General features: G+C 70.7%; 57 protein-coding genes and 1 pseudogene (2 of these 58 cut by a window edge). 23 read left to right on the top strand and 35 right to left on the bottom strand.

Annotated elements, in window-relative coordinates; translation table 11 throughout:
* A protein-coding gene (locus C503_RS0116990) for a M28 family metallopeptidase (RefSeq protein WP_018683416.1) crosses the window boundary here: on the bottom strand, positions 1-860 show its 5' portion. It extends 688 nt beyond the left edge of the window; 860 of the gene's 1548 nt are visible here — the first part of the coding sequence; the start codon lies at positions 858-860; its stop codon lies off the left edge, out of view.
* Between the two features lie 211 nt (positions 861-1071).
* On the opposite strand from C503_RS0116990, the gene C503_RS0116995 reads away from it, so the two are divergent.
* Positions 1072-2028, top strand: a complete 957-nt coding sequence (locus C503_RS0116995) for an NAD(P)H-quinone oxidoreductase (protein ID WP_018683417.1) — start codon at positions 1072-1074, stop codon at positions 2026-2028.
* Here the strand turns inward: C503_RS0116995 and C503_RS0117000 are convergent.
* Entirely contained in the window at positions 2025-3230 is a 1206-nt protein-coding gene (locus tag C503_RS0117000; protein ID WP_018683418.1) for a cysteine desulfurase-like protein, read from the bottom strand. The genes C503_RS0116995 and C503_RS0117000 overlap by 4 nt on opposite strands.
* A 69-nt stretch (positions 3231-3299) precedes the next feature.
* On the opposite strand from C503_RS0117000, the gene C503_RS0117005 reads away from it, so the two are divergent.
* On the top strand, positions 3300-3842 hold the full coding sequence (locus tag C503_RS0117005) for a bacterial proteasome activator family protein (protein ID WP_018683419.1): 543 nt from the start codon (positions 3300-3302) through the stop codon (positions 3840-3842).
* 45 nt (positions 3843-3887) lie between these two features.
* On the opposite strand, the gene glfT1 is transcribed toward C503_RS0117005, so the two are convergent.
* Genes glfT1 through wzm form a run of 3 tightly spaced genes read right to left on the bottom strand, consistent with a single transcriptional unit; the run spans position 3888 to position 6483 of the window.
* Positions 3888-4784, bottom strand: coding sequence for a galactofuranosyltransferase GlfT1 (glfT1, locus tag C503_RS0117010; RefSeq protein WP_018683420.1), 897 nt, complete (start codon positions 4782-4784; stop codon positions 3888-3890).
* Positions 4781-5569, bottom strand: coding sequence for a galactan export ABC transporter ATP-binding subunit Wzt/RfbE (wzt, locus tag C503_RS0117015; protein WP_018683421.1), 789 nt, complete (start codon positions 5567-5569; stop codon positions 4781-4783). The genes glfT1 and wzt overlap by 4 nt, the downstream gene beginning before the upstream one ends.
* Positions 5570-5580: 11 nt before the next feature.
* Positions 5581-6483, bottom strand: a complete 903-nt coding sequence (wzm, locus tag C503_RS0117020) for a galactan export ABC transporter permease subunit Wzm/RfbD (RefSeq protein ID WP_051114849.1) — start codon at positions 6481-6483, stop codon at positions 5581-5583.
* Between the two features lie 78 nt (positions 6484-6561).
* Here wzm and C503_RS0117025 point away from each other — a divergent pair, with 78 nt between their 5' ends.
* The 4 genes from C503_RS0117025 (at position 6562) to C503_RS43380 (ending at position 9898) form a co-directional block, all read left to right on the top strand.
* The gene (locus C503_RS0117025) at positions 6562-7770 is read left to right on the top strand and encodes an acylneuraminate cytidylyltransferase (protein ID WP_018683423.1); all 1209 of its coding nucleotides are present in this window, start codon (positions 6562-6564) and stop codon (positions 7768-7770) included.
* Entirely contained in the window at positions 7767-8645 is an 879-nt protein-coding gene (locus C503_RS0117030) for an N-acetylneuraminate synthase family protein (protein WP_018683424.1), read from the top strand. Before C503_RS0117025 ends, C503_RS0117030 begins: the two co-directional genes overlap by 4 nt.
* Before the next feature lie 90 nt (positions 8646-8735).
* A complete protein-coding gene (locus C503_RS0117035; protein ID WP_018683425.1) occupies positions 8736-9419 on the top strand; it encodes a hypothetical protein in 684 nt (227 codons plus the stop codon).
* The gene (locus C503_RS43380) at positions 9416-9898 is read left to right on the top strand and encodes a hypothetical protein (protein ID WP_156893280.1); all 483 of its coding nucleotides are present in this window, start codon (positions 9416-9418) and stop codon (positions 9896-9898) included. Before C503_RS0117035 ends, C503_RS43380 begins: the two co-directional genes overlap by 4 nt.
* Before the next feature lie 35 nt (positions 9899-9933).
* Here C503_RS43380 and C503_RS39685 read toward each other — a convergent pair whose 3' ends face one another.
* Positions 9934-10440, bottom strand: a complete 507-nt coding sequence (locus tag C503_RS39685; RefSeq protein ID WP_018683427.1) for a DUF6817 domain-containing protein — start codon at positions 10438-10440, stop codon at positions 9934-9936.
* 104 nt (positions 10441-10544) lie between these two features.
* Between C503_RS39685 and C503_RS39690 the strand changes: the two genes are divergently transcribed.
* The gene (locus C503_RS39690) at positions 10545-10814 is read left to right on the top strand and encodes a hypothetical protein (protein ID WP_018683428.1); all 270 of its coding nucleotides are present in this window, start codon (positions 10545-10547) and stop codon (positions 10812-10814) included.
* On the opposite strand, the gene C503_RS0117055 is transcribed toward C503_RS39690, so the two are convergent.
* A complete protein-coding gene (locus C503_RS0117055; RefSeq protein WP_018683429.1) occupies positions 10811-11224 on the bottom strand; it encodes a GtrA family protein in 414 nt (137 codons plus the stop codon). The genes C503_RS39690 and C503_RS0117055 overlap by 4 nt on opposite strands.
* A 75-nt stretch (positions 11225-11299) precedes the next feature.
* On the opposite strand from C503_RS0117055, the gene dprE1 reads away from it, so the two are divergent.
* The 3 genes from dprE1 (at position 11300) to C503_RS39695 (ending at position 16730) form a co-directional block, all read left to right on the top strand.
* Complete coding sequence (gene dprE1 / locus C503_RS0117060) at positions 11300-12667, top strand: decaprenylphosphoryl-beta-D-ribose oxidase (protein ID WP_018683430.1); 1368 nt, start codon at positions 11300-11302, stop codon at positions 12665-12667.
* Positions 12664-13419, top strand: a complete 756-nt coding sequence (gene dprE2, locus C503_RS0117065; protein WP_018683431.1) for a decaprenylphospho-beta-D-erythro-pentofuranosid-2-ulose 2-reductase — start codon at positions 12664-12666, stop codon at positions 13417-13419. The genes dprE1 and dprE2 overlap by 4 nt, the downstream gene beginning before the upstream one ends.
* A 173-nt stretch (positions 13420-13592) precedes the next feature.
* Positions 13593-16730 (top strand): AfsR/SARP family transcriptional regulator, encoded by a 3138-nt coding sequence (locus tag C503_RS39695; RefSeq protein ID WP_018683432.1) that lies wholly within the window; start codon positions 13593-13595, stop codon positions 16728-16730.
* Here the strand turns inward: C503_RS39695 and C503_RS46000 are convergent.
* The 5 genes from C503_RS46000 to C503_RS0117095 form a co-directional block, all read right to left on the bottom strand.
* Complete coding sequence (locus C503_RS46000; protein ID WP_018683433.1) at positions 16717-16869, bottom strand: hypothetical protein; 153 nt, start codon at positions 16867-16869, stop codon at positions 16717-16719. The genes C503_RS39695 and C503_RS46000 overlap by 14 nt on opposite strands.
* A 79-nt stretch (positions 16870-16948) precedes the next feature.
* Entirely contained in the window at positions 16949-17857 is a 909-nt protein-coding gene (locus C503_RS47885; RefSeq protein WP_051114858.1) for a decaprenyl-phosphate phosphoribosyltransferase, read from the bottom strand.
* Between the two features lie 77 nt (positions 17858-17934).
* Positions 17935-18429: a phosphatase PAP2 family protein gene (locus C503_RS47890; RefSeq protein WP_033400715.1), complete on the bottom strand. Its 495-nt coding sequence runs from the start codon at positions 18427-18429 to the stop codon at positions 17935-17937.
* Between the two features lie 116 nt (positions 18430-18545).
* Positions 18546-19763, bottom strand: a complete 1218-nt coding sequence (glf, locus tag C503_RS0117090; protein WP_026316397.1) for a UDP-galactopyranose mutase — start codon at positions 19761-19763, stop codon at positions 18546-18548.
* Between the two features lie 293 nt (positions 19764-20056).
* Positions 20057-21052, bottom strand: coding sequence for an LLM class flavin-dependent oxidoreductase (locus C503_RS0117095; protein ID WP_018683437.1), 996 nt, complete (start codon positions 21050-21052; stop codon positions 20057-20059).
* A gap of 89 nt (positions 21053-21141) precedes the next feature.
* Between C503_RS0117095 and C503_RS0117100 the strand changes: the two genes are divergently transcribed.
* Positions 21142-21957 carry a Cof-type HAD-IIB family hydrolase gene (locus C503_RS0117100; RefSeq protein ID WP_018683438.1) on the top strand — a complete coding sequence of 272 codons (816 nt, stop codon included), beginning with the start codon at positions 21142-21144 and terminating at the stop codon, positions 21955-21957.
* A gap of 25 nt (positions 21958-21982) precedes the next feature.
* On the opposite strand, the gene C503_RS0117105 is transcribed toward C503_RS0117100, so the two are convergent.
* On the bottom strand, positions 21983-22336 hold the full coding sequence (locus C503_RS0117105) for a hypothetical protein (RefSeq protein WP_026316398.1): 354 nt from the start codon (positions 22334-22336) through the stop codon (positions 21983-21985).
* A 268-nt stretch (positions 22337-22604) separates the two neighbouring features.
* Here C503_RS0117105 and C503_RS0117110 point away from each other — a divergent pair, with 268 nt between their 5' ends.
* On the top strand, positions 22605-22808 hold the full coding sequence (locus tag C503_RS0117110) for a cold-shock protein (protein WP_018683440.1): 204 nt from the start codon (positions 22605-22607) through the stop codon (positions 22806-22808).
* Between the two features lie 211 nt (positions 22809-23019).
* Here C503_RS0117110 and C503_RS0117115 read toward each other — a convergent pair whose 3' ends face one another.
* The 7 genes from C503_RS0117115 to C503_RS0117145 form a co-directional block, all read right to left on the bottom strand.
* On the bottom strand, positions 23020-24918 hold the full coding sequence (locus C503_RS0117115; protein ID WP_018683441.1) for a glycosyltransferase: 1899 nt from the start codon (positions 24916-24918) through the stop codon (positions 23020-23022).
* A gap of 79 nt (positions 24919-24997) precedes the next feature.
* Positions 24998-26914, bottom strand: coding sequence for a glycosyltransferase (locus C503_RS0117120; protein WP_018683442.1), 1917 nt, complete (start codon positions 26912-26914; stop codon positions 24998-25000).
* Positions 26915-27105: 191 nt separating this feature from the next.
* Positions 27106-27564, bottom strand: a complete 459-nt coding sequence (locus C503_RS0117125; protein ID WP_018683443.1) for a DUF2304 domain-containing protein — start codon at positions 27562-27564, stop codon at positions 27106-27108.
* 41 nt (positions 27565-27605) lie between these two features.
* Complete coding sequence (locus C503_RS0117130) at positions 27606-28349, bottom strand: glycosyltransferase family 2 protein (RefSeq protein WP_018683444.1); 744 nt, start codon at positions 28347-28349, stop codon at positions 27606-27608.
* A 41-nt stretch (positions 28350-28390) separates the two neighbouring features.
* A complete protein-coding gene (locus C503_RS0117135) occupies positions 28391-30355 on the bottom strand; it encodes a DUF6541 family protein (protein WP_018683445.1) in 1965 nt (654 codons plus the stop codon).
* A 105-nt stretch (positions 30356-30460) separates the two neighbouring features.
* A complete protein-coding gene (locus C503_RS0117140) occupies positions 30461-31765 on the bottom strand; it encodes a lipopolysaccharide biosynthesis protein (protein WP_156893281.1) in 1305 nt (434 codons plus the stop codon).
* Entirely contained in the window at positions 31762-32781 is a 1020-nt protein-coding gene (locus tag C503_RS0117145) for a glycosyltransferase family 2 protein (protein ID WP_018683447.1), read from the bottom strand. The genes C503_RS0117140 and C503_RS0117145 overlap by 4 nt, the downstream gene beginning before the upstream one ends.
* A gap of 174 nt (positions 32782-32955) precedes the next feature.
* Here C503_RS0117145 and lhgO point away from each other — a divergent pair, with 174 nt between their 5' ends.
* Positions 32956-34143 carry an L-2-hydroxyglutarate oxidase gene (lhgO, locus tag C503_RS0117150; RefSeq protein ID WP_026316399.1) on the top strand — a complete coding sequence of 396 codons (1188 nt, stop codon included), beginning with the start codon at positions 32956-32958 and terminating at the stop codon, positions 34141-34143.
* Here the strand turns inward: lhgO and serS are convergent.
* Genes serS through C503_RS0117170 form a run of 4 tightly spaced genes read right to left on the bottom strand, consistent with a single transcriptional unit; the run spans position 34140 to position 37927 of the window.
* Positions 34140-35396, bottom strand: coding sequence for a serine--tRNA ligase (gene serS, locus C503_RS0117155; protein WP_026316400.1), 1257 nt, complete (start codon positions 35394-35396; stop codon positions 34140-34142). The two genes, lhgO and serS, sit on opposite strands and share 4 nt — an antisense overlap.
* A 49-nt stretch (positions 35397-35445) precedes the next feature.
* Complete coding sequence (locus C503_RS0117160; protein ID WP_018683450.1) at positions 35446-35916, bottom strand: DUF350 domain-containing protein; 471 nt, start codon at positions 35914-35916, stop codon at positions 35446-35448.
* Between the two features lie 57 nt (positions 35917-35973).
* A complete protein-coding gene (locus C503_RS0117165) occupies positions 35974-37137 on the bottom strand; it encodes a glutathionylspermidine synthase family protein (RefSeq protein ID WP_018683451.1) in 1164 nt (387 codons plus the stop codon).
* 1 nt (position 37138) lies between these two features.
* Complete coding sequence (locus C503_RS0117170; protein ID WP_018683452.1) at positions 37139-37927, bottom strand: hypothetical protein; 789 nt, start codon at positions 37925-37927, stop codon at positions 37139-37141.
* A gap of 133 nt (positions 37928-38060) precedes the next feature.
* Here C503_RS0117170 and C503_RS39700 point away from each other — a divergent pair, with 133 nt between their 5' ends.
* Both C503_RS39700 and C503_RS0117185 read left to right on the top strand, forming a co-directional pair.
* Positions 38061-39044, top strand: coding sequence for a septum formation family protein (locus C503_RS39700; protein WP_051114850.1), 984 nt, complete (start codon positions 38061-38063; stop codon positions 39042-39044).
* A gap of 11 nt (positions 39045-39055) precedes the next feature.
* Positions 39056-39394 carry a metallopeptidase family protein gene (locus tag C503_RS0117185; RefSeq protein WP_018683454.1) on the top strand — a complete coding sequence of 113 codons (339 nt, stop codon included), beginning with the start codon at positions 39056-39058 and terminating at the stop codon, positions 39392-39394.
* Positions 39395-39452: 58 nt separating this feature from the next.
* On the opposite strand, the gene C503_RS0117190 is transcribed toward C503_RS0117185, so the two are convergent.
* Positions 39453-40631: an RtcB family protein gene (locus C503_RS0117190; RefSeq protein WP_026316402.1), complete on the bottom strand. Its 1179-nt coding sequence runs from the start codon at positions 40629-40631 to the stop codon at positions 39453-39455.
* Between the two features lie 54 nt (positions 40632-40685).
* A complete protein-coding gene (locus C503_RS0117195; protein WP_018683456.1) occupies positions 40686-41585 on the bottom strand; it encodes an AurF N-oxygenase family protein in 900 nt (299 codons plus the stop codon).
* A gap of 122 nt (positions 41586-41707) precedes the next feature.
* On the opposite strand from C503_RS0117195, the gene C503_RS0117200 reads away from it, so the two are divergent.
* The 3 genes from C503_RS0117200 (at position 41708) to C503_RS39705 (ending at position 44135) form a co-directional block, all read left to right on the top strand.
* The gene (locus C503_RS0117200; RefSeq protein ID WP_018683457.1) at positions 41708-42670 is read left to right on the top strand and encodes an SDR family oxidoreductase; all 963 of its coding nucleotides are present in this window, start codon (positions 41708-41710) and stop codon (positions 42668-42670) included.
* Positions 42671-42745: 75 nt separating this feature from the next.
* A complete protein-coding gene (locus C503_RS0117205; protein ID WP_245572504.1) occupies positions 42746-43324 on the top strand; it encodes a glucosaminidase domain-containing protein in 579 nt (192 codons plus the stop codon).
* A 142-nt stretch (positions 43325-43466) separates the two neighbouring features.
* Positions 43467-44135: a sigma-70 family RNA polymerase sigma factor gene (locus C503_RS39705; protein WP_018683459.1), complete on the top strand. Its 669-nt coding sequence runs from the start codon at positions 43467-43469 to the stop codon at positions 44133-44135.
* A 251-nt stretch (positions 44136-44386) separates the two neighbouring features.
* On the opposite strand, the pseudogene C503_RS0117215 reads toward C503_RS39705, so the two are convergent.
* The 4 genes and pseudogenes from C503_RS0117215 to C503_RS46015 all read right to left on the bottom strand — a co-directional run.
* A pseudogene (locus C503_RS0117215) lies at positions 44387-45469 on the bottom strand (NsdA family TPR-like regulatory protein); the annotation flags it as partial.
* A 25-nt stretch (positions 45470-45494) separates the two neighbouring features.
* On the bottom strand, positions 45495-45836 hold the full coding sequence (locus C503_RS0117220) for a nucleotide pyrophosphohydrolase (protein ID WP_018683461.1): 342 nt from the start codon (positions 45834-45836) through the stop codon (positions 45495-45497).
* A complete protein-coding gene (locus C503_RS44630) occupies positions 45833-46174 on the bottom strand; it encodes a PASTA domain-containing protein (RefSeq protein ID WP_018683462.1) in 342 nt (113 codons plus the stop codon). The genes C503_RS0117220 and C503_RS44630 overlap by 4 nt, the downstream gene beginning before the upstream one ends.
* Before the next feature lie 40 nt (positions 46175-46214).
* Entirely contained in the window at positions 46215-46361 is a 147-nt protein-coding gene (locus tag C503_RS46015; RefSeq protein ID WP_018683463.1) for a hypothetical protein, read from the bottom strand.
* 190 nt (positions 46362-46551) lie between these two features.
* Between C503_RS46015 and C503_RS0117235 the strand changes: the two genes are divergently transcribed.
* On the top strand, positions 46552-48255 hold the full coding sequence (locus tag C503_RS0117235; RefSeq protein ID WP_018683464.1) for a sensor histidine kinase: 1704 nt from the start codon (positions 46552-46554) through the stop codon (positions 48253-48255).
* Positions 48252-48911: a response regulator gene (locus C503_RS0117240; RefSeq protein WP_018683465.1), complete on the top strand. Its 660-nt coding sequence runs from the start codon at positions 48252-48254 to the stop codon at positions 48909-48911. The genes C503_RS0117235 and C503_RS0117240 overlap by 4 nt, the downstream gene beginning before the upstream one ends.
* Positions 48912-48918: 7 nt before the next feature.
* On the opposite strand, the gene C503_RS0117245 is transcribed toward C503_RS0117240, so the two are convergent.
* Positions 48919-49581: a DUF4232 domain-containing protein gene (locus tag C503_RS0117245; protein WP_084477170.1), complete on the bottom strand. Its 663-nt coding sequence runs from the start codon at positions 49579-49581 to the stop codon at positions 48919-48921.
* A 188-nt stretch (positions 49582-49769) separates the two neighbouring features.
* Here C503_RS0117245 and C503_RS0117250 point away from each other — a divergent pair, with 188 nt between their 5' ends.
* Complete coding sequence (locus tag C503_RS0117250) at positions 49770-51122, top strand: MFS transporter (protein WP_018683467.1); 1353 nt, start codon at positions 49770-49772, stop codon at positions 51120-51122.
* A 54-nt stretch (positions 51123-51176) separates the two neighbouring features.
* Here the strand turns inward: C503_RS0117250 and C503_RS0117255 are convergent, their stop codons facing one another.
* The 4 genes from C503_RS0117255 to pheA all read right to left on the bottom strand — a co-directional run bounded on the left by C503_RS0117255 (position 51177) and on the right by pheA (position 54810).
* Positions 51177-51986 carry an ABC transporter permease gene (locus C503_RS0117255; RefSeq protein ID WP_018683468.1) on the bottom strand — a complete coding sequence of 270 codons (810 nt, stop codon included), beginning with the start codon at positions 51984-51986 and terminating at the stop codon, positions 51177-51179.
* Positions 51986-53002 (bottom strand): daunorubicin resistance protein DrrA family ABC transporter ATP-binding protein, encoded by a 1017-nt coding sequence (locus tag C503_RS0117260; protein WP_033400698.1) that lies wholly within the window; start codon positions 53000-53002, stop codon positions 51986-51988. Before C503_RS0117260 ends, C503_RS0117255 begins: the two co-directional genes overlap by 1 nt.
* A 258-nt stretch (positions 53003-53260) precedes the next feature.
* Complete coding sequence (locus C503_RS0117265) at positions 53261-53869, bottom strand: histidine phosphatase family protein (RefSeq protein ID WP_425393526.1); 609 nt, start codon at positions 53867-53869, stop codon at positions 53261-53263.
* Positions 53866-54810: a prephenate dehydratase gene (pheA, locus tag C503_RS0117270; RefSeq protein ID WP_033400722.1), complete on the bottom strand. Its 945-nt coding sequence runs from the start codon at positions 54808-54810 to the stop codon at positions 53866-53868. Before pheA ends, C503_RS0117265 begins: the two co-directional genes overlap by 4 nt.
* 84 nt (positions 54811-54894) lie before the next feature.
* Here pheA and C503_RS0117275 point away from each other — a divergent pair, with 84 nt between their 5' ends.
* Together C503_RS0117275 and coaA are read left to right on the top strand one after the other, a co-directional pair.
* Positions 54895-55509: a macro domain-containing protein gene (locus tag C503_RS0117275; protein WP_018683472.1), complete on the top strand. Its 615-nt coding sequence runs from the start codon at positions 54895-54897 to the stop codon at positions 55507-55509.
* 226 nt (positions 55510-55735) lie between these two features.
* On the top strand, positions 55736-56350 hold the 5' portion of the coding sequence (gene coaA / locus C503_RS0117280; RefSeq protein ID WP_018683473.1) for a type I pantothenate kinase. It continues 321 nt past the right edge of the window; only the first 615 of its 936 coding nucleotides appear in the window; the start codon lies at positions 55736-55738; the stop codon falls past the right edge of the window.

The following is a 56350-nucleotide window of genomic DNA, read 5'->3' on the forward strand; positions in this document are numbered from 1 at the left end:
AGCAGCGTGGCGCTACCCGAGCCGTTGTCGTTGATGCCCGGTCCGGCCTCGACCGAGTCGAGGTGCGCGCCCGCCATCACGACGTTGTTCTTCCGGCCCGTGGTGGTCTGCGCGATGATGTTGCGCGCGGGCTTCTCCACGGTGTGGAACCGCATGTCCACGGTGGTGGTCACGCCGTTCTTGCCGAACAGCGTGTCGCCGTCGGCCTTGCTGACGCCGCCGGTGGGCAGCACGCCGCCCTCGCCAAGGGTGACGCCCTTGAGCTGGCCGTCCACGTTGTTGGCGACCAGCACCGCCTTGGCGCCCGCGGCCGCGGCGTTGGCCTGCTTCTGGTTGAAGGTGCAGGCGCCGCGGCGGACCAGCACGATCGCGCCCTGGGTGGGCAGACCGGCGAAGTCGCTCGCCTCGCAGCCAGGGGTGGCGTCCTGCGGGATGGTCACCAGCGGGCCGGTGATGCCGCCGACGGGGGTCTGCGGGGACTCCTCCATCGGGAACGCGTCGACCTTGGTGCCGCCCGCGTCGGCGAACGCGGCGTCGCTGATCTGCACGGGGTAGGTGAACTCAGGGGTGCTCACCTCGAACCCGGCGCCGCGCAGCAGGCCCGCGACGTAGTCGACGCTCTGCTCGAAGCCGGGCGTGCCCACGGCGCGGGTGCCGTTGTTCTTGTCGGCGATGCGCTGCAGGGCGATCAGGTGCCGGTTGATGCCGCTGGCGGTGACCTTCTTGGTCAGGTTGCGCGCCAGCGCGGGGCCATCCGGCAGCTGGACCTGGGCGGTGGCGGGCACGGTGGTGAACGCGAGCCCGGCGCAGGCGGCGAGCAGGACCGCACCCGCCCGAACCGATGTCCTGGGGGACGACATGGGCAACTTCCCTTCGTGGGGGTGAAAGTGCCGGCTCATGACGGACCCCCGACCCGACCCTCGCGATCCGGCGAGCGTGACTCTTGCTCGCCACACGCCGCTGGTCAAGAGTTCAGGTTGGACTTGTGACCTTGGCGGACGACCGGTCGAAACGGGACGATCGCGGCTATCCACCGGCGGCGCGCGACCCGTGCGGCGATACCGTTGCGGTATGCGTGCCATCACGATCAGCGAACCCGGCGGCCCCGAGGTGCTGCGCTGGAGCGAGGTGCCCGACCCGGTCGCCGGTTCCGGCGAGGTGGTGCTGCGGGTCGCGGCCACCGCGGTGAACCGCGCGGACCTGTTGCAGCGCAAGGGCTTCTACCCGCCGCCGCCCGGCGCGAGCGAGATCCTTGGCCTGGAGTGCTCCGGCACGATCGTCGAGATCGGGCCCGAGGTGGGGCATTGGCGGGTCGGCGACGAGGTGTGTGCGTTGCTCGCGGGCGGTGGTTACGCGGAGAAGGTCGCCGTCCCGGCCGGACAGCTGCTCCCGGTGCCGTCCGTAGTGGACCTCGTGACCGCAGGTGGCCTGCCCGAGGTGGCGTGCACCGTTTGGTCCAACGTCGTGCTCACCGCGCACCTGTCCGAAGGGGAAACCCTGCTGGTGCACGGGGGTGCGGGCGGGATCGGCACGCATGCCATTCAGGTGGCCAAGGCGCTCGGCGCGACCGTCGCGGTGACCGCCGGTTCAGCCGAACGGCTCAGCCGTTGCGCCGAACTGGGGGCCGACATCACGCTGGACTATCGCGAGAGTGCGTTCGAGGACGAAGTGGACGCCGATGTCATCCTGGACAACATGGGCGCCAAGTACTTGCGCCGCAACGTCTCGGCGCTCAAGCGGCACGGCAGGCTGGTGGTGATCGGCATGCAGGGCGGCACGACCGGCGAGCTGGACCTGTCCGCGCTGCTGCGCAAGAACGCGACGGTCACCGCCACGAGCCTGCGCTACCGGCCGGTGGCGGAGAAGGCCGCGATCGCCGCCGAGGTGGCCGAGTACGTGTGGCCGATGCTGGCCGACGGCCGGGTGGTGCCGGTGACGCACGCGCAGCTGCCGTTGTCCGAGGCCGCGGCGGCGCACCGGATGCTCGACGAGGGCGGCGTGTTCGGGAAGATTGTCTTGACGGTCTAAGAGGTTCGGAGGTCGGAGACGGCTTCCACGAGCTGGTCGACCTCCACGGAGTTGGTGTAGTGCGCGAGTCCCACGCGGACCGCGCCGCCCACCTCACCGACCCCGAGCGTGGCGAACACGCCGGTGGGGGTGTCGTCGGCGAACGCGCAGATGCCGCGTTCGGCCAGCCGAACCACGGCGTCCTGCGCCTTCACGTCGGCCACGGTGAACGCCAGTGCGGGGATGCGCCGCATGGCGTCGCCGATGACCATCAGGTGCCGCTGCGCGCGCAGGTCGCTGATCAGCCGGGACAGCAGACCGGCCTGGTAGCTCTTGGCCGAGCTGAGCGAGGTGACCAGCCGCTCGCGGCGGGTGCCGGTGGCCGCGTCGTCCAGATCGGCGAGGTAGTCCACCGAGGCGACCAGGCCTGCCAGCAGCGGGTAGGCGTGCTGGCCCAGCTCCAGCCGCTCCGGGCCCTGTGCGCGCGGGTCGAGCGAGCTGGCGGGCAGCCGCTCCAGCATGGCCGGGTCGGCGAAGGCCAGCGCGGCCACCCCGGGACCGCCCCAGGCGCTCGCGGACACCGCGACCACGTCGACACCCAGCGCCTGGATGTCCATTGGCACGAACGGCGCGGACGAGGACGCGTCCACCACCACGACCGCCCGCTGCGCCTTGGCCAGCTCGGTGATCCTGGTCAGGTCGGGTCGGGTGCCGACCGCGCCGGACGCGCCGGTCACCGCGACCACCTTGGTCCGGTGCGAGACCAGGTTCTCGTACTGCCAGGCGGGCAGCTCGCAGGTCTCGATGTCGATCTCCGCCCAGCGCACCGTCGCCCCGGCCCGCTGCGCCACCCGCAGCCAGGGCGCGGTGTTCGCCTGGTGGTCCAGCCGGGACAGCACGACCTCGTCGCCGATCAGCCAGCCGTCGCCGAGCGCCTCGGCCAGCCGGGCCAGCAGCTGCGCGGTGTTCGGCCCGAGCACCACCCCGGCGGGCTCGCAGCCGACCAGGTCGGCCACCGCGCGGCGGGCGGCGTCCACGATCGCCTCGGCGCGCTGCGACGCGGGGAACACCCCGCCGGGCCCGGACACCGGGGCGCGCAACGCGGTCGACACCGCGGTCGCCACCTGTTCGGGCACCTGCATGCCCGCGGGCGAGTCGAGGTGGACCCAGCCGTCACCCAGCGCGGGGAACAGCCCACGAATTCGAGCGACGTCGAAGGCCATGCGCCACACCGTACGAGAGTGCCCCCGGCCACCGCCTGCGCGGGTCCGCCGACGACTACCCTCGCAGGGGTGACACAACCCAGCAACGGCCCTGACGAGCTGCCGCAGCACGTGGTGGTGGTCGGCCCCGACGGCTCCCCCCTGGGCACCGCCCGGATCCCGGACGGCGACCCCGCCCCCGGCGAGTCGGTCGGCGACCTGGTCGAGCAGCCCGCCAAGGTGATGCGCATCGGCACCATGATCAAGCAGCTGCTGGAGGAGGTGCGCGCCGCACCGCTGGACGAGGCCAGCCGCAACCGGCTGCGTGAGATCCACAAGCGGTCGATCGCCGAGCTGGAGGACGGGCTGGCCCCGGAGCTGCGCGAGGAGCTGGAGCGGCTGTCACTGCCGTTCGCCGAGGAGAACACGCCGTCGGACGCGGAGCTGCGGATCGCCCAGGCGCAGCTGGTCGGCTGGCTGGAGGGGCTGTTCCACGGCATCCAGACGGCGCTGTTCGCCCAGCAGATGGCGGCCAGGGTGCAGCTGGAGCAGATGCGCCGCGGTCTGCCGCCGGGCTCCCGCCCGGACGCGGAGTCGCCGCTGCGGCCGAGCAACCCCGGCCAGTACCTCTGAACTGCTGAAACGAAGGATCCGCACCGGCTCGGTGCGGATCCTTCGTCAATGCCGAAAGAACTGTTCTCGCTGGCCTTTGCGGACCAGACGGAGCCAGTCCAGGAATGCCTTCGGGTCGCGCTTGGTGCCCAGGAAGTACAGGCCGAACCGGAAGACCTCCAGCATGCCCAGCTTGCGCATGCCCGGCTGGGACAGCAGGTAGCCGCGGTTGCGGTAGGTGTAGTACCGCTTGATCGCGTTGTCCGGGTCCTGGGCGTGCAGCTTGCCGCCCAGCATCGGCTTGAACTCGTCCGAGCCGTCCGGGTGCAGGTAGGCCGCGCGCAGGCAGGTGCCGAACGGCACCCCGGAGCGGACCATGCGCCGGTGGATCTCCACCTCGTCGCCGCGGAAGAACAGCCGGTAGTCCGGCACGCCCACCACATCGAGGGTGTCCGCGCGGAACAGCGCTCCGTTGAACAGCGACGCGATACCCGGCAGGAAGTCGGTGCCCAGCTCGTCCGCGCTGCGCTTCCAGGTGAGGCCCCGGCGCAGCGGGAAGGCCAGCTTCTCCGGCTGGTCGATGTTGGTGACCATCGGCGAGACCTCGGCCAGGCCGCGCTGCTCGGCCACCTCAAGCAGGGTCGCCAGCACGGTCTCATCCGCCGGGCGGCCGTCGTCGTCGGCCAGCCACAGCCAGTCCGCGCCCATCGACAGCGCGTGCAGCATGCCCAGCGCGAACCCGCCCGCGCCACCGAGATTGCGGTGCGACTCCAGGTAGGTCGTGGGCAGCGGGCAGGACTCCACCACCTCGCGGGCGGAGTCGTCCGGCCCGTTGTCGACCACCACGAGGTGGTCCGGCGGCCGCGTCTGGGCCGCGATCATCTTGAGCGAATCGGCCAGCAGGGCGCGCCGGTGCCGGGTGACAACCACCGCGACCACGGCGCCCGCGGGCAACTTCGTCATCGCTCGCCAAGCCTTTCCAACGTCTCGTGGCTCATGTACTCGAACGGGTCGCGGCCCTTGTACGCGGTCAACACCTCACGCAGCGAGCCGTGCATGCGGACCCGGCCCTCGTCCATCCAGATGGCCGTGTCGCAGAGCTCGAAGAGCAGCTCGTCCGAGTGCGAGGCGAACACCAGCATGCCGGAGCGGCGGACCAGGTCGACCAGCCGGGTGCGGGCCTTGGCCATGAACTCCGCGTCCACCGCGCCGATGCCCTCGTCCAGCAGCAGGATCTCCGGGTCGATCGAGGTGACCACGCCCAGCGCCAGCCGCACCCGCATGCCTGCGGAGTAGGTGCGCAGCGGCAGCCGCAGGTAGTCGCCGAGATCGGTGAACGCGGCGATGTCGTCGACCCGCTCCTGCATCTCCTTGCGGGTCATGCCCAGGAACAGACCGCGGATCAGGATGTTCTCCAGACCGGAGATCTCCGGGTCCATGCCGACCGCGAGGTCGAACACCGGTGCGATCTTGCCGTTGATCTCGGCGGTGCCCCGGGTCGGCTCGTAGATGCCGGACAGCAGCCGTAGCAGCGTGGACTTGCCCGCGCCGTTGTGGCCGACCAGCGCGACCCGGTCGCCCTCCTTGAGACTGAGGGTGATGTTGTCCAGTGCCTCGATGATCGGCACCCGGGAGGCGTCGGAGATCTTGCCGCCGACCTTGCCGAGCACGGCCTTCTTCAGCGAACGCGTCTTGGCGTCGAAGATCGGGAAGTCGACGCACGCGTTGCGGACCTCGATGCTGACCATGTGCGCCTCGCTCAGACCCAGTAGGAAATGCGGGAACGGTAGTTGCGCATGGCCACCAGCGCCAGGGTCCAGCCGACCACGGTGACCCCGCCCGCGACCGCCCAGTGCGTCCAGCTCTGCTGGCCACCGATCAGCGGCGCGCGCAGGATCTCGATGAAGTGGTAGAGCGGGTTCAACTCGATGATCAGGTGCTTCCAGTCGCCCGGACCGAGCTTGGCGGTCAGCACGTCGGTCGGCCAGACGATCGGGGTGGCGTAGAACAGCAGGTTGGTGAGCGCGTTCACGACCGGCGGGATGTCCCGGTAGCGGGTGCTGATGATGCCGAACAGCAGGCTGACCCAGCCGCCGTTGAGCGCGATGAGCATGAACGCCGGGATGGCCAGCAGCACCGACCAGCTCAGGCCAGGCTGGACGATGCCCTTCTCGGAGAGCGTGTACGCGTGGTCCAGCGCCCCGAAGGAGATCGCCAGGACGACGAAGTACACCAGCATGTTGTGCACCAGCATCAGCGTCTGCCGCCACACCGTGCGCAGCGCGTAGACCGACAGCGGCGCGGGCAGGTGCTTGATCAGGCCCTCGTTCGAGACGAAGGTCTCCGAGCCCTCCAGCAGGCAGCCCAGGATGAAGCCCCACACGATGAAGCCGACGGTGAGGTACGGCAGGAACGTGCTCATGTCCGAGCCGAACAGCTGGGAGTAGATGAACCCCAGTCCGGCCGCGGTCACGCCCATGCTCAGGGTGATCCACAGCGGGCCGATCACCGAGCGGCGGTAGCGCTGCTTGATGTCCTGCCAACCGAGGTGCCCCCACAGCTCGCGGGCGGCGAGGCCTGCGCGAATGTCCTGCGCCGCTCGCGCCCAGCTACGACCGGCGTGGGCCACCACCGGGCCGGGGGGGATATCTACCGCGCTCATTGCCTGCACGGTGGCTCAGCCTACCGGCGAGCTTTTCGCGTTCCTTGCAGGGCGGTGGCCTGGATTACACCCTGGAGTATGACGGCCGGCAGCATGGTTGCCGTGCGCGACCACCGGATACTCCCCGCAACCGTCGCCGTCGTGCCCGCGCGGGCCGGATCGAAGGGCGTGCCGGGAAAGAACCTGGCCAGAGTGGGTGGCGTGCCGTTGGTGGCGCGGACCGTGCACGCTCTGCTGTCCGCGAACCGGGTGAACGAAGTCATGGTGAGCACGGACAGCGACGAGATCGCCGGGGTCGCGGCCGCCGCTGGCGCCACGGTCGTGCATCGACCCGTCACCCTGTCGGGGGATGCAGCGACTTCGGAGTCGGCGGTGCTGCACGCCCTCGACGGGCTCGGGGCGGATCCGGACACGGTGTTGCTGGCGCAGTGCACGTCACCGTTCCTGACGCCCGAGACCGTCGACGCGGTGGTCGGCAAGGTCCGCGACGAGGGCTTCGACTCGGTGTTCACCGGCACGCGGGTGCACGAGTTCCTCTGGCGGCCCGCGGCCGACGGGACCGTGACCGGGGTCAACCACGACGTCCGGCACCGGCCGCGACGACAGGACCGCGACCCGGAGTTCCGCGAGACCGGCGCGCTGTACGGGATGCGCGTCGCGGGCCTGCGCGCCGCCGGGCACCGGTTCTTCGGCCGGACCGGGCTGGTCGAGGTGGCCTGGGCGGACGCCCTGGAGATCGACACCGCGGCCGAGCTGGAGCTGGCCCGTCGGATCGCCGCCGGGCGGGCCGCGCCGGTGCCGATGGACGTGGACGCGCTGGTGACCGACTTCGACGGCGTGCACACCGACGACCGGGCGCTGGTGCTGCAGGACGGCACCGAGGGCGTGCTGGTCAGCCGCTCGGACGGGGCCGGGGTGGCCGCCCTGCGGGCCGCGGGCGTGCCGGTGCTGATCCTGTCGGTGGAGCTGAACCCGGTGGTCGCGGCCCGCGCGCGCAAGCTCGGCGTGGAGGTCGCGCACGGCGTGGCCGACAAGGCGGAGCGGCTGCGGGCCTGGCTCGCCGAGCGTGGGCTCTCCCCCGCACGGGTGGCCTACGTGGGCAACGACCTGCGGGATCTCGACTGCCTGGAGCTGGTCGGCTGGCCGGTGGCGGTCGCCGACGCCCGGCCGGAAGTGCGCGCGGTGGCTAGGGTCGTGTTGACGAGCGGTGGCGGCGCGGGCGCGGTCCGTGAGGCCGCCGACCTGATCCTGGCCGCCCGCGCCTCCGGAGGTGACGCCAACCGATGAGCAGCGCCGCACCGACCGTCGACTTAGCCGGCCGCGTGGTCGGCGCGGGCCACCCCGCCTACCTGGTCGCCGAGGCGGGCATCAACCACAACGGCGACCTCGACGTGGCGAAGCGGCTCATCGACGTGGCCGCGGACGCCGGGGCGGACGCGGTCAAGTTCCAGAAGCGCACGCCGGAGATCGCCACCCCGCCGGACATGCGCGCGACCCGCCGCGAGACACCGTGGGGCGAGATGAGCTACCTGGAGTACCGGCATCGCGTGGAGCTGGGCGCGGAGCAGTACGCGGAGATCGACCGGCACGCGCGTGCCCGCGGCATCGCCTGGTTCGCCTCCCCCTGGGACGTGCCGAGCGTGGAGTTCCTGGAGCGCTTCGACGTGCCCGCGTACAAGGTCGCCTCGGCCACGCTGACCGACACCGCGCTGCTGGCGGCCCTGCGCGCGACCGGCAAACCGGTGCTCGCCTCCACCGGGATGTCGACCATGCCCGAGGTGGACCGGGCGGTCGCGGCACTCGGCACGGACCGGCTGGTGCTGCTGCACTCCACGTCGACCTATCCGTGCCCGCCAGAGGAATCGAACCTGCGCGCGATCGAGACGCTGCGGGACCGGTTCCCGGTGCCGATCGGCTACTCCGGACACGAGCGCGGCCTGCAGGTGTCGATCGCGGCGGTGGCGCTGGGGGCGTGCGTGGTGGAACGGCACGTGACGCTCGACCGGGCGATGTGGGGCTCGGACCAGGCGGCCTCGCTGGAACCGGAGGGACTACGCAGACTGGTCCGCGACATCCGGATCGTGGAAACCGCATTGGGTGACGGCGTGAAACGGGTTTTCCCAGGTGAAACGGGCCCTCGAAAACGTTTGCGTCGCACATGAGGGTGAATTCCGGGCCATTTCCCGATTCGCCGGGCCCGCGCCCGGCGTTTTACCCTTGCCAGCCCCCCAGACCAGTCCCCCGAGGCCCCCGTGACAATTCTGCTCGGCCCGCGCGAGGCGCGACCGGTGCCTGACCCGGCCCGAACCACGCTCGCCGCCACCCTCGCCGCGTACGCCCGACACGACCCGCCCCGCACCATCGCGGTCGTCGGCAACGCCCCGCTGCCCCCCGACCCGACCCGCGCCGCCGCCATCGACGCCGCCGACCTGGTCATCCGGATGACCAGCTTCGCCATCGACACCGACGGCCCGGCCACCTACGGCAAGCGCACGGATGTCGTGGTGCTGCATCGCGGCGTGATCGCCAGCCCGCACACCTTCACCGACTACACGTCCCGCCTGTATCTGCTGGTCGAGCCGGGCCGACTGCACTGGGAACCGGAGACCATCCCGGACTGGTGGCCAGCCGACCTCGGTTTCGTGCCGATCCCGAACCGCGAGTTCACCGTCCCGCTCAACAACCTGCTCGGCTTCGTCCCGGAAACGGTCGCCTGGTCCACCACCGGCACCCTCGCCACCTACCTGGTCACGGACCTGTTCCCGACCGCGCACGTCCTGCTCACCGGCATGTCCATCATCGACCACCCACACCAGACCGTGTTCGCGCACGCCTGGGGCCAGGAAGTCCCGGTCACCGCAGAACACCGCCTCGCGGACGAGGCCGCCCTCCTGCGAACCTGGCGGGACACCGGCAGGATCGAGGTGTGCCCATGACCCCCGGCCGGAGAACCCTCCACGCCGCCGCCTGCCACCTGGCCCGGCCCCTCTGGCGCCGGCTGAGACCCCGGTTGGAGGCGATCGCGCGGGAACAGGTGGCCCCGATCGCGGAGAGATCCGAGGCCGCGGCCGCGCGGTTGCACTCGGACCTCGATTCCCTGCGGGGGGAACTGCGGGCCGAGGTGTCGTCGCTTGGCAGGCGGCTCGACGATCTGGACTCGACGGTCGAGTGGCTCAACGGGGAGCACCGGCGGATCGCGCCACAGTTGGCGGCTGTGGAGTCGCGGTTGGCTGAGGTGGAGCACCGGTTGGGGCGGACTGGGTGTGTCGAGGGGGTGGCGCCGGATGAGTTGGGGCATGTCACGGCGTTGGTGGACGAGATTCGGTCGGAGCACGCGCGGGTACGGACTCGATTGAGTTTGGTGGCGCGGTACGAGGAACGCCTGACCCGCCTGGAAGAGACGCGCGGGGCTTGAGGTGCGTCTGCTGGTCTTGGAGGACAAGTGCCGACTTACAGTCGCTCCAATGCCTCCACCGCGGGCAAGCTCGCATGGCCGGACCACGACGTCAACAACCCACGTAACTCAGCCGAGTTTCGCCGCCGCAGCTGCGGATTCTGTGCCATCACGTCCAACTCGGCCGCGAAGGCCAACTCCACCAGATCCCGCACCAACCCATGCTCTATCTGCGTCTCCATCCCGGTGAACCGATCCCGCACAACCCCAGACAACAACCTCGGATAACTGAACCGCCGATCAAGCGCACAGTGCGCGTAAACGATCGCCTCGGCCTCGGCACCCAGATACCCCGCCACGATCGGCCGCTCATGCAGTGAGACCAGCGCATGCGGATAGTCATCGGTTCCATAGGCCGCGTGCGCGATACCCGCCTCCTGCAGCGCGGGTCGCGCGCCCCAGGCCGCCAGGGCGTCGCGGGTGCGGCCCAGGTGGGCGAGCAGGGTGCCGGCCGGGTGGGCGAGCTCGCGCGCGCCGCGTGCGGCCAGGAACTCCTCGATCATATCGGCGAGGCTACGCCGGGCCCGCAAGCCGCATCCGCCCACAGCGGATCAGCTACCGGCGAACTTTCCTTGTGCGACAACGAGTTCCGTGGTTCGGTCGACGTATGAGCGAACAGCGGCACGCATTGATCCTGCACCTGGCCACCGGTGGCGAGCCGGTGGTGTTCACCCTGTCCGACCGGGGGGCCAAGAGCCTGGGGTCCCGGTTGTCCGTCCTGATGGGCTCCGGCGGGGTCGACACCATCGAGCTCGCCGACGGCAACCACGCGGCGGTCAACTTCGCGCACGTCGCGAGTGCGCACCTCGATGTGCTGCCAGCGCACGTCCGGGTCTACGGGAGCCCGGAGAAGCGGACCCACGGGTTCGGCGCCTAGCGGAACACCACGGTTCGCAGCAGCACGAAGTTGATCACGGTGGCCAGGCCCTGGGCGATCACCCAGGCCACCGCGTGTTCGAAGCGGAAGTCCGGCAGGAGGGTGAGCATCAGCGCGTTGGTGCCCACGTTCACGAAGAACGTCACCGTGTACAGCAGTGCGAAACTACCCGCCTGGCCCGCGCCCCGGCTCTTGGCGTCGGTGAAGGTGAACCGCTTGTTCAGGAAGTACGCCGTGGTCGTACCGATCACGAAACTGACCGCCTTGGCCAGGTGCACCCACACGCCCAGCTGCAGCAACAGCGAGTACACCCCGAAGTCGACCAGCGCGCAGAAGCCGCCGACGAGCACGAACCTGATCAGCTGGGTGACCAGCCCGGTCCGCTGGATATCGTTCCCGACCTCGGCCATGTCCCTCGTCCCCTGTCCGGCCCCGACGGCGGGGACCAGTCTAGGAGCGGCCGGTCCCCCGGATACCCTGGGCCCGTGGAGCCAGCGACGTTCGAGACCCGCACCCTGACCGGCTGGGGGCGGACCGCGCCCACGGTGGCCACGGTGGCCGCGCCCACCAACCCCGACCACGTGCTCGACGCGCTCAAGCAGGCCGGGCCGCGCGGGATCATCGCCCGGGGGCTTGGTCGGTCCTACGGCGACCCGGCGCAGAACGCGGGTGGCCTGGTCGTGGACATGACCGGGGTCAACCGGGTGCACTCCATCGACGCCGACACCGGGCTGGCCGTGCTCGACGCAGGCGTCAACCTCGACCAGCTGATGCGGGCCGCGCTGCCGTTCGGGCTGTGGGTGCCCGTGCTGCCCGGCACCCGGCAGGTCACCATCGGCGGTGCGATCGCCTCCGACATCCACGGCAAGAACCACCACTCGGCGGGCAGCTTCGGCAACCACGTGCGGGAGATGGAGCTGCTCACCGCCGACGGGCAGGTGCGCACGCTCACCCCGGACGGCCCGGAGTCGGCGCTGTTCTGGGCGACCGTCGGCGGCATGGGCCTGACCGGCATCATCCTGCGCGCCACGGTCGCGCTCCAGCACACCGAGAGCGCGTACTTCCTCAGCGACACCGACCGCACGGCGAACCTGGACGAGACGCTGGAGATCTTCTCCAACGGTTCGGACGACGACTACGACTACTCGATGGCGTGGTTCGACTCGATCAACACCGACGGGCGGCTCGGCCGCGCGGTGTTCTCCCGGGGTTCGCTGGCCAAGCTGGACGAGCTCCCCAAGAAGTACCGCAAGGACCCGCTGCGGTTCGACGCGCCGCAGCTGCTCACGCTGCCGGACATGTTCCCCAACGGTCTGGCGAACAAGCTCACCTTCCGCCTGCTCGGCGAGGCCTGGTACCGCAAGGCCCCCAAGCAGGCGCGCGGTCAGGTGATGAACCTGACCGCCTTCTACCACCCGCTGGACATGTTCGGTGAGTGGAACCGGGCCTACGGCTCGCACGGCTTCCTGCAGTACCAGTTCATCATCCCGTTCGGCGCGGACGCCGAGCTGCGCTCGATCGTGCGGCAGATGGCCGAGTCCGGGCACGTGTCGTTCCTGAACGTGCTCAAGCGGATGGGCGCGGGGAACCGCGCGCCGCTGTCGTTCCCCACCCCGGGCTGGACGATCACGGTGGACTTCCCGATCGTGCCTGGTCTGCACGAGTTCTGCGCCCGGCTGGACGAGCAGGTGCTCGCCGCGGGTGGGCGGCTCTACCTGGCCAAGGAGTCGCGCACCACGCCGGAGACCTTCCACAGCATGTACCCGCGGCTGGGCGAGTGGCGGGAGATCCGCCGCTCGGTCGACCCGGACGGCCTGTTCACCTCGGACCAATCGCGAAGGCTCGGACTTTGATCAACGCAGTCGGTACCCCGCAGTCGCTGCTCCTGCTCGGCGGCACGTCCGAGATCGGGCTGGCCATCGCCGAGAACTACGCCCGGCAGCGGTCGCTGACCGTGACCCTGGCCGCCCGCCCGTCCGAGCGGCTGGACGCGGCCGCCGAGAAGCTGCGCGGCCTGGGCGCCACGGTGCGCACCATCGCGTTCGACGCGCTCGACCTGGACTCGCACCAGAAGGTGGTCGATGACGCGTTCGCCGAGGGTGACGTGGACGTGACCGTGCTGGCGTTCGGGCTGCTCGGGGATGCCGAGCAGGCCTGGCAGGACCACGCGACCGGGGTCGAGCTGGCGCAGGTCAACTACACCGCGCCGGTGTCGCTGGGGATCGCGCTGGCGCAGCGGCTGCGCAAGCAGGGGCATGGGTCGGTGGTGGCGCTGTCGTCGGTGGCGGGTGAGCGGGTGCGCCGGTCGAACTTCGTCTACGGCTCGACCAAGGCCGGGTTCGACGGGTTCTTCCTTGGCCTTGGCGAGGCGCTGCGGCCCGACGGCATCCACGTGACCGTGGTGCGGCCCGGGTTCGTGCACAGCAAGATGACCGAGGGCATGAAGGCGGCGCCGCTGGCGACCACCCCGGACAAGGTGGCCGAGGTGGTGGTCAACGCCGTGCGGGCCCGCCGCGAGCTGGTGTGGGCGCCTGGCCAGTGGCGGCTGGTCATGTCGGTGCTGCGGCACATCCCGCGACCGATCTTCCGCAGGCTGCCGATCTGAGGCGTCCCCCACGCCGGTGATCTCGCGCGGCGCCGGATCCGGGCAGGTCAGCCTGGTCAGGCCAGGGTTGCGGGGTGCGCACCGACCCCTTCCCATCGATTGAGGATTTCGCCGTTCGAGTGACTTATCCGCGCCCAGCCCCGATAGTGGTCAGTAGCACACTTACCTGGGGGGTGGACGTGCGGATTCTGGTGCTGGGCCCGGTCGAGATCGCCTCCGGCGAGTTCGGGGGCGAGTCCCACGGTCTTGTCGGCGCCAAGCCGCGGGCGCTGCTCTCGGCGTTGCTGCTGCAAGCCCGGCAGGTGGTGCCCAGTCAGCGGCTGGTCGACCTGCTCTGGTCGGGCGCGCCGCCGGGCTCGGCGACCATGCTCCTGCACACGTACGTCGCGACATTGCGCCAGGTACTGGGCGGTCGGTCGCGGATCGTCACCCGGGCGCCGGGCTACCTGCTGGACGTCGACCCGACGGACAGCGACCTGGAGAGCTTCGACAACCACCTCTACGCCGCCCGGCACGCCGAGCGGCAGATCGACAACGACGCCGCCGCAGGCCTGTACCGGCGCGCGCTGCGGCTGTGGCGGGGCGCCGCGTTCGCCGATGTCGACGTGGACTTCGCGCAGATCCGGGCCCGGTCGCTGGCGAGTGAGCGGCTGAGCGCGGAAGAGGGGCTGGCGCGCTGCCTGCTGCGCACCGGTCTGGCCGCGGACGCGGTGAACCGGCTGGTCGGGCTGGTCGACGCGCACCCGCTGCGCGAGCACACGCGCGGGCTGCTCATGCGCGCGCTGGTGGACAGCGGTCGGTCCGGGGAAGCGCTGGAGGTCTATCGCGATGGGCGGACCAGGATCCGCGCCGAGCTTGGCGTGGAACCGGGCGCTGAGCTGCGGCAACTGCACGCGACGATCCTGAGCGGCACGCCCCGGCCGCGGGGCAGGCAGGCCCGGCTGGCGCGGCCCGCGGGCGAGCCGGTCGACGCCGTGCCGCGGCACCTGCCGCCGGACATCCCCGACTTCACCGGGCGCGCGGAACAGCTGCAGATGATCACGGGGCGGTGTGGCAGCGACGCGTCCGGCGCCGTGGTGATCTCCGGGCCAGCGGGCGCGGGCAAGACGGCGCTGGCGGTGCGCGCCGCGCACCAGGTGCGCGCGCAGTTCCCGGACGGGCAGCTGTTCGCCGACCTGCGCGGCGGCGAACGCGGCGCGTTCGAAATGCTGGGCCGGTTCCTGGGCGAGCTGGGCACGGCCGCGGGTCAGCTGCCCGCGGACACCGAGGGCCGGGCCGGGCTGTTCCGCACCCGGATCGCGGACAAACGGCTGCTGGTCGTGCTGGACAACGTGCGGCACGAGGAGCAGGTGCGCGGCCTGTTGCCGGACACACCGAACTGCCTGCTGATCGTCACCAGCCGGACCAGGCTGCCCGGGTTGCCCGCGACGCTGCCGATAGAGCTGGCCCCGCTGTGCACCAGCATGTCGGTGCGGATGCTGGGCAACATGGTCGGCACCGCCCGGGTGTCCGACGACGCGGCGGCCGCGGAGACCATCGCGACGCTGTGCGCGGGCAGCCCACTGGCGGTGCGCGCGGCCGGGGCGAAACTGCTGGCCCGCCCGCACTGGCCACTGCGCGCGCTGGCCGGTCGGCTGTCCGACGAACGTCGCGCACTGGACGATCCGACCACCTACGGCTGCGCGATCCGGGCCGGGCTGCGGCTCAACTACGCCGAGCTGGACGACCCGCACCGGCGCGTGTTCCACCTGCTGGCCCTGCTCGACCTACCGGACTTCGGCTCGTGGACGGCCGCGCCGCTGCTGGAGATCTCCCTGGAGCAGGCCGAGGACGTGCTGGAACGGCTGGTGGACCTGCGGCTGCTTGAGGTCGCGGGCATCGACGCGATCGGCCGGGTGCGCTACCGCTTCCACGACCTGGTCCGCGACTTCGGCACCGAGCAGGCGCTGCGGGACGAGCCTGCCGACGCGGTGGCGGCCGCGGTGTGCAGGCTGCTGGCGACGTGGATGGCGCTGGTGGACGCGGGCGCCAACAAGCTGCCCCGGGTCACCCTGGGACTGCGGCCGCGCCCTCGTCCCGCGGTCGACCTGGACGCGCGGCTGCTGGCCGAGACCGAGTCGGACCCGTCCGGCTGGTTCCGCTCGGAGACGGCGGCGGTGGTGCGGGCCGTGGAACGGTCGTACGAGCTGGGCATCGACGAGATGACCACTACGTTGATCAGCTCCCTGCTGTCCTCCCCGTTCGCCGTGCGCAACGAGTTCGACGGCTGGCAGCGCACGCATGAGGTGGCTCTCGCCGCGGCCCGCGACAGCGGCGACTCGCAGGCCGAGGCCACGGTGCTGACCGGGCTCGGCCAGCTTTACTACGAGAAGGACGAGTTCGCCACCGCCCTCGCCTTCTTCACCCAGGCTGCCGAGGGCGCCAAGCGGGTCGGCGATGCCGCGACGAAGGCCGTGGCCCTGGTCGGGATCGGCACGGTCTACCGCGACCTGGCCGACTTCCGCCAGGCCCGCACCCACCTGCGGCGCGCCGTCGAACTCGCCGAACACACCGGCGAACCGAGCGTGCGCAACGCCGCCGACTACGGCCTCGCCGCCAGCTGCCGCGAACTGGGCGAGTTCCAGTCCGCCATCGACCGCTTCCAACGGTGCGTCACCGGCTACCGCGAACTGGACGACCGCCGCGGCGAGGGCCTGGCGATACGCGGACTGGGCCTGTGCCACCGCGCGGTGGGTGAGTTCGACCTCGCGGCCGACCTCTGCGACGAGGCGGAACGGATCCTGCTCGCGGCGGGCGACCGGCTGGGAGCGGCGTACGCGGCGCAGTCGGTGGCCAAGGCGCGGATCCGACAGGGGCGGCTGCCGGGGGTCGCGGAATCCCTCGATCGGTCACTGACGTGGTGCAGCACCCACGGCGACCGGTTCGGGGTCGCGCTCGTCACCCGAACCCTGGGCGAACTGTCGTTGGCGGCCGGGGACTCGTGCACGGCGAGGGTGACACTGTCCGAGGCGTTGGCGCGGTGGACGGAACTGGGATTGCCGCTGTGGCAGGCGCGCACGCTACGAGACCTGGCCGCGGCCGAGGTGACCGACGACCCGGCTGCCGGGGTGGCGACGTGGGCTCGGGCTCGGGCGCTGTTCGCGCAGACGGGCACGCGGGAGATCGGGGAACTGGCCGGGTTGACGCCTGCGGAGTGGCTCGCGGAGGTTCGGGCGAAGGTCGCGCCTGGCCGGACCGAGCCGAACACCGGGGAAGTCGTGGCGATTCGGGGGCATGCGCTGGTGGGTGGGCGGAGGTCTAGCGCGAGCTAGTGGTGCCGACCACGCCCAAGGCGACCAGCACCACGCCGCCGACGACCAGGCAAGTGGTGCCGATCCGGCTCACGATCGCGTCGACCTGGTCCAGCGGCGCCGATGTCATCGCCGGGCGGCGGACGTCCAGGAACCTCACGGCGGACTCCCGGTGAACGGACAAGGCCCACGCCTGGGTGGGCGTGGGCCTTGTCGGCGCCGAAGGTCAGGCGAGAGATCTAGAGGTAGATCGAGAGGGCCACGCAGGCGATCCAGCCTGCGCCCAGCACCTGGAGGATGCGGTCCTTGAGCACGATGTCCTCGGGTGAACCCGCGTGACCACCGTCGATGTCGACCGCGTAGCGCAGGACGGCGACCACGAACGGCACGATCGAGATCATCGCCCAGACCGAGTTGTCCGGCACCCGGTCCCGGATGCCCGGCGCCCACAGGCTGTAGCTCATGATCATGATGGCGGCCGAGGTGGCCCAGACGAACCGCAGGTAGCTGGCCGAGTACTTGGCCAGCGAGGCGCGGATCTTGGCGCCGGTCTTCTCGAACAGGATGATCTCCGCGTAGCGCTTGCCGGAGACCATGAACAGCGAGCCGAACGCGGTGACCAGCAGGAACCACTGGGACAGCGGGATGCCCGCGGCCACGCCACCGGCGATGCTGCGCAGCAGGAAGCCGGAGGCCACGATGCACAGGTCGATCACCGGCTGGTGCTTGAGGCCGAGACAGTAGCCCAGCTGCACGCCCGCGTAGACCACCAGCACGATCACCAGCGGCCAGCCCGCGACCAGGCCGATGCCGACCGAGGCCAGGAACAGCACCACCGAGGCCGCGTAGGCGACCTGGACCGGCACGATGCCCGCCGCGATCGGGCGGAAGCGCTTCTTCGGGTGCTCCCGGTCGGCCGCCACGTCGATGGCGTCGTTGACCAGGTACACCGCCGACGAGACCAGGCAGAACGCGATGAACGCGGTGGCCGCGTCCAGCAGCACGGAGCTGTCGAAGACCCGGTGGCCGGTGAACGGCGCGGCCAGGACCAGCACGTTCTTGACCCACTGTCGCGGGCGCATGGTGCGGATCAGGCCAACCACCACGTTCTGCCGCGGCGGGTCGGCCTGCGGGGTGTGCTCCGTCACCGGGGTGACCTCCGCCACCTCGGGTGCGGGCTCGGCGGGCTCGGACTCCTGCACCTCGTCCCCGACCTTGCCCGCGCTCACCGGGCACCGGCCTTGGCCCGCCGGGAGATCCGGCGGCGCAGCACCCCGCCGACCAGCGCGCCGAGCGCGGAGCCCGCGAGCACGTCGGTCGGGTAGTGCACGCCCAGGACCAGGCGGGACACCAGCATCGGCGGCACCAGCACGGGCACCAGGCTGCGCCCGGTGAGGCCGGAGTACAGCACCGCGGCGGCCGTGGTGGAGGTGGCGTGCGAGGACGGGAAGCTGAGCTTGCTCGGCGTACCCACCAGCACCTGCACGGACGGGTCGTCCGGCCGGGGCCTGCGCACGACCCGCTTCACCGCGATGGAGGCGGCGTGCGCGGCGACCACGCCACCGGCTGCGAGCAGCCAGTCGCGCCTGCGCTTGCGGTCGACGACCGCGCCGACGAGGCCGATGGCGAACCACCCTGCGCTGTGCTCGCCGAACAGGGACAGCCCGCGGGCCGCCGTCACCACCGGCGGCTTCCCGATGGCGCCCTGCACTCGGCTCAGCGCGGCGGTCTCCCGCCCGGCGGCGGACGCGCTGCGGTCCACGTACGTACCTCCCGTTATGGCCTGACACTCCCCCGACACAGCATCGCATCGGGGCAGCCGCCGACCTGTTTCGCCTATACGTCGATCGAGCCGTCCAACGGGGCGCCTTCGCGCAGGTGGGGGGCCACCTTGTTGTCGAACACGGACAGCGCCGAGCCGATCGCCATGTGCATGTCCAGGTACTGGTAGGTGCCGAGCCTACCGCCGAAGATGACGTTCTTGGCCGCCGCCTCGGCCTTGGCCAGCTCCCGGTAGGAGGCCAGCTTGGCCCGGTCCTCGGCGGTGTTGATCGGGTAGTACGGCTCGTCGTCGTCCTTGGCGAACCGCGAGTACTCGCGCACGATCACGGTCTTGTCGGCCGGGTAGTGCGTGCGCTCCGGGTGGAAGTGCCGGAACTCGTGCACCCGGGTGTAGGGCACGTCGGCGTCGTTGTAGTTCATCACCGCGGTGCCCTGGAAGTCGCCGATCGGCAGCACCTCGGTCTCCAGGTCCACCGTCCGCCAGCTCAGCCGACCGGCCGAGTAGTCGAAGTACCGGTCCAGCGGTCCGGTGTAGACGGTCGGGGTGCCCGCCGGGATCTTGTCCCGCACGTCGAAGTAGTCGACGTCCAGCCGGACGTCGATCTTCTCGTCGGCGGCCATCTTCTCCAGCCACGCGGTGTAGCCGTCGACCGGCAGACCCTCGTAGGTGTCGTTGAAGTACCGGTTGTTGAACGTGTACCGCACCGGCAGCCGGGTGATGATCGAGGCGGGCAGCTTCTTGGGGTCGGTCTGCCACTGCTTGACGTTGTACCCGCGGATGAACGCCTCGTAGAGCGGGCGCCCGATCAGCGAGATCGCCTTCTCCTCCAGGTTCTGCGCGGCGTCGGTGTCGAACTCCGACGCCTGCTCGGCGATCAGCGCGCGCGCCTCGTCCGGGGTGTGCGCCTTGCCGAAGAAGGTGTTGATCAGGCCCAGGTTCATCGGGAACGGGTAGACCTGCTCCTGGACCCGGGCGAACACGCGGTGCTGGTAGTCGGTGAACTCGGTGAACTCGTTCACGTAGTCCCACACGCGTTTGTTGGAGGTGTGGAACAGGTGCGCGCCGTAGCGGTGCACCTCGATGCCAGTCTCCGGATCGGCCTCGGAGTAGGCGTTGCCGCCGATGTGCGGGCGCCGCTCCAGCACGAGCACCCGCTTGCCCAGCTGGGTGGCGGTGCGCTCGGCGATCGTCAGCCCGAAGAAGCCGGACCCGACGACGACCAAGTCATACCCGGCGTAGTTATCAACATTGGTTTCTGCGACCGCGCTCACGCAGGGCAGGCTACTGTGCTCGATTTCTCCCGCCGCCCACCCCCTCGTCCCCGACCTGGCGGGCACGCTGCGGCAGTGCGTCAGCGCTGTCGTGGAAGCTCTGTCCTCGCGACCGAGCCGGACAGGCGTGTGGCAGTCGGGCCAATGGTCGGAATCGGGCGGGAATGACAGACGGGCCCCGGCGCCTCCCCCGACACCGAGACCCGTCCGCGGTCCCCCGACCTTGTCCTGCTCCCCTGTCTTGCTTCCCCTTGCCCTGGCTTCCTGTGTGCACTTCCCCGGGGCCGTGCCGGTCATCCCTCCGACTTGCCTCGTCCGCCTTCATAGACGCCCAAGCCCCCTGGGCCGTTGCTCGACGTTCCGCTTTCCCGCGCGGAGGCCATCCGGGTGGCCCGGCCGCCCAGTAGCGGCAGCACGTCGGCGGCCACCTCCTCCAGCACGGTCTCGCGGCCCGCGTACGGGCCGTCCGGGCGCGGCCAGTGGATGACCACGTCGGTGAACCCGGCGTCCCTGGCGCGGGAGACGTGCTCGGTGAACGCGGCCGGGGACTCCAGGGAGAACAGCGGGGAGGCGTCCAGGCTGACGTACCGGTCCACGGTCGAGCGCTCCCGGCCGACCTCGGCCAGCGCCTCGTCGAACCGCTCGCCGCGCCGGGCCGCGTCGCGCCACCAGGCGTCCAGTGACGGAGCGTCGCGCAGCCCGGTGGTGACCCAGCCTTGGCCGTACTTGGCGGCCACGCGCATCGCGCGCGGCCCGTTGGCGGAGACGAGGAACGGGACGCGGGGCCGCTGCACGCAGCCGGGGGCGTTGCGGGCCTCCTCGGTCCGGTAGTACTTGCCCGCGAACGAGGTCCGCGGCTTGGTGAGTAAGGAGTCGGCCAGCTCGACGAACTCGGCGAACCGGTCGACGAACTCGGCCTGGGTCGCGGTCTCGCCCGCGTGGCCCATGGCCTGGCGGTCGTAGCCGCCCAGGCCGGAGGCGCCGGAGCCGAGGCCGAGCTGGAACCGGCCGTCGGAGATGTCGTCCACGGCCAGCACCTCGCGGGCCAACGGGACCGGATGGCGGAAGTTGGGGGTCAGGACGAGGGTGCCCAGCCGCAGCTCGGTGGTCACCATCGCGGCGGCGGTCAGGGTGGGGATCGCGTCGAACCACGGTCCGTCGACCAGCGTCCGCCAGCCGAGGTGGTCATAGGTCCAGGCGTGGTCGAAGCCGTACTCCTCGGCCGCCCGCCACCTCGGCTCCGCTGCCCACCAGCGATGTTCCGGGAGAATGACGATACCTACGCGCACCAGGCGAACCTAGCGGCCTGCCGGGCGGGCGAGGACAGGGGTAATCCACGCCACCGAACGGCGGACCCCGGATCGGGAAGGATGGCGGCATGGACACGCCCGGCCTGGTCGCCTCCGACATCGACGGCACACTGCTGAGCCCGCTGCAGGAGGTCACCGCTGGCACGCTCGCCGCGATCACCGACGTGGTCGCGACCGGCACGCCGTTCGTGCTGGTCAGCGGGCGGCCGCCGCGCTGGATCCCGCCGGTGGCCCAGACCACCGGGCTGACCGGGTACGCGGTGTGCGGCAACGGCGCGGTCATCTACGACATCGGTTCCAACCACGCGGTGTCGGTGCACGCGTTGGATCCCGTGCTGCTGCACGACGTGGCGCACACGCTGCTCGCCGCGATGCCCGGGTGCAGCCTGGCGACCGAGCACTCGCGGCTCGGGCCGCAGGTGGACGAGGCGCCGTTCACCGCGGAGGCCGGGTTCGTGAACCCGTGGGGCGACGACGGGGACGAGATCACCGTGCGGCCGCGCGCCGAGGTGCTCGGCCACCCGTCGACCAAGCTGCTGGTCCGCCACGACTCGATGACCAGCGCGGAGATGCTGGAGATCGCCAAGGACCTGCTCGGCGACGGCGTGGACGTCACCTACTCGACCAACAGCGGCCTGCTGGAGATCTCCGCGGCGGGCATCACCAAGGCCAAGGGGCTGGCCGAGGTGGCCGAGCTGGCAGGCGTGCCGCAGCCGAGGGTGATCGCGTTCGGGGACATGCCCAACGACATCGAGATGCTGCGCTGGGCCGGGCACGGGGTGGCCATGGGCAACGCGCATGCCGAGGTGAAGGCGGCCGCGGACGAGGTGACCACGGCCAACTCCGAGGACGGCGTCGCACTCGTGCTGCGGCGCTGGTTCTAGCGGCTCCGGTTCCGGCGGCTCGGCGCTACGGGTTCACCCGGGCGGCGTGTTCGCGCAGGGCGATCGGGGCGCCTGCCAGGTCCTCGTCGTTGCAGAGCAGCTTGACGTCGTAATACGGCTTGCCCGCCCGGTCGTCGTAGTCGAGGTGGATGGCGATCACGTCGACCGGCTCGCCCAGCCACTCCTGGGTGCGGCGCAGCCAGGAGGCGGCCCGTTCGAGCGCGGTGGGGAGGTCGTCGTCGTGGAACTCGACCGGTCGGTACGGCACGCCTTGCACCTGGTCACCCGCGTGTGCGGGGCGGGGGAGATCGACGGAGACCCCGGCGTCGTCAAGGCGAAGTGCGATGGACTCGGTGTTGTCGCTGGCGAGCTCGGTCACCCGAACAGCGTCTCCCAGCGGGTGGGTGGCCGCAACCCCCGGCAGGTCCTGGACGAACCGAGTCGCCACACCCGTGCGCGAGCCCTCCGGTGTGTGGTTGACTGTATCCGGTCGTGAATTTTCTTGAGTACGTGTTAGATCACGCTCGCAAGAGATCTGTTGCGGGCGCGCGGTTTTCCTCCAGGTCAAGCCGGAGAAGTCGCCGTCTGAAACCGACCAAGGGATGCGCGACCGCGCAGACCAAGCGGTACCTGTTGAGGAGATAGACGTGGCACAGGGCACAGTTAAGTGGTTCAACTCCGAGAAGGGCTTCGGCTTCATCCAGCCGGACGACGGCGGCGCCGACGTCTTCGTGCACTACTCGGAGATCCAGGGCAACGGCTTCAAGACCCTGGACGAGAACCAGCGCGTGGAGTTCGAGATCGGCCAGGGCCAGAAGGGCCCGCAGGCCACCGGCGTCCGCGCCGTCTGATCTTCGCCTGCTAGTAGCTTCAGCATCGTCGAGGCCCGTCCCCGTTCCGCGGGGGCGGGCCTCGCCGCGTCCGGAGAACCGCGCGGAACATGAACCCCCGCTCACCCGATCGGGTATTTCTGTACCGGCGGGCCGATGACCGAACTCCGCTGACGCGAAACAAAACCGGGCGCGCCCACCAGGTGGGAGCGCGCCCGGCTTCGCCGAACGTTTATTTGCCGTTCTCGAAGACCTTGCGCCAGGACTCGACCGAGGTGAGCTCGGGCTGCGCGGCCCGCCAGGTCTGCTGTGCCGCGGGCCACTCGGCGACCAGCCTGCGGTAGGTGGCCGCGGACCGCTTGGCCAGCTCGCGGAAGACCTTCGGGTCACGCCTGCGGAAGGCCACGCCGCTGCCGTCGGGGTTCGACACCGTGGCGCTGTCCAGGTTGCCCAGCAGGAACCACAGCGCGCTGCCCGCGGGCACGTTCACCTGCGGACGCTCGGAGGCGCCCGTGTCCGGGGCACGCAGGTTGTGCAGCACCGCCTTGGACGCCTGTGCGGTGATCTTCAGCGGGTGCACCGGCGGGCGCAGCATGGCCTCGGCGTGCACCGCGTCCAGCGTGGGCGGCGGGAACTCGCCCGCCGACGGCAGGGTCTGCGCGTCGGTGTAGCCCCGGCGCAGCTGCTGCACCTGCGGCAGGCTGTCGCCGAGCAGGTCGAAGAGCCGGTCCGGGCCCGCCAGGAAGTCCTCCACGGCCTTGAGCTCGATGGCCACCGCCGAGTACTCCATCGACAGCAGCCGCCGGATGGTGGCCCGCATGCCCTGCTTCAACAGCGTCCTGCGGTGCTCGACCGGGGCGTACAGCGCGGCCACGATCAACCGGTTGCGCAGGTGGAAGTAGGCGGTCCAGTCCGAGTTGTCGTTCTTGTCCGTCCACGGCATGTGCCACACCGCCGAGCCCGGCAGGGTCACCGTGGGGTAGCCCTTCGCCAGCGCCCGCATCGAGTACTCGGCGTCGTCCCACTTGATGAACAGCGGCAGCGGCAGACCGTTCTCCTCCACGATCTCGCGTGGGAACAGACACATCCACCAGCCGTTGTAGCTGGACTCGATGCGCCGGTGCAGCTCGGTCGTCTCGCGCAGCGACTCGGTGCCGAAGTCGTGATCGGTGACCGCGCCGGGCGCCGCCCGCCAGGTGAACGAGCCCTGGTCGATGACCTCGCCCATGCTGTGCAGCCGGGCCTTCGCCTGCAGGTTGAGCATCTGGCTGCCCACGATCACCGGCTTCGTGGCGGCTGCGGCGAACCGGCTGGCGCGCAGGATCGAGTCCGGCTCCAGCGAGATGTCGTCATCCATGAGCAGGATCTGGTCGACGTCGGAGTGCTCAAGCGACTCGTAGAAGGCGCGGCTGAACCCGCCAGAACCCCCCAGGTTGCCCTGCTCGATGACCTCCAGCCGGTCCCCGAGCAGCGCCTTGGCCTCGGCGAAGCGCGGGTGCCCGGAGATCTTCTTGGTGCCCTGGTCGGCCACGTACACCCGGCTGACCACGTCCAGCACGGCCTCGTCCTCGCCCAGTGCCAGCAGCGAGGCGACGCAGTCGTCCACTCGGTTGAAGGTGGTGGTGCCGATGGACAGCTTCTTCGCGGGCAGTGCCAGGTCGGTGGCCCAGTGCGCGTCCGCGATCTCCAGCGTGGAGTCGTCGGTGAACACGTCGAACCAGATCCAGCCGCCGTCCTCGAACGGCGCCAGCCCGACCCGGAACTCCAGGGACTGCACACCGCCCTCGGTGCGCACCGCCTGACCGGTGATGTGCACCTGGTCGCCGTTGGGCTTGGACCGGTACAGGTCGACCCGGCCGCCGCCGCGCACGTCGAGCCGCAGCAGCACCTCGGTCACCCTGGTCCAGCGCTTCCAGTAGCTGGCCGGGAAGGCGTTGAAGTAGGAGGCGAATGACACCCGGGCCGAGGCGGGGACGGTCACCGCCGTGCGGGAGGACACGTGGCAGTGCGCGGTGCCCTGCTCGTCCAGGTAGAGCGGGCGCACGTCCACCGGGTCGCTGTCCCGGGGCAGGATCACCCGCTGCAGCGCCACCGGCGCCCCGGTCGGTTTCGACTTCCCCTGCTCGGTCACTTCGCTCCTCCAGCGAACCTGTGAGAGATCCCCGGGGACGTGCCCGCCCCCGGGGGCTGTGCTTCGATCCCGCGCGCCGCTACCGCAGGCCGTAGAGCCGACGCCAGTTGTCCTCGCTGGTCAGCGCCGGGACGGCGGCGCGGTAGTCCTCCCTGACCCGCGCCCCCTCGGAGACCAGCCGCCGGGTGAGCGCGGCCAGTCGCTTGCCCAGCTCGACCGTGGTCGCGCGGTCCCGCTCACGCACCCGGACGGTGTCCTGGGCGGCGTCGGTGACCACGGCCTTGTCGAACTGCGAGATGTGCCACCAGGCGGAGTCCTTGGTCGACACCGCGCCGAGCTGGTAGGCGGCCCGGCCCTGGGCCAGCTTCAGCAGCCGCTTGATCAGCACCAGCCGGGGCAGGCTCGGCTCCGGAGCCGCCTGGACCAGCTGCACGTGCGACAGGCCGAGCTCGGGCAGCGAGTCGACCGGGTGCGCCACGGTGTCCGGGTACGCGGCCCGGATCTTGCGGATCTCCGCCGCGGCCGCCTGCCCGCCGTCCCGCAGGATCTCCGGGCCGCTGAGGAAGTCCTCGACGGCCTTGAGGATGGTCGCGGCCAGGCCGTACTGCATGGCCAGCAGCGCGCGCAGCACCCGGGAGCTGATCACCCTGGCCAGCTGGCCGGGGGCCACGTTGCCGTGCAGGGTGCCGATGATCATGGCGTTGCGGACGGCGAAGTACTCCGACCACTTGTCGCCGTCCTTCCAGTCGAAGTCGGCGTGCCACAGGCCCGCGCCGGGCAGGGTCACCGTGGGGTAACCGTGCTGGCGGGCGCGGTAGCCGTACTCGACGTCGTCCCACTGGAAGAACAGCGGCACCGGGAAGCCCAGCTCCCGGATGACGGTGTTCGGGATCAGGCAGGACCACCACGCGTTGTAGTCGGCGTCGACCCGCCGGTCGCCCCGGACCGGGTGGTCGATGGGCTTGCCGGTCTCCTCGTCCTCCAGCTCGCCGAGCAGGTCGACATCGTCCAGGCCGTTGCGCACGACCTTGCCCGGGACCAGCTCGCCGAAGTCGGCGTACTCGGCGCCCGCGACCAGCCGGGTCGGCTGCAGCAGCCGCAGCATCTGGCCGCCGACCAGGGTCGGCCGCCGGGTGCGGTTGGCGAACGCGGACAGCCGCAGGCCGATCTCCGGCTCCAGCAGCACGTCGTCGTCCATCAGCAGCACGTTGGAGTCGCCCTCGCGGGTGACCTCGTACATGCCCCGGCCGAAGCCGCCCGCGCCGCCGAGGTTGGGCTGCCGCAGGTAGCGCAGCCTGCCGTCGAGACCGTGCTTGAGCTCGTCGAACTGCGGGCGGGACTCGACCGTGTCGGAGCCCTGGTCGACGACGTAGACCGCGTCCACCACGGACAGCGCCTCGGCGTCACCGGCCAGCGCGGCCAGCGTGCGGGCGCAGTCGTCGGCGCGGTTGAAGGTGCAGATCACGATGGAGGTGGGGACGGCCCGCTCGGGCGCCTCGACCGTCCAGACCATCCGCTCGACGCTCAGCTCGGCGGCCTCGGTGTCCAGGTCGACCCAGAGGAAGCCGCCGTCCAGGAACTTGTCCAGCTTGGCGGTCAGCCGCACGGTCTGCCGGTCGGCGCCCGCGATGTCCACCACGGTCACCGGGCGGTCCTCGCCGCGGAAGTCGGAGGCGATCAGCGACACCCGCGCCGACCCGCTGACCACCAGCTCGACCGCGACCTCGTCGACGACCGTCCAGCGCTGCCAGTAGGCGGCCGGGAACCGGCCGAAGTAGGTGTCGGTGCTGACCGAGGAGTACGGCCGCAACAGCAGTGTGTGGCGCGCGCGGTCCGCCGCGCCGGTGATCAGCGTGGTGTAGAGCCCGTCCGGGCACACCGGGTCCGGACCGCGGAACAGGCCGCGCTGGGCGACCAGGCGAGCGGGGCCCGCGTCGGCCGCCGCTGCGGTGGCGGAGTGGGCACTGGCGGAAACGCTCGGTGCGCTACGGGGCATGACTGGTTCGGTCCTCCAGGGAGCCGGGCACGGCCGTCTCGGTGGGCGACCGGTCGCGCGGCACCCGTTGCGGCGCGGGGGCCTTCGCGGACCGATCGATTGGGCTGGTGCGGGCACACCCAGGCGCCCGGGGCACACCAAGGCTACCCGCTCCGTTCGGCCTCACCCGGTCGGCTGATCCCCAACCACGACTAGGACCGTTGGGCGGTACCGGCGTGCGAGCCGTTCGTGCTGGTCACAGCCGATTCGAGGGGGTCAGCGGCGGCCTGGCCCAGGCCACTCACAGCAGCGATCTTGGCCTCCAGCTCGGCCCGGGTGCGCTCCAGCTCGCAGCGCAGCAGCGCGGTCTCCTCGACCGCGGTCCGCACCTCTTCTTCGAGGTGACCGACCTCACTGCTCAGGTGCAGCGAGACCCCGCCAAGCACGATGCCCGCGAGCAGGAACACGAAGTTCGACGCGGTCTTCACGCCGACCAGGTCGCCAAGCGCCTGCGCGGTGTTCGGGAAGATGCCGAACACGATCACGCCGACGCTGACCAGCAACCACAGGCCCGCGTACTTCTCGCGGAGCTTGCGCCTGCGCATCATGTCCAAGACGAACACGAGCACCAGGCACGCGACGACGACGCTGAGCAAACGCCAGCCTGCCATGGATCCTCCCGGTAAGGATGAGTCGACCAGTCGACAACGGGTTACGCGGCGTCGGCTGCCTCGACCGACGGGCGGCGGCGCACCAGCGCCAGGAGCAGGGCCAGACCGGCCCGGAGAAGGTAGACGGCGGCCCGGATCGGGGTCGTGCTCGGCTGCCCGCCCGCGCGGACCCGCATCTCCACCGGCACCTGGCGCACCACCAGGCCGCCGCGGATCGCCAGCACCAGCGCCTCGATGGTGTCACCGAGGTACTCGGCGGGGTAGTACCGGGCGAACATCCGCACCGCGCGTGGCCCGGAGGCCTTGAAACCGGAGGTGACGTCGGTGAGCTTGGTCCGGGCCAACCGGGAGATCACGAACGCCAGCACCACCATCGCCCAGCGCCGGGGGCCGCGCGCCTGGTACTGACCGCGGCCAGCGAACCGGGCGCCGATGACCAGGTCGGCCTCGTCCAGCTGCGCGACCAGCTCGCGCACGTGCGCGGGGTCGTGCTGGCCGTCGGCGTCGACCTGGACCACGACGTCGTAGCCGTTGGCCACGGCGTAGCGGAAGCCGGTACGCATGGCGCCGCCGACGCCGAGGTTCACCGCGAGCCGGGCGACGTTGGCGCCTGCCTCGCGCGCCCGCGCCGAGGTCTCGTCATCGGAGCCGTCGTCGACGACGAGGACACCCACCTCCGGCAGCGTCTCGCGCACGCTGCGCACGACGGCGCCGACGTTGTGCTCCTCGTTGAGCGCGGGCATCACGATGAGGATTCGCCGGGTGGCTGTGGCTACCTGGGTCATGTGCGGACCTCACGTCGAGATCGGTCTGGGCTGGGTCTCGTTCAGTTGTTCCCGACCGCGGCCTGCGTCCGCGGCACCGGGTCGCCGGTGGTGTCCGGCAGTTCGTAGATCATCGCCGCGTCGTTCTCGAACACCATCTTGATGTCCGGGATGGCGGCCAGGTCGTCGAGGCCCTCGGGCCGCTCGGTGTGCCCGCGCATGTACCCGGTCCCGAGGATGACGTAGCGGATCCGGTTGCGTTGAATCGCGGCGCGCACGTCGCGGTCGGTGTCGAGCTTGTTCAGGCCCTGGTAGAGCAGGTAAGGGTCGGTGCCCTTGGGGCTGCCGTAGTAGGTCCACTCGACCGGCTGCACACCGCTGAACGCGTACATCCAGACCGAGCCGTCCATGGCGTCGTTCATGACGTGCTCGTCCGGGCGGGTGTGCTTGGCGAGCCAGTCGTAGGCGACGCGCTCGCCGGTGCTCACGGTCGGGCCGTCGGCGTAGTTGCGGCTGAGCCGGTCGGAGTTGCGGATGACGTAGGCGCCGCCGCTGAGCATGGCCAGCACCGCGACGATCAGCGCCGCCGCGCCGGTGGCGACGTACGGCGTGGCCTTGGACCGCTCGGCGAACACGTGCCACTGCGCGACCACGGCCTCGCTGATGGTCCAGACGAGCTCGCCGATGGCGATCGCGCCCGCCAGCGCCATCAGCACGGCCAGCCGCCAGGCGTCGTTGTAGAACGGGCCGGTGAGCTTCCAGATCAGCGGCGACTCCATGGACACGGTCGCCGCGTAGAGACCGCCGAAGCCGATGTAGGCGATGGCCAGCCAGATGATCCGCCGGTGCCGGAACATCAGGACCAGGCCGATGATCGCCGGGATGCCCAGCCACCACTGCGGGAACGCGCTGCTCGGCGAGAACAGCACGAACTGCCCGAACGCCTCGGCGACACTGGACTCCGATGGCCAGATGGCCGCGGTCACGCCCGCGGCGGCGCTCAGCGACGGCACCACGAGCACGCCGACGAGCACCGCGCTGATCACCGCGGTGAGCACCAACGGGCGCCACGACTGTTTCCAGTCGATCGGCTGCAACCGCACGATGACCGCGAACAGGATCACCGCGAAGTACGCGAACAGCACGAACGCCAGGCTGGTGTGCAGACCGACCAGGCCCGCCGTGGCCAGCGCGATGGCAATCGGGCCGCCGATGCCGCGGGTGACGAACAGCTGCCGGACCACCGCGAGCACGGCCGGGATCAGCGCGACGCCCGCCACGTACGGCCACAACGGGCCGCGCCACAGCGAGTCGTACGGGAAGGTGCCGAACCAGGTGGAGACCGCGGCGGCCACCGCGGTGCCGATGGCGGGCATCCGCCAGGCCACGCCGAGCGCGGCCACGCCGAGCGGCCAGGCCAGCACGCCTGCCAGCGCGCCCAGGTTGAGCAGGTGCGGCATGTCCAGCCCGGCCTTGTCCAGCACCAAGGCGAGCAGCGCGTGGTAGGTGTCCGGGTAGAAGTACGGTCCGGTCGGCACGCTCGCCATCGGGCCGAGGGTGGCCGGGTTGGCGTTGGCGTGCAGGGCGATCCAGCGGATCGCGTTGCCGTGGAAGCCCGCGTCCCAGTCCTGGTTGACCCAGTTCAGGTTACCGACGCCGCGCAGGAAGGTGACCACGCCGACGACGGCACCGGCGAGCACGCCGACCCCGATCACACCGTGGCCGCCCCGGGTCAGCCTGCGCGGGCTGGACTCCGGGTCCGGCTCGTGCGCCTCATCGGCCGGGAGCCTGCGCGCGACCAGCCAGGTGACCAGGCCCGCGACCACGGCGAGCACGACGAACCAGGCCGCCACCGTCAGCAGGGTCCAGGACAGGCCGATCTTGTCGAAGAGGGCGGTCCCCAGGGCCGTGCCGCCGAAGGTGAGCGCGGGCGCGACGGCGGCGAGGGTCCAGCCGCGCAGTCGGACCGCCGCGCCCAGCACGAGGCCGGGCAGCCAGAAGGCCGACAGGAGCACAAGGACGTTCATCTGGTCGGTACACACCTCGGTCGATGGCCGGATACGGCATGTCCATCACCTGGAACAGCCCGCCAGTCTCGGCGCGCGAACACCATAGCGCGGGGTAGCCACCGGTCAGCGGGCAGGCGCCGCCGAGATGTCCACGGGGTCCGATTTGGCGGTCAGCACCATGCCCACGATCAGACCCAGCGTCGGCCCGACGACCATGCCGAAGGTGGCCTTGGCCACCGTGTCCCCGGGCCAGAGCACCAGCGCCAGCGCGGTGCACACGGCCGCGGTGCCCCACACGGCGAGCACCCGGCCGGGCCGGACCCTGGCGAGCAGGACGGAGGCCAGCAGCTGCACCGCGGCCAGCAGGACCGCCGACCACACCAGCCCGGCGACCACCCAGTCGGGTACCACGTAGGTCGAGCCGAACAGCAGCGCGACCACCCACGGCCCGATGAGCCACCCGATCAAGGCACCCACTCCGGCGAGCGTGACGGCGCCCGCGCTGCCGAGTGCGAGCAGCCTGCGCAGCCTGCGCTGACCGTCGGTGGTCTGGGACAGACGCACCACCACGGGCACGGCCAGCGCCTGCACGGCGGAGAACAGCACCAACGGCACCCGGGACACGGCGAGCGCGGCGAGGAACTCGGCCATCCGCTCCGGGTCGCCGCCCGGGGCCAGCACGCCGATCACGGCCGGGTAGCCGGTGACCACGGTGGCGATGCAGGCGGCGCTGGCGAACAGCATCAGCATCCGACGCACCACCAGGCGCGGCGGGTCGCCGGGCAGCGCCGGGTCGAGGTGGGCGCGCGCGGGGCGGACGAAGACCAGCCAGGCGAACGAGCCGAAGGCGACGGCGATGGCCAGCGTGATCTGCCCATCCAGCGCGGCGAGCGCGAGGGCGAGGATCAGCAGCGGCCGGATACCCGCCTCCACCAGCAGCACACCGGCATACGGGTTGACCTGGTCGCTGCCCACCAGCATGCCGCGCACGGCGAACTGCACGGCGAACCCGAGCCCGCCGACGAGCACGACCGCGGCCAGCCAGTAGAAGTTGGGGAACAACCGGTCGTTGACCACCGGGATCAGCGGGACCAGCGCCACCAGGCCGACCGCGCCCAGGCCCACCAGCAGCGCGGTCACGCCGTCGGCGCCGACCTTGGTGCCGCGCAGTCTGGCGTGCGCGGCCTGCCGGGACAGCTCCTGCTCCAGCGGCGACATGGCGCTGCCGAGGCCGAACAGCAGGCCCCAGAAGGTCATGAACACCGCGTAGTCGGCCTTGGTCAGCAGCCGCCCGGTGACGATGATGACGGCGTAGCTGAGCACCGCGGCGGCGATGATCGCGATGGTGATCCGGCTGACCGACCGGCCGACGCCTGCTGTATCGGGCACAGCGGGCGCGGCTTGGGCACCAGCCTCACCGGCGGTCACTTGCGCAGCCGTGCGCGCAGGGCGAGCAGCAACCCGCGGATCACGCCGACGCCGAACACGCTCGCGAACAGCGGCAGCAGCTTGCCGACCGACCGGGCCTCACCGGGCGTGGCACCGCAGCGGCGCGCGTAGACACCGGCGGCCGCGCTGCCGAGCAGGCCTGCGACCACGGTTGTCTTGGGCCTCTTGACCAGGGCGAACAGCGTCACCAGGCCGACGCCCATGGCGCCGAACAGCGCGGTGCGGGCGGGGCCCGCGGAGCCGAGGTAGCTGTCGACGTAGGTGGTGCCGCGGAAGTAGGAGTGCTTGATGAACTTCTCCAGCGAGTCGCGCCCGTTGTAGAGGGCGGCGAACTCGGGCGCGATGTGGATGCGCTCGCGCTCCACGATCCAGCGCAGCACCCGGGTGTCGTCGCTGGCCAGCTTGACGTTGTCGAACAGCGAGTCGAACCCGGCGAACGCGCCCTCGAAGATCTCCCGCGGCGCGACGAAGAAGGTGGTGCCCTTGGGGTAGAGGTCGAACTCGTCCGGGCCGAACGAGGACAGCTTGGGCGCGGCGAAGTAGCGCCGCCAGCCGACCTTGACCAGTCCGGCCATGAACCCGGCGTACGGGTTGCCCTCGGTCATGGTCTCGATGTGCCCGTTCCAGACCCGGCGCTCCGGGTGCCGCGCGTACTGCTCGCGCAGGAAGGTGAAGGCGCCCGGCTCGACGATCACCCGGCTGTCCAGCAGCGCCACGTGCTCGCCGGTGGCCTTGGCCACGCCTGCCTTGCGCGCCTCGAACCGGCCCGCGTTCGCCTGGCTGACCACGGTCAGCCCCGGGTACTGCCCGGCCAGCCGGGCCAGCTCGGCTGGGGTGCCGTCGGTGCTGCCGTCGTCCACGACCACGACCTGGGCGGTCCAGTCGGCGGCGGCGAGGGACTCCATCAGCGCGGCCACGCTGCGGGCGATCCAGTCCTGCTCGTTGAAGACGGGGATGACGACGCTGAGCGTGGGCGCGGGGCCATTGGCTGCCACGACCAGGCACAGTACTAGACCACCTCCCCGGCCCTATGACTTGTGGTTGCGGTACATGTATCGGGCCCGGAAACGGGGTTACCGTGGTTACGTTTCGTCACGAAACCCCTGAGGTTGCTGTTTCATGTTGCCCAGTTCTTCCAGGGACTGTTCGGCGGGAGAGGGATGGTTCGAGTGCGCACAGTGATTGTGGTTGGGGGCGGGATCGTCGGGTTGGCGACGGCTCGCGCGCTTGCCGCTCGTGGCCTCGGGGTGACGGTTCTGGAGAAGGAGGACCGGTGGGGGGCACACCAGACCGGTCACAACTCGAACGTCGTGCACGCGGGCCTGTACTACAAGCCCGGCTCGCTCAAGGCGCGGATGTCGGTGTCGGGCAACCGGTCCATGGTCGACTTCGCTCGTGCGCACGGGGTCCCGGTCGAGGTGTGCGGCAAGCTCGTGGTCGCCACCAGCGAGTCCGAACTGCTCGCGCTGCGGGTGCTGGCCGAGCGCGCCGAGGCCAACGGCGTGCAGGCGAAGCTGATCACCCTGGCCGAGGCACGCGAGTACGAGCCGGAGGTCGCGGCGGTCGCGGCGTTGCGGGTGGAGAGCACCGGCATCATCGACTTCCCGGCCGTGTGCTCGGCAATCGTGCGCGGGTTGCGGGAGTCGGGGGCGGACCTGCGACTGTCGACCCAGGCCCTGGGAATCCGGTCTGGACGGTCCGGTGGGGTCGAGGTGGCCACCGGGTCGGAGGTGCTGCGCGCCGACGCGCTGGTGAACTGCGCCGGTTTGCAGAGCGACCGCGTGGCACGGATGGCCGGATTGACGCCCCGTGCGCGGATCGTGCCGTTCCGTGGTGAGTACTACGAGCTGCGGCCGGACCGGGCGCATCTGGTGCGGGGGTTGATCTATCCGGTCCCGGACCCGACCTTGCCGTTCCTGGGTGTGCACCTGACCCGGATGCTGGACGGCAGCGTGCACGCCGGACCGAACGCGGTGCTGGCGTTGCGGCGGGAGGGGTACCGGTGGCGGGACATCTCGGCCGGTGACCTGTGGGAGACGGCCCGGTTCCCGGGAACCTGGCGGTTGGCGCGGAAGTACGCGTTCCCGGTGGGGTACGACGAGGTCCGCCGGTCATTGTCGCGCGCCCGGTTCGCGGCGAGCCTGGCCCGGCTGGTGCCCGCGGTGGGGCCGGACGATCTGGTGCGCAGCGGCGCCGGGGTCCGGGCGCAGGCGTTGTTGCCGGACGGGTCAATGGTGGACGACTTCCTGATCGAGTCGGCGCCGGGACAGGTGCACGTGTTGAACGCGCCTTCGCCCGCCGCCACCAGCGCGCTGGAGATCGGGACGTATTTGAGCGAGCGGCTGCTGGAAAGCTAGGGGCGCAACACTTCCAGCCCGAGGAAGGGTCGCAGGGGTGCAGGCACCACAACGGACCCGTCCGCCTGCTGGTGGTTCTCCAGGATCGCCACGATCCACCGGGTGGCGGCCAGCGTCCCGCTCACCGTCGCCACCGGTCGCGGTCTCCCGTTCCCGTCCGGATACCGCACGCCCAACCGTCGCCCTTGGAACGTCGTGTTGTTCGAAGTGGACGTCAGCTCCCGATAGGCCCGCTCCGCAGGAATCCAAGCCTCGCAATCGAACCGACGAGCCGCACTGACACCCAGCTCCCCCGTCGCCGTATCGACGACCCGATACGGCACCTCGATCTTCCCCAACATCCCGCGCTGCCACGCGAGCAACCGCCGGTGCTCCTCGCCTGCTTCCCCCGGCCTGCACCAGACGAACATCTCGACCATGTCGAACTGGCGTACCCGCAGGACACCCCGGGTGTCCCGACCATCCGACCCTGCCTCGCGCCGGAAGCAGGTCGACCAGCCCGCGTAGCGGAGCGGACCGGCGGAAAGATCGAGGATCTCGTCCGCGTGGAAACCGGCCAAGGCGGTTTCCGGGCTACCGGCGAGGTATAGATCGTCGTCGCGGAGGTGATAGGTGTCGCCCGCGTAGGTACCGGGAAAACCGGCCGCTGCCATGACTTCCGGCCGAACCAGCACCGGCGGGATCACCAGCCGGAAGCCTGCGGCGGTGGCCTGCGCGACGGCCATGTTCACCAGGGCCAGCTGCAACTGCGCGCCGACGCCGATGAGAAAGGGGAAGCGCGGCCCGGCAACCTTCGTACCGCGTGCCATGTCCAGGGCGCCGAGTCGCACGCCCAGGTCCAGGTGATCGAGCGGCGTGAAGTCGAACTCGCGTGGAATACCCACCTGTTCCAGCACCACGAAATCGTCCGAGCCGCCAACCGGGGCAGCCGGGTCTACGAGATTCGGGATGGCGCGGTGGGCCTCGGCAAAGGCCTGTTCGGCCGCCGCCAGCTCCGCCTCGACGACACCGGACTCCGCGGCCAACTCCCCGCCCATGGCCAACAGGGCCAAGCGCTCCGCGCCGACAGCGGCGGCGACCCGCCGACTCACCGCGTTCCGCTCGGCGCGCAGGCCGTTCACTCGGGAGAGCAACGCCCGCCGCCGCTCATCCGCGGACAGCAAGGCGTTCACGGCAGCCGGATCCTCACCGCGAGCTTGCTGAGAGAGCCGAACCCGCTCCGGATCCGCCCGCGGCACCTTGGGATCGATCACCGTGGGAAAGATCGCTCGACCGGGAACCCGGCCGAGCGACCCCGAAACCCTACGAGATGGCCACGGCCACGATCAGGCCGAGCGCGATGTGCACCGCCGCGACCACGATGCTGGCGGGCGCGAACTCCTCGTGCTCGATGGTGGCGCCCACGTCCAGCCGGGTGACCCACTCCAGCGTCCGCACCGCCAGCACCTGCACGATGATCCCGATCAGGCCGTAGACCACCGAGGTGATCAGGCCCGCGGTCAGGTCGCTGGCCGAGCTGAAGATCGCCACCACGATGATCAGCGCCATGCTGAGCATGCCGGAGGCGGTCACGATCACCGCGTTCGGCTTGCCGGTGCGGACCAGTTCGGAGAGCTTGCCCGGGGTGGTCCAGTCGATCGCGTAGAAGCCGATCAGCATCAGGACGAGCCCGACGATGGCGTAGAGGGCGATCGCGCCGATGCCCCTGCCGAGTTCGCCGCCGAAGCCCGCGGGCAGGGCCGCGTTCGACACCGCGGCGAGATGAGTGGTCACGAGTCCTCCATGGTCGAACGGGGTGCTATCGGGTCACAGGTCATCGGGGGCACCGGTTCACTGCGGGATCCGGTGCGGGACGAAGGCGGCGCCGTCATCGGTGACCAGGCCCGCGGTCTCCCGGATGCCCAGGCCCGCGGCACTGTCGCCGACGATCCAGGCACCCAGCGCCGGGCGGTAGCCGTCGAACTCCGGGAGCGGGTCGAAGGCCTGGTAGACGAAGCCTTCCTCGCCGTAGACGCCACCGGTCTGGGTCTCGTAGCCGGTGGCCACGATCTGGATGTTGCTGCCCTCCCGGCCCAGCTTCGGCTTGCGCACGTACTCGGTGAGCAGGCCCGGCTCGTCCAGGAACGCGGGCAGCAGGTTGGGGTGGCCGGGATACATCTCCCACAGCACGGCCAGGATCGCCTTGTTCGACAGCAGCATCTTCCACAGCGGCTCCACCCACAGGGTGCGCGGCAGGGACTCGACGACGCGCTTGCCGAACTCCTCGGCGACCACCCACTCCCACGGGTAGAGCTTGAGCACGGTGGCCATCGGCGACTCGGCGAGGTCGACGAACCGCTCCAGGACGCTGTCCCAGCCGATCTCCTCGATGGCCAGGCCGATGGTGTCCAGGCCTGCCTCGGCCGCGGTCTCCTGCAGGTACGCGGTGGTCAGGTGGTCCTCGCCGGTGGGATCGGCGGACGACCAGGTGAAGTGCACCTCGCCGGAGGGCAACAGGTCGGTGACCTCGCTCCAGCGCTCGACCAGCTTCTCGTGGATCGAGTTCCACTGGTCGTCGTCCGGGAACACGTCGGTCTTCCAGTACCACTGCACGACCGCCGCCTCCAGCAGCGAGGTCGGGGTGTCGGCGTTGTACTCCAGCAGCCGGGCCGGGCCGGAGCCGTCGTAGCGCAGGTCGAAGCGGCCGTACACGTGCGGGTCGCGGCGCTTCCAGGACTCGGCGATGTGCGGCCACACCCACTCGGGGATGCCGAAGTCGCGGTAGCGCTCGGTCAGCACGATGTTGTCGACCGCCTCCAGGCACATCGAGTGCAGCAGCTCGACGTCGGCCTCGATGGAGAGGATCTCGGACATATCGAACGTGTAGTGCACCGACTCGTCCCAGTAGGGGCGCACGCCCCCGCCGCCGTAGCGGGCCGGGGTGCCGAAGACCAGCCCCTGCGACTCGATCCGCGCGCGCCAGTCGGGTCGGGGAGTGGACCGTTCGCGACGCACCTCAGCTGCCCCCGCTCTTGCCGCCGCTGCTGACCCCGAGACCGCCCCGCGAGACGGTCTTACCGGAGCTGGTCTTCACCGTCGCGCCGCTGGACGGGGCCACGTAGCTACCGCCGGTCACGTGCTGGCCGACCGAGCCGGAGCCGCCGTAGTTGTAGCGGTAGGAGCTGCCGCCGATGTAGATGAAGCCACCGCTGGAGTAGCCGCCGTGCGCGGTGGCGTAGCCGTCGTCGCAGTAGTCGTCGTCGACGACCACGCCGTTCTTGTCGGTGCAGTGCGCGGTCACGTCGTCCGGTGTGGACGCGGCGTAGATCACCGCGACCAGGGCCACAACGCCGACGGTGACGCCGGTGCCGATCAGGATCCGCTTGCGGAGCTTGCGCTTGCGCTCGACTTCGGCCCGCTCGGCGTCCTCGGCCTCCCGCTGCTTGCGCAGCGCGTCTCGACGGGCGCGTTGCTCGGCGACCGAGGGTTTCTTGGTCCGGGTGTTCTCGTCCTGGTAGCTGACCGACCCGCGCTTACGCGGCTCGTCCTCGTCGGGCGCCTCGGCGGTGGGCAGCTCGACCGTCTTGTCGACGCCGTCGTCGGTGCTGTCCGCGGCGGCGTTGTCGGCCGTGGCGTTGTCGAGGGTCGCGGCGTGGCAGGCGTCACCCTCCGAACCCGCCGAGATGCCGGTGCCGAGCCGAACCGTGTCGTCGGCGTCCGGCACGCCCTCGACCTGGGGTTTCCCCTGCTCCGCTGGCACGTCCGGCCGTTCGTCGGAGTTCTTGGGCCTGTCGTTGTCAGTCATGCACCACTCCCGGCGCGAACCCTAACTGACCAGTGCCGTTGGCACCGGATGTTTGTCCTGATCGCAACCTGGCGTCGCTCCTGTTCCGCTCCCGTGACCGCGCCCGGCTGGTGGACACGGCATCATGGAGTAGATGTCTGGACGCGGCGACTGGTTTCGGTCGAATGACAGCACGGCGAGGACCCGGCTGATGATGGCCGGTGCCTTCGTCGGCTCGCTGCTGCTGTTGGGCACCAGCACGGTGTTCTCCTGGCCGGTCGCGGTCGGCAACGCGCCGATCACCGTCGAGGAGGAACGCGCGCTGGCGTTCGACGCCCCCACCGGCAGCTGTCTGACGTGGACTCCCCCGGAGGGCGCGGACATGAAGCGGGTGGACTGCGCCCAGCCGCACCTGTTCGAGGTCACCAGCAACGTCGACATCTCGGCCGACTACCCGGCGAACAGCCCGGTCCCCGAGGTGTCCCGCTGGCACGACATCGCCAAGCAGAAGTGCACCCCCGGCGCCACCGCGTACCTGGGCGGCACCCTCGACCCGTTCGGCCGGTACACCATCAGCGCCCTCAAACCGACCGACCCGCAGTGGCAGGACGGCGACCGCAAACTCCGCTGCGGCCTACAGCGAATGGCCCCCTCCGGCGGCCTGCTCGCCAGCAGCGGCACCGCCGCCCACCAGGACCAGTCCAATGTGCACGACCCGGGCACCTGCCTCGCCCTACTGGACAACCAGAAAATCGGCGACCCGATCCCGTGCGACCGCTCACACGCCTACGAGATCGTCGGCAACGTCGACCTCGGCCCCGCCTTCCCGGGCGATTACCCGACAAAGGACGCACAAGCGGACAAGGCAAACGAACTGTGCGCGGCGGTCACCAACGAGTACACCGGCGGTGCCGACCTGGCGGCCAAGGGCCTGACGCCCTACCCGGACACCCTGGAACAGGAAAGCTGGGCGGCCGGATCGCGCAAGGTCGACTGCAAGGTAGGCGCCAAACTGCCGGACGGCTCCGGACTGGCCCCGATCACGAACAGCGTGCGCGGTTCCGGCACCGAGGGCAGCCCCGCCCCGCCGGTACCGACCGAGCCCACCACCACCTCCGGCACCCCGGCAGGCGGCTGACGGTGATCGAGATGTCGCGGACCAGATTCGAGGAACTGGTCGCCGACGCACTGGACGAGATCCCACCCGGCTTCGCCCGAGCCATGGACAACGTGGTGGTCCTGGTCGAAGACCGCGACCCGAACGACCCGACCCTGCTCGGGCTCTACCACGGGATCGCGCTGACCGAGCGGACCTCGCATTACAGCGGGGCACTGCCGGACCGGATCTTCATCTACCGGGAGGCGATCCTGGACATCTGCGACACCGAGGACGATGTCGTGGAGGAGGTCGCGGTCACCGTGGTGCATGAGATCGCCCACCACTTCGGCCTGGATGATGACCGATTGCATGAACTCGGGTGGGGCTGAGCGCAGATGAGGTGGGCAGCGAAATCCGTCTGCCCACCCCACCGCTCGCCAGTTGGTCTCAACCCTTGACGCAGATGACCTGCTTCAGCTTCGCGACGATCTCGACCAGGTCGTCCTGAGCGCGGATCACCTCGTCGATGTCCTTGTAGGCGCCCGGGATCTCGTCGACCACGCCGCTGTCCTTTCGGCATTCCACGCCCCGGGTCTGCTCGGCCAGGTCCTCGGGCGTGAACTGCTTGCGGGCCTTGTTGCGCGACATCCGGCGGCCCGCGCCGTGGGAGGCCGACTCGAACGAGTCCGGGTTGCCGAGGCCGCGGACGATGTACGAGCCGGTGCCCATCGAGCCCGGGATGATGCCCAGGTCGCCCAGCCCCGCGCGGATCGCGCCCTTGCGGGTGACCAGGACTTCCTCGCCGAAATGCAGTTCCTCGGCCACGTAGTTGTGGTGCGCGGAGATCGGGTCGTCGAACTTGACCTGTGGGAAGTTGCGGCGCAGGACGTCGCACACCAGCCGCAGCATGACGGTGCGGTTGCGGCGGGCGTAGTCCTGGGCCCAGTACAGGTCGTGTCGGTAGGCGGCCATCTGCGGGGTGTCCGCGATGAACACGGCCAGGTCGGGGTCCGGCAGCGCCTGGTTGTGCGCGAGGCCGCGGGCGACCTCGATGTGGTGCTGGGCCAGGATGTTGCCGATACCGCGGGAACCCGAGTGCAGCATCACCCAGACCTGCCCGGTGGTGTCCAGGCAGATCTCGATGAAATGGTTTCCGCCGCCCAGGGTGCCCATTTGGTTGACCGCCTTGGCGCTGTTCGCCCGGACCGTCGGGGTCAGGTCATCGAATGCCTTCCAGAACCGTTCCCAGTCCTTCGCGTCACGGTTGTTGAAAGCTGCTTCCTTGTGCGCGCCGAAACCGACCGGGATCGCCTTCTCCAGCCGCGAGCGCAGTGGCGCCAGGGTGGCGGGCAGGTCGTCGGCGGTCAGCGAGGTGCGTACCGCGGTCATCCCGCAGCCGATGTCGACGCCGACCGCGGCCGGGGAAACCGCGCCGCGCATGGCGATCACCGAGCCGACGGTGGCGCCCATTCCATAGTGGACGTCGGGCATGACGGCCACGTGCTTGAAGGTCCACGGCAGCGCGGCGATATTGTGCAGTTGCCGCATCGCCTGGTCCTCGACCCCCGCGGGGTCGGCCCAGAGTCGAATATCGACGTGTGCACCGGTAATCGTGGTCGCTGCCATGCCGCCAAGGTTAGGGCCCGACCTCGGCGAACTCCAACGATTATCGGCAGGCTATTAGGGCGCCAATCCGGCCCGACGCCACACGGCCGCGCTCGGTCCGCCGATAAGATCGGTCTCGCGCAGGAAGGCAACGACCTTCTCGGTCATCCACCGCCGGGTCTCCCGGAAATACGGATTCGCCCGGGCGACCGCGCGGCCGACCCGCGGGTCGATGCCGACCGAGCGGTAGACCCGCGGGTGGACCAGGGCATCCACGACCGAGACGGCGGTGGCGGCGGTCGCCAGCCGGTGCCACTCCCGCTGTGCGCGGCCAAGCTTCGGCACCGAGCGGACCACCTCCTCGCGCGCGTACCGCACGTGCCGGGCCTCTTCGACCACGTGGATGCGGTTGACCATGCGGATCAGCGGCTGGATCTCCGGATCGTCCATCATGGCCCGCTGCAACCGGTCCGTGGCCTCCTCGGCGACGAGCACCGAGGCGAACATGGACGGGCCGCCCGCGATCGCCTTGTAGTAGCGGCCGAGCTTGTGCAGCAGCCTGCCGGGACCGTAGTTGGGCACCCCGAGCCGCTCGATGGCCTTGGCGAACATGATCGAGTGCCGGGTCTCGTCGCCCACCTCGGTCAGCGCGTACTGGGCGTGCGCGCTGCGCGGGTCCAGGTCGTAGGCGTACCGGACCAGCAGCTGCATCAGGATGATCTCGAACCAGAGTCCCACGCCTGCGATGCTGGCGATCTCGTGCTTGGACAGCTCGATCTGCTGTTCCGGGGTCAAGTTCCGCCACAGGTCGGTGCCGTAGAGAGACACCCGCTCCAACGGCATGTACGCCTTGGTCGGGTCGAGTGGGGCCTGCCAGTCGATGTCCAGGTGGGGGTCGTACGAGGTCCGCGCGGACGCGTCCAGCAGCCGGGAGCCGACCACCTCGGCGTCCTTCGCGCGTAATTCCCGGACCATGGCCACCCTCCCTGATGTTACGGCAGGTAACAGTTACTTCTCGTCCAGGCTGGCGACCGAACGCCTCCTTGTCAAGAGCGATCACCGGCGGACCACCTCGTCGGCCACTACCGTCGAAGGACATGGGCACAGCAACGAAACTGCTGGACACGGTGCTCGACCGCGCGGTGGTCCCGGGCTACAGCAAGATCGGCTACGCGGTGCGCCGCCGGTTCTGGCCCGCCGACCCGGCGCCGGACTCGCTGGTCGGGCGGGTCGCGGTGGTCACCGGCGCCAACTCCGGACTGGGCAAGGCGACGGTCGCGGGCCTGGCCGGGCTGGGCGCGACGGTGGTCATGGTGGTCCGCGACCTGGAGAAGGGCGAACGCGCCCGGCGGGAGATCGTCGAGCAGCTGCCGGACGCGCGGCTGGAGCTGGGCGAGTGCGATGTGTCGAGCCTGGCGAGCGTGCGCGCGTTCGCCGAGGCGTTCCTGGCCGAGCACGAGCGGCTCGATGTGCTGATCCACAACGCGGGCGCGCTGCCGCCCGAGCGCGCGGAGACCCGGGAGGGCCACGAAGTCGCGTTCGCCACGCACGTGCTCGGCCCGTTCCTGCTCACCGGCCTGCTCCGGCCCGCGCTGGTCCCAGGCCCGGGGCGGGTGGTGTTCGTGACCTCGGGCGGTATGTACGCGGCCCGCCTGCACGGCGAGGACCCGCAGTACAGGCATGGCGAGTACTCCGGCGGCAAAGCGTACGCCCGCACCAAGCGCATGCAGGTGGTGCTCGCCGAGCAGTGGGCACGCAGGCTGGTCGACGAGGGCGTGGTCGTGCACAGCACGCACCCCGGCTGGGCCGCCACCCCGGGCGTGTCCGGGTCGCTGCCCGGCTTCGACCGGGTGATGGGTCCGCTGCTGCGCTCCCCCGAACAGGGCGCGGACACGATCGTCTGGCTGGCCGCCGCCGACGCGCCGGGTCACTCGACCGGGGAATTCTGGCATGACCGGCGGACCCGGCCCACGCACTACCTGCCGTGGCAGCACGACGACCCGCGCGACCGCAAGCGCCTGTGGGAGTCGTGTGTTCGGGAGACCGACCTGGCGGTGTGACACCCACCGGGGCGCCTTGCCCGGTCGGGTGACGGCCGGATTGCGGGTAAACAAATCCCGTCTGACGCTCGGACCATGAAACCCAGACACCGAATGGCGCTCGCGGCACTCACGGCGGTGGCGGCGGCGTTCACCCTCTCCACAACCGCGACCGCGGTGAACCACGCGCGGGCGGTGAGCGCCGCGGATGACGCTTACCTCGCCGCCATCGAACCGATTGCCCGCGCGGTCGCGGGTGAGTTCAAGATCCCCGCCTCGGTCACCGCCGCGCAGTCGATCCTCGAATCGGCGTGGGGGCAGAGCAGGCTCGCGGTGAACGACCGGAACTTCTTCGGATTCAAGTGCACCGCGGCCGGTCCCGGCCCGATCGCCATCGACTGCCACGACTACCCCACCAGCGAGTGCACCCCGGACTGCCACCAGGTCCAAGCCCTGTTCCGGGTCTACGACTCGATGGACTCGTCCTTCCGCGACTACGGCCGGGTGCTCAGCACCAGCGCCAACTACGCCGCCGCCCGGCCGCTGGCAGGCGACCCGAACGCGTTCATCGCGGAAGTGGCGAAGAAGTACGCGACCGACCCGCAGTACGCCGACAAGGTCATCCACATCATGCAGGAGAACGATCTCTACCGACTGGACCGACCGCTGCCCTGAGTGACCATTCCGGCACGTTCCGCGTTCGCGCTCGAAAAATTCACTCGCCCTCGGAAAATAGGGCCGGTTGTCCTGTATTTCGCACGACCCCCCGCGCTCTGTTAGGGGTGAGAGTCCCCGTTCTGGGCGCAGGAGGAACGCGATGTTGTGCACGGTGGAGCTGGACGAGGAGCTGTCCGCCCTAGAGGCGTCCCTGGCATCGTCGATCGAGATCCCGGAACAACCCGTGCCAGGGCCACGCACCCCCACCCGTGCCGACCGCGACAACCTCGACACCTTCGTCTCCGCCGCCATCGGCGGGGACACCAGCGCCACCGAGCAGCTGCTGGTGTTCCTGCGCCCGCTGATCCTGCGCTACTGCCGGGCCAAGCTCGGCAGGCTGCCGCGCTCGTTCAGCACCGCCGACGACGTCGCCCAGGAGGTGTGCGTCGCGGTGTTCCGCGCCCTGCCCACCTACCAGCAGCTGGGCCGCCCGTTCCTGTCCTTCGTCTACGGCATCGCCGCGCACAAGATCGCCGACGTGCACCGGGCCAACTCGCGGGACAAGTCGGACCCGATCGCCGAGACGCCGGACATGATGAGCCAGGAGGACGGCCCCGAACAGCTGACCCTGCGGCACGAGCTGGTCGAGCAGACCGGCGCCCTGCTGCGCACCCTCACCCCCCGCCAGCGCGACATCCTCATCATGCGCGTCGTGATGGGCATGTCCGCCCAGGAGACCGCCGACATCGTCGGCACCACGGCGGAGGCCATCCGGGTAGCCCAGCATCGCGCACTCAACCGACTGCGCAAGACACTGGCCAGGCACTGAGACATTTCTTCCCGCCACCCGCCCCCTCATCCCCGCCCGGCATCGTTCCCGGCCTGGCAGGGCACCTCGCCGGAGAGCGTTCCCGACCTGGCAGGACACCTCGCCAGGGTGCGCTCCCGTCTGGCAGGGCACCTCGCCGGAGAGTGTTTCCGGTGCGGTTGGCGCTGAACCCGGGGGCGGGAGTGCGCCGGTCGTGGTCCGGCTTGGGGGAGACGGACCACGACCGGCGAGGGGTTTCCGGGCGGACCGGGTCAGGCGTAGGCGATGGGGATGCGTTGGGCCAGCCCGACGGCATCCGGGCCGCGCTGTTCCAGACCGGCGGTGCGGAGCCTGCCCAGGTGTTCGGTGAGCCGCTTGGACCGGATGTGCGCGGCCAGGTCGACCACCTGGTGGCCGAGGCGGATACCGGTGTCCGGGTCGCCGTCGCGCAGGTGGCAGGTGGCCAGGTCGGTGAGCCGGAACGCGAACCGCTTGGTGCGGCCGGGGTGGGGCTGCGCGGTCGCGGCGGTAAGGGCGTCGATGGCCTTGGGTGCGTAGGCCGGGTCGTGGTCGGCCAGGACGGTGAGGACGCGGCCGGATTCGTTCGACCACAGGTCGTGGTCGAAGCCGCGGGGCTCGGTCAGGTTCGCCGATGTCGTGGCGAGGGCGTCGCGGGCGCGGGCCAGGCCGTCGATGGCCCGGGGCGCGTCGCCCGCCACAGCGTAGGCGCGAGCCTGTGAGGACAGCACCAGACCGGTCGCCTCGCCGGACCTGGCCTGCGCGGCCGACCGGATCCCGAGGGTGAACATCTCATTGGCGTCGCCGTGGTTCGCCTGATGCAGGTGGACGGCGCCGATCTGGTCCATGGCGAGGGCGACGCGCACGGGATCGTCGGCCTCGCGGGCGACCGCCAGGGCCTGACGGGCGTAGTGCAGCGCGGGTTCGGACAGACCGATGTCGTGCGATGCCCACCCGGCGAGGGCGAGCAGGTCCGAGAGCACGCCGCGGAGCTGCCGGACGTCGTCGGACCGCGTGGTCGCCAGGAGGCCACGCGCCCGGCCAACCAGGGCGATCGCCGTGTCCCGGACAGCGCCGCCGCCGAGCTGTCCCTCCTGGACCCACAGGACCCGGGTGAGATCCCGCAGCTGCTCGACCTCGGTACCCCCGGCGGCCGTGTCTGTGGCGGCGGGTGAGCCGAGGATGGCGATGTCCGCGCCTGCCAGCGCCGTCGCCCCCATGGTGGTCTTGGCCAGCAGGCCCATGAACTCACGTCGATCCGGCACCATCGACACCACCTCACCGTGTGTGCGTACGTGATCACACAAGGGTGCCCGGCCACTCGTCGGAGGCCAAGCCCTCCGGTGCGCGTGGGCCGTCCGGTCAGGTCTTGTTCAGGGCGGCGCCGCCGACGTTCGGGGGGAAGCGGTGCTCGTTGCGGTCGATCTTGGCGTGGCCCGCCGCCAGCAGGTCGACGTCGAGCACGTCGGCGAGCCGGATGAGGTAGAGCAGGACGTCCGCCAGCTCGTCCTCCACCCTGGCCCGGGTGGCCGGATCGGTCACCGCCGTCTCGGCCTCGGCCGGGGTGAGCCACTGGAACAGCTCGGTCAGCTCGCCGACCTCGCCGGTCAGCGCCATGATCAGGTTCTTCGGGGTGTGGTACGGCCCCCAGGCGCGGGCCTCGGCGAAGGCGCGCTGGCGGGCGGTGAGTTCTTCGAGGGTCACTTGTCCGTCTTCTTCTTGGAGCGGAGCAGGATCTTCTCCGTCTGCGGGGCCACTGTGCCCGCGGGCGGGACCTGCTCGACGACCACCCAGTTGTGGTCGACGATCAGCTGGCGGCCCTGGCCGGTCGCGTCCTCCTCGGTCAGGAAGTAGAAACCCGCGCTCTGCATCTTGTTCTGCGCGTCCTGGTGGTCCATGCCGACCACGTTCGGTACGGTCGCCGACTTCACCGAGGCCGACGGTGGCACCAACGTTGGCGGATCCGGGATGTGCGTCGTCTTCGGGTCACAACCGGTCAGTGCGATGGCGAGCAACGCGACCACTGCGGCGAACGCGCGCATGGAGACCCCTCGGGTGCGGCGGCGTGGGCACCCTCCATGATCAGCTATCCGCGCGGGCGGCGCCAGCTTCGCGGTGGCGGGCCCGGTGGCGGTCGTCCCATTCCACGATCACCGGGCCGAGCGCCATCATCAGCAGCAGGGTGAACGCCAGCACCAGGCCGGTCCAGTACAGGATCGCCTCGATCATGTTCGTCTCCTTGGGTCGTTTTCGCTGGTACCAGCCTCGCTCGGGAGACCGGGCAGGCGAATCGGCCGAGAAGTCCCGGCGCCCCGGCCGAGCGGTCGGTCCGGGCGCGGCCGACATTGGCCGATCGGCCGATGGGTCGACGCCGGTCGGCTGAGGCGGTGGGCGCCGGACGCCGTTACGTTTCCGGACCATGGAGCTGTTGGTGCCCGTCCGGCGCTGGTTGGCCGGGGTGCTCGGCGCGGTCTACCTGGTCGACGTGGTGCTGTACCTCGCCGACCACACCGACCTCTCGTCCGCGCTCGTGCCGCTGCCGCTGTTCGGGTGCCTGATGCTCGCGCTGTCGCGGCCGCTGTCGGGGGCGGCCGCGGCGGCGGTGTGGCTGGCGGGTGGGTCCGCCGTGATGCACGAGGTCGGTTGGGCGCCGGATGTCCGTGTCGGGGCGAGCGGGCTGCTGCTGTCGGAGTTGGTGGCGGGGGGCGCGCTGATCGCGGTCGTGGTGTGGCGGTGTCGGGGTGCAGCGCTCGCGGGCGTGGTCGCGGCGCTCACCGCGGCGGGCGCGGCGGCCGTGGTGCTGCGGTCCAGCGACCTCTTCTCCTCGATGTACTACTACCGCGTCGAGCGGATCGTCCCGCTCACCGGCCTGATCGGGCTGGTCGTGCTGATCGCGGGCTGTGTGGCCGGGCTGGCGCTGCGCGCGCACGAGGAAGGCGCGAGCGGTGGCATGTCACCCGAGTCCCGGGCGCTGGCCCGCAGGCAGTGGCCACTGGCCGGGGCTCTGCTGGTGTTCGTGCTGCTGGACCTGACCTCGTCCAGTCCCTCCGGTGGCCTGTCCACGTACGTGCTGGAGCTGGCGCTGATGCTGGCGACCGGCGCGTGCGCGGTGCTCGGACCACGCAACCCGGTGCGCTACGCGGTTGTGGCGGCGGGGCTGTTGACCGCGGCCGCGATGCTCGTCCATCCCACCTACCAGGTGGTGGCCCTGCACTCGTTCCTGCCCGTGCCCACCAGCGTGGCGGTGGCACACATGGCCCTGGTGTCCTACCTGGTCCGCTACGCGGACCGGCGCCTCGCGGCGGTGGGGGTCGTCGCGATCGTCGGAGCCGATGTGCTGACCATCCTGCTGGTCGGGGCGGACGGCGGGACCACCGACTTCCTGTTGCTGTCCGGTTTCCTACTGGTGGTGTCGGCGGCGACCGGCCAGTACTTCCGGTCCCGCGACCGGGAGCGGGCGCAGTCGGTGCGGGCCGCGGTCACCGGGGCGCAGCAGGCCGAGCGGCTGGCGCTGGCCCGGGAGCTGCACGACGTGGTCGCCCACCACGTCACCGGGATCGTGGTCGCGGCGCAGGCGGCGCGGCTGGTCGCGGAGCGCAACCCGACCGCGGCAGCGCAGGCGCTGGACCGGATCGAGCACGCCGGGACCGAGGCGCTGACCGCCATGCGGACGCTGGTCGGCAGCATGCGCGGGGCGGCGGTGGCGGGTGCCGAGGGCCAGGCCACGATGGACCTGGAGTCCGATCTGCGGGCGCTGACCGCGAACGTGGCGGGCCCGATCGTGGACCTGGACCTCGCGCTGCCGCCGACCCTGCCACCGGAGGCGGGCCGGTCGGTGCTGCGGATCGTGCAGGAGTCGCTGACCAATGTGGGCAAGCACGCCCGGGACGCGATGACCGTGCACATCGGCATCCGTGTGAACGACGCCGACGAGCTGGTCCTCCGGGTGGTCGACGACGCGCCACAACCCGAGGTGCCACCGGCGGGCGACTCCTCCGGCTACGGTCTGGTCGGCATGCGCGAGCGGATCGACCTGCTCGGCGGCCGGTTCACGGCTGGCCCCGGCGAGCGGGCGGGGTGGGTGGTCGAGGCCGCGTTCCCGCTGCGGAGGGACGAGCCGTGATCCGCGTGCTGATCGCCGACGACCAGGAGATGGTCCGCGCGGGCTTCCGGATGATCCTGGAGACCCAGGACGACATGACCGTGGTCGCGGACGTGCCGGACGGCATCGCGGCGGTCGCGCGGGCCCGCGAGCTGCGGCCGGACGTGTGCCTGGTGGACGTGCGGATGCCCGGTCTGGACGGCCTCGCGGTCACCAGGGCGCTGGCGGGCCCGGCCGTGCCCGACCCGCTCAAGGTGGTCGTGGTGACCACCTTCGACCTCGACGAGTACGTGCACCAGGCGATCGCCAACGGGGCCAGCGGGTTCCTGCTCAAGGACGCGGGCCCGGCGCTGCTGATGGAGGCCGTGCGGGCGGCGGTGCGCGGGGACGCGCTGGTCTCGCCGCAGATCACCGTCCGGCTGCTGCGGCACTTCGCGGACTCGGCAGGCGGGTCTGCCGCGCGGGCGACCCCGCAGGCGAACCCGCTGACCGAGCGGGAGACCGAGGTGGTGCGGGCGGCCGCGCGGGGGCTCACCAACACCGAGATCGGGACCGAGCTGTTCCTGTCGCTGTCCACGGTGAAGACGCACCTGGCCGCGGTGCAGGGCAAGGTCGGCGCCCGGAACCGGGTGGAGATCGCGGCCTGGGCCTGGCGCACCGGCCTGATGACCGACTAGTGGTGCACTAGACCACGGTCTTCACGGTCAGCTGGTTGCCCGGCGGCGAGGTCGCGCAGCCGGTGCCGGGCAGGTCGAGGAACAGCGACGCCGTGTCGTGCGGTGGGTACACGCGCAGGCCGCGCACGGCCGTGGGCTCGCATTGGGCCGGGTCGTAGTTCTGCACGTTGACGAACCCGACATCGGTCGACGCCGAGACGCCGGGCGCCAGCGACACCGGCGCGCCCTTGGTGCCGACCCGGTAGGCGGCTGGGCCGACCTGGTGGCCGTCGTCGCCCGCGACGTACGAGACGCCGGGGAAGCCCTGGATGACGCAGGTGCGGGTGCCGGTGTTGGTGAAGACGAGCTTGCGGTAGACCGTGCCCGCCGCCGCGTCACCGTCGCGGATGGACAGCTTCAGCTCGCCGGACTTGCAGTCCTCGGCGGCGCTGGTCTCCGGCTCCTGGCTCGGCTGGTCCGGCGCGGACGGCGCGGGGCCGGAGGACGTGGGGGCGGCGGTCGGCTCGCTGGCCGTGGTCGACGCGCCGGGGGCCGCCGACTGTCCGGTCTGGACGGCCTGGCCACGGTCGCCGCACCCGCCCAGCGCGGTCACCAGGACCAACCCGCCCACCAGGGCCGCCGCGCGGCGCGCCCGCCCGCCGATCACCCGCTTGTCAGTCACCCACCTCATGCTTCCACGATGGGGCAATTTTCCACGCGCCGCCACCCCGCGCGGGGTTCACAATGGGTCATTCGGGCTGGTAAGAATTGCCGCCCGTTCGGGGGTAGTTACCCGGCGAGACCGAACAGTAGCGTCGCCGTCATGGCGGGGACCAGGTCATCAGCACGATTACCGGTCGCGAGCACGGGAGCGGCGGTTTGAGGTCGAGAACGGGACGGCGGACGGACCAGCGGCTCAACTGGCTGCTCGGCTCCAGCGCGTCGTCCAACCTGGGAGACGGCATCGGCAAGGTCGCGTTCCCGCTGCTCGGCGCCAGCCTGACCCGGGACCCGCTGCTCATCGCGGGCCTGTCCGCCACCTCGTTCCTGCCCTGGCTGCTGTTCGCGCTGGTCAGCGGCGCGCTGGTGGACCGGGTCGACCGGCGCAAGGCAATGCTGCTGGCGAACGCCTCACGCGCGGTCGTGGTCGGCCTGCTGACCGTGCTGGTGCTGTGTGACGCGGTGTCGATCTGGCTGCTGTACCTGCTCGCCCTGTTCATCGGCACGGTCGAGACTGTCGCCGACAGCGCGGCCCAGGCGTTGATCCCGGCCGTGGTCGAACGGTCCGGTTTGGAATCCGCCAACGGCAAGCTGCAGGCCGCGGAGATCGTCGGACAGACCTTCCTCGGCGGTCCGCTGGGCAGCCTCACGTTCGCGGCGTTCGCGGCGCTGCCGTTCCTGCTCAACTCGGTCGGCTTCGCGCTCGCGGCCGTCTTCCTCATCGCTCTGCGCGGCAACTACCGACCACCCGCCGTCGGCCCCACGCCCAGGCTCCGCGTCCAACTCGGCGACGGGTTGCGCTGGCTGCGGGACAAGCCGCTGATGGTCCAATTCGTACTCTTCGCCGCCGCGCTGGCGCTGTGCTCCGAGCTGGCCCAGGGCATCCTGGTCCTCTACGGCCTCCAGGACCTCGGCCTCAACGACGCCGAATACGGTCTGCTGGCACTGGTCGGCGGGGTCGGCGGTCTACTCGGTGCGGCCGCCGCGGCCCGGCTGACCCGGTGGCTGCCGCGCCGGACCGTCCTCACCGGATCGGTGCTCGGCTGCGGGCTCGGCTTCGGGGTGATGGGCCTGGTGCCCAACCCATGGGTCGGCGGCGTGATGTTCGGCGTGTTCGCGTGCAGCGTGGTGGTGTTCAACGTGATCGCGGGCGCGCTGCGGCACGCGCTGATCCCCGAGCACCTGTTCGGCCGGGTGCTGGGCGTGTGGCGGACGGCGGTGTGGGGCGCGGTCCCGGTTGGCGCGATGCTCGGCGGCCTGCTGGCCGCCTGGCTGAGCACCCGGGCGGTGTTCCTGATCTCCGGCGGGCTGCAGCTGGTGGTGGCCGTCCTGCTCTGGGTGGTGCTGGGCAGGCACCGGGAAGCCATCGCCAGCCTGGACCAGGCCGACGACATCGAGACCATCGCGGCCGTGGAGGTGGCGGCCGAGGTGCCGACCGCCCCCGAGGCCGTGCCCGGCGTGCCGCCGGTCGCCCCCCGGCACTCCGACGAAACCGCGACCGCCGGGGCCTGACACGAACCGGGGGCGGCCCCGGAACACCGGCACCGCCCCCGCTGTTGCAGACCGCTACTTGCTGGCCACCTTGCGGTACTTGGCCACCGCGATCGGCATGAAGATCACCAGAACCACCACACAGGACAGGATCGCGTAGAGCACGGTGTGGTGCGCGGGCCAGACATCCGACCGACCGAGCACCCCGGTGGGGCGCGCGTTGCCGAACAGCTCGCGGGCGGCGTCGGCCACCGCGGTGACCGGGTTCCACTCGGCGATCACCTTCAGCGGCCCCGGCATGCTCGACGCGGACACGAACGCCGACGAGATGAAGGTGACCGGGAACATCCAGATGAAGCCCGCGCTCTGCGCGACCTGGACGCTGCCCGCCACCAGACCGATCCACGCGCCGATCCAGGACATCGCGAACGAGAACCCGAGCAGCAGCAGGTAGCCGCCGATCGCGTCCAGGAAGCTGCCCCGGATGCGCCAGCCGACCAGCAGGCCGCACAGCGACATCACCAGCAGCCCGATCGCGCTGACCACCAGGTCGGAGGCGGTGCGGCCGATGAGCACGGCCGCCCGCGCCATGGGCAGCGAGCGGAACCGGTCGATGACGCCCTTCTCCAGGTCGGCCGCCATGCCGATGGTGGTGTACGCGGAGTTGAACGCCACCGTCTGGGCGAAGATGCCGCCCATCAGGAACTCCCGGTACACCGCCGGGTCGTTGCCGATGCTGCCCGCGAACACGAACGCGAACAGCAGCACGAACATGATGGGCTGCAGGGTGGCGCCGAGCAGCAGGTCGGGCTGGCGGCGCACGTTCATCAGGTTGCGCCAGGTGACCACGCCGCTGTCGCGGGTGCCCGCGGTGAGGACGCTCATCAGGACTGCTCCTTCCGCGCCTTGCGGCCCTTGCGCTTGCCCTCGGCTTCCGGGGCCGCCTCCTCGGCGATATGGCCGGTGAGGGAGAGGAAGACGTCGTCCAGCGTGGGCCGGTGCAGCGCCACGTCGAGCACGCTCACGTTCTCCTGGTCGAGCCTGCGCAGCGCCTCCACCAGCGCCTTCGGCCCGGTGTCGACCCGGACCTGGACCCGCCGCTGGTGGTCCTCCACGGTCGGCTCGTCCGCGCCCACCTCGGCCAGCACGATCTTGGTGACCGGGATCTCGGCCGGGTCGGCCACCACGATCTCCAGCCGCTCGCCGCCCACCTGGGCCTTGAGCTGGTCGGCGGTGCCGCTGGCGATGACCTTGCCGTGGTCGATGACCAGGATGGTGTCGGCCAGCTGGTCCGCCTCCTCCAGGTACTGGGTGGTGAGCAGCACGGTCGCGCCGTCCGCGACCAGCTCACCGATGACGTCCCAGGTGTCCATCCGGCCGCGCGGGTCCAGCCCTGTGGTCGGCTCGTCCAGCACGACCACGGCGGGCTCCGCGACCAGCGCACCCGCCAGGTCGAGCCTGCGCCGCATGCCGCCGGAGTAGGTACGGGCCGGACGGTCGCCCGCGTCCTTCAGCCGGAACCGGCTGATCAGCTCACGGGCCCGGGTGGCCGCGTCGGTACGACTCTTGCCGTAGAGCCTGCCGACCATGAACAGGTTCTCGTAGCCGGTGAGATGCTCATCGACGGCCGCGTACTGCCCCGACAACCCGATCGAGCGACGCACCGCGTCCGGGTCGGTGAGCACATCGTGGCCCGCGATGAACGCCGTGCCCGAGTCGGGTCTGAGCAATGTGGTCAAAATGCGGACAGTGGTCGTCTTACCGGCACCGTTGGGCCCCAGCAGACCGAGCACCGTGCCCGCCGGTATCTCCAGGTCGACCCCGTCCAACGCACGAGTCGACCCAAAAGTCTTCACCAACGACTCCGCACGCACAGCGATCGAGGACGTGGGCGGGGGCATAAGCCCTCCCTGACATAGTCCGAATAAGTACGCGCCGCAGGGTAGCCCCCCACCCTGACACTGTGCTTTTGCTCGGCTTCGCCTCGCGGCGGGATCGCCTTCAGCCGGTCTCTTCCCGCCCGATCACGTGCGGCCCGGGGGCCGAACGCGATCGGGCGGGAAGAGACCGGCGCGATCCCGCGTGGTGGTCCAGTTAGGGGTGGCTGAGTTGGGGGTGGGTGGGTTGGGGTGGGTGGGTTGGGGTGGGTGGGTTCCGCGCTAAATCTGCACACCAGTCCACTCAAGACAGTGCCACCCAGCACTCCGCAGCTCCAGCAGCACATGCCCCGTATTAGGCAACAGCTTCACCTCAGCCAGCTGCGCCCCAACATTGTCCGACAACCACTCCGCCCCCAACCGGATGATCCCACCATGGCTCACCACCACAACCAGACCATCCGAATGAGACTGTCGAATTCCCCCGATCGCGCCAAGGTAGCGCTCCCGAATCCGCCCCCCGGTCTCCCCTTCGGCCATCCCGACGTCGAGATCACCTCTCGTCCACCGCGTGTACATCTCACCGAACTGCCGTAACGCCGCCTCGTCGGAGCGCCCCTCCAACTCCCCGACCGAGACCTCATGCAGACCGTCCACAACCTCGACAGTCAACCCATGCCGCTTGGCCACCGGCGCCGCAGTCTCCTGCGCCCGCAACGCCACACTGGCATACACCGCCACTACCCGCTCGTCACCGAGCCGCTCCGCCAGCGCATGGGCCTGCCTACGACCCATCTTGGTCAACGGCGGACCAGGCGGCCGCGTATCCAGCGCGTGTCGCACATTGGAGGCAGTCTCACCATGCCGGATCAACATGATCCGCAGACTCACACGTCCTCCCCACGCAGGATCGCGCCCACCCAGTGATCCGAGTCCGCATAGTCCGACTCACGGTTAGGCGCCACAACATCAGCAACCAACCTTTCCCCACCCGCCCAGCCCTCTGCACCTTCCGCCTTCGGATACGACCCCAAGAAGACCACCCGCTGACTACGCCGACGCAGCGCAGCCAACGCCCCAGCCACCCGCTGCTCCCGGATATGCCCATCAAAGTCCAGGTAGAACCGATATTCCCCAAACCGGTTACGCAGCGGGCGGGACTCGATCCTGGTCAGGTTGATACCGCGGGTGGCCAGCTCAGTGAGCACCACAGCCAGCTCCCCCGGCCGATGCGAGACCACGACGATCACCGACGTGCGGTCCGCCCCGGACGGCTCGGCGACCGGTCGCGGACGTGACAGCAGCAGGAACCGCGTGATCGCGTCCGGCTCGTCGGCGACGTCGGTGGCCAGCTCGGCCAGCGGGTAGTGACTCAGTGCGACCGGCGCGGTCACCGCCGCGTCGAACTCGCCGTCGCGCACCCCCACCGCGGCCGCGGCCGTGGAGCTCGCCGCGCGTCGGGCGGCGTCCGGCAGGTTCGTCCGCAACCAACGGTCGACCTGGGCCAGCGCGTGCGGGTGGCTGGCGACCGAGCGCACATCGGCGGCCGCGGTGCCGGGGCGCACCAGGATGGAGAAGCGGATCGGCAGCAGGTGCTCGCCGAGAGCGACGACCGGCGGGCCGTCGGCGGCCAGCGCGTCCATGGTCGCCGAGACCGCGCCCTCGACCGAGTTCTCCACCGGCACGCAGGCCAGCTCGACCTGCCCGGAGCGCACCGCGGCGACCGCGTCCGGCGTGGTGGGCAGGGGCACGAACGCCGCGTCCGGGGCCAGCGCGCGGGCGGCCTGCTCGGTGAATGTTCCCTCTGGCCCGAAGTAGGCGAGTCTCGGCACGCGGCCCACAGTACGCAGGCCGGACACCTGGATGAGATGTGGCGGTTGCCAAACGGCGGTTACCCCCAGTGTCCCTTTGGTGTCATGCTGGAGACCGTGACCGCGGATTCGGAGACCGAGACAGCGGCGGCCCCCCGCCCGGTGTCCGGTGCGCTCGAACTGGTCCTGTGCGCGGTCAGCGAGCCCCTTGCCGCCGCCTGGGACACCGCGGCCGAAGGGCGCCCCCAGCTGCGGGTGCACCGTGGGTCGGTCCTGGACGTGGCCGCGCACGCGGTCGTCTCCCCGGCCAATTCGTACGGTTACATGCGCGGCGGCATCGACGCCACATACACACACGTGTTCCCCGCCATCGAGCAGCGGGTGCGCAGTGCGGTCCTGGCCTACCACGGCGGCGAGCTGCCCGTCGGCGAGGCGCTGATCGTGCCCACCGGCGCGGGCAGGCCGGGCTGGCTAATCACCGCGCCTACTATGCGCGAACCCGCGCAGACCCTGGCCGCCGAGACGGTGCACCCCTACCTGGCCGCGCGCGCCGTGTTCCGGTTGTGGCGCGACGGCGCATTGGACGATGGCAGACCCGTGCGCTCGGTGGTCAGCACGATCGCGACACCGGGCCTGGGCACCGGGGTTGGCGGGGTACCGCCCGAGGTGTGCGCCCGCCAGGTCGCCGCCGCCTGGGACGCGGTCTTCGCCGACAACTGAGCGCACACGTTTGCCATCGGGCATCAACCCGTGGTGTTCATTTCCCGTTAGAGCGGGCCGCACTGTCTCATGGACACGGTGTTCAACGCGACGTCATGTGCGCCACACCCCTGGTCCCACTATCGGTGCAGTCGGTCACAGCGCGAACCCCACCCGAACACCTACGTTGACCACGGTACGTACCACCCCCGGTACGCCCCACCCCCGGCGTGAGGGAGCCCCACAGATGGCGCGGGTGCGCGAGCTGAGCCCCTATGTGGAACTGCGCCGCGAGCAGTGGCGCGAACTGCGCGAGTCGACACCGCTACCACTGACCCTCGACGAACTGGTGGCGTTGCGCGGCCTCGGCGACCCGGTCGACCTGGAAGAGGTCGTCGACGTCTACCTGCCGCTGTCCCGACTGATCTCGCTGCAGGTGGCGGCCCGGCAACGGCTGTACAGCTCGACCGTGGAGTTCCTCGGCGAGGACAGCCGCACGGCGGCCAAGGTGCCGTTCGTGATCGGCATCGCGGGCAGCGTCGCGGTCGGCAAGTCCACCACCGCCCGCCTCCTGCGCCTGCTGCTCGCCCGGTGGCCCGATCACCCACACGTGGATCTGGTGACCACGGACGGCTTCCTCTACTCGAAGGCCGAACTGACCCGCCGCGACCTGATGAGCCGCAAGGGCTTCCCGGAAAGCTACGACCGCCGAGCCCTCCTGCGGTTCGTGTCCGAGGTGAAGTCCGGCGCCGAGGAGGTGCGCGCGCCTGTCTACTCGCACCTGGCGTACGACATCGTGCCCGACGAGGAGCAGATCGTGCGCAGGCCGGACATCCTCATCGTGGAGGGCCTGAACGTCCTG

Origin of the sequence: Actinokineospora enzanensis DSM 44649, from assembly GCF_000374445.1 — a bacterium.
GTDB lineage: Bacteria > Actinomycetota > Actinomycetes > Mycobacteriales > Pseudonocardiaceae > Actinokineospora > Actinokineospora enzanensis.

Coding starts and splice junctions, on each gene's coding strand:
- C503_RS0117025 (WP_018683423.1), top strand. CDS start 6,562: ATGACGGCCGGCAGCATGGTTGCCGTGCGCGACCACCGGATACTCCCC.
- C503_RS43380 (WP_156893280.1), top strand. CDS start 9,416: ATGACCCCCGGCCGGAGAACCCTCCACGCCGCCGCCTGCCACCTGGCC.
- C503_RS39700 (WP_051114850.1), top strand. CDS start 38,061: ATGTCTGGACGCGGCGACTGGTTTCGGTCGAATGACAGCACGGCGAGG.
- C503_RS39690 (WP_018683428.1), top strand. CDS start 10,545: ATGAGCGAACAGCGGCACGCATTGATCCTGCACCTGGCCACCGGTGGC.
- C503_RS0117000 (WP_018683418.1), bottom strand. CDS start 3,230: ATGGCCTTCGACGTCGCTCGAATTCGTGGGCTGTTCCCCGCGCTGGGT.
- C503_RS39685 (WP_018683427.1), bottom strand. CDS start 10,440: ATGATCGAGGAGTTCCTGGCCGCACGCGGCGCGCGCGAGCTCGCCCAC.
- wzt (WP_018683421.1), bottom strand. CDS start 5,569: ATGGTCAGCATCGAGGTCCGCAACGCGTGCGTCGACTTCCCGATCTTC.
- C503_RS0117190 (WP_026316402.1), bottom strand. CDS start 40,631: ATGGCAGCGACCACGATTACCGGTGCACACGTCGATATTCGACTCTGG.
- C503_RS39705 (WP_018683459.1), top strand. CDS start 43,467: ATGTTGTGCACGGTGGAGCTGGACGAGGAGCTGTCCGCCCTAGAGGCG.
- wzm (WP_051114849.1), bottom strand. CDS start 6,483: ATGAGCGCGGTAGATATCCCCCCCGGCCCGGTGGTGGCCCACGCCGGT.
- C503_RS44630 (WP_018683462.1), bottom strand. CDS start 46,174: ATGCGCGCGTTCGCCGCAGTGGTCGCGTTGCTCGCCATCGCACTGACC.
- C503_RS0117135 (WP_018683445.1), bottom strand. CDS start 30,355: ATGAACGTCCTTGTGCTCCTGTCGGCCTTCTGGCTGCCCGGCCTCGTG.
- C503_RS0117245 (WP_084477170.1), bottom strand. CDS start 49,581: ATGAGGTGGGTGACTGACAAGCGGGTGATCGGCGGGCGGGCGCGCCGC.
- C503_RS0117130 (WP_018683444.1), bottom strand. CDS start 28,349: ATGACCCAGGTAGCCACAGCCACCCGGCGAATCCTCATCGTGATGCCC.
- C503_RS0117125 (WP_018683443.1), bottom strand. CDS start 27,564: ATGGCAGGCTGGCGTTTGCTCAGCGTCGTCGTCGCGTGCCTGGTGCTC.
- C503_RS0117260 (WP_033400698.1), bottom strand. CDS start 53,002: ATGCCCCCGCCCACGTCCTCGATCGCTGTGCGTGCGGAGTCGTTGGTG.
- C503_RS0117235 (WP_018683464.1), top strand. CDS start 46,552: ATGGAGCTGTTGGTGCCCGTCCGGCGCTGGTTGGCCGGGGTGCTCGGC.
- glfT1 (WP_018683420.1), bottom strand. CDS start 4,784: ATGACGAAGTTGCCCGCGGGCGCCGTGGTCGCGGTGGTTGTCACCCGG.
- C503_RS0117200 (WP_018683457.1), top strand. CDS start 41,708: ATGGGCACAGCAACGAAACTGCTGGACACGGTGCTCGACCGCGCGGTG.
- C503_RS0117170 (WP_018683452.1), bottom strand. CDS start 37,927: ATGACTGACAACGACAGGCCCAAGAACTCCGACGAACGGCCGGACGTG.
- C503_RS0117205 (WP_245572504.1), top strand. CDS start 42,746: ATGAAACCCAGACACCGAATGGCGCTCGCGGCACTCACGGCGGTGGCG.
- C503_RS0117120 (WP_018683442.1), bottom strand. CDS start 26,914: ATGCCCCGTAGCGCACCGAGCGTTTCCGCCAGTGCCCACTCCGCCACC.
- C503_RS46015 (WP_018683463.1), bottom strand. CDS start 46,361: ATGATCGAGGCGATCCTGTACTGGACCGGCCTGGTGCTGGCGTTCACC.
- C503_RS0117185 (WP_018683454.1), top strand. CDS start 39,056: ATGTCGCGGACCAGATTCGAGGAACTGGTCGCCGACGCACTGGACGAG.
- C503_RS0117195 (WP_018683456.1), bottom strand. CDS start 41,585: ATGGTCCGGGAATTACGCGCGAAGGACGCCGAGGTGGTCGGCTCCCGG.
- C503_RS0117055 (WP_018683429.1), bottom strand. CDS start 11,224: ATGGCCGAGGTCGGGAACGATATCCAGCGGACCGGGCTGGTCACCCAG.
- C503_RS0117255 (WP_018683468.1), bottom strand. CDS start 51,986: ATGAGCGTCCTCACCGCGGGCACCCGCGACAGCGGCGTGGTCACCTGG.
- C503_RS0117275 (WP_018683472.1), top strand. CDS start 54,895: ATGCTGGAGACCGTGACCGCGGATTCGGAGACCGAGACAGCGGCGGCC.
- C503_RS0117100 (WP_018683438.1), top strand. CDS start 21,142: ATGGACACGCCCGGCCTGGTCGCCTCCGACATCGACGGCACACTGCTG.
- C503_RS0117030 (WP_018683424.1), top strand. CDS start 7,767: ATGAGCAGCGCCGCACCGACCGTCGACTTAGCCGGCCGCGTGGTCGGC.
- C503_RS0116995 (WP_018683417.1), top strand. CDS start 1,072: ATGCGTGCCATCACGATCAGCGAACCCGGCGGCCCCGAGGTGCTGCGC.